Origin of the sequence: Aeromonas sp. FDAARGOS 1405, from assembly GCF_019048265.1 — a bacterium.
GTDB lineage: Bacteria > Pseudomonadota > Gammaproteobacteria > Enterobacterales > Aeromonadaceae > Aeromonas > Aeromonas veronii_A.
Map to the genome: position 1 here is coordinate 57672 of NZ_CP077311.1, position 57671 is coordinate 115342.

Genomic DNA, 57671 nt, shown 5'->3' on the forward strand with positions numbered 1-57671 from the left:
AGGGAACGAGCGAGCCACGATAATGAACAGGTCATTTTTATCCAGTACGTCGATACGTACTCACGCATAGCTTCCGTCACCGGAAGCGGGGAGAGCGCCATGATCACCACCTTGATCAATGAACATCTGATCAACCTCGATTTGAAAGCGACGCGTAAGGAAGAGGTCTTCACCGAGATGGCCCGCCTGCTGGCGTCGCAAGGCAAGGTCAGCAACGAGCAGGCCTTTATCAAGGATCTGTGGGCCCGCGAAGATCTGGGTAACACCGGCTTTGAAGAGGGCGTGGCCCTGCCCCACGCCAAGAGTGCGGCGGTATGCAATCCGGCGGTCGCCATCGGCATCAGCCGCAACGGCATCGAGTACGGCGCCGAAGATGGCAAGCCGTCCCACATTTTCTTTATGATCGCCTCCCCCGATGGCGGCGCCAACCACCATATCGAAGTGCTGGCCGAGCTCTCCGGCAAGCTGATCGAAGAGGGCTTTATCGCCAAACTGCTGGCGGCAAAAACCCCGGCCGATGCGCTAGCGCTGCTGCTGACCAAGAAAGAGGAGCAGAGCGCGGCCCCGACCACCAGCAAGGGCTTTATCATCGGTGTCACCGGCTGCCCGGCCGGTATCGCCCACACCTATCTGGCGGCCGAGTCGCTGGAGCGCGCCGCCAAGGAGCTGGGTTATGAGGTGAAGGTGGAGACCAACGGCTCCATCGGCGTCAAGAACAGCCCGACCGCAGACGAGATTGCCCGCGCCACCGCCATCGTGGTGGCCTGTGACAAGCAGGTGGACATGGCCCGCTTCGCTGGCAAGCCGCTCATCAAGACCGGCGTAAAAGCCCCTATCAAGGATGGCAAGGGTCTGATCGAGCAAGCCCTGAAAGCCCCCGCCTATGTGGCTGGCAAAGAAGATAAAAAAGGTGAAGAGAAGAACGCGGGTGGCAGTTCCGATCTCTATCGCTACCTGATGAACGGCGTATCGCACATGATCCCGTTCGTGGTGACCGGCGGTCTGTTGATTGCGCTGGCACTGGCCATCGGCGGCAACCCGACCCCGAGCGGCATGCAGATCCCGGAAGGGAGCATGTGGAACCAGATCCTCAACGTGGGCGTGGCCGCCTTCACCCTGATGATCCCCATTCTGGCGGGCTATATCGCCTATGCCATCGGTGATCGTCCGGCACTGGCACCGGGCTTTATCGGCGGCTGGATCGCCAACAACGGCAGCTTCTACGGCGCTGACGCCGGTACCGGCTTTATCGGTGCCATCATTGCAGGCCTGTTGGTCGGCTATCTAGTGCGCTGGATTGCCACCCGTCAGTACCACAAGATGGTGCAACCGCTGGTGCCGATCCTGATCGCCCCCATCGTCGGGTCGCTCTTTATCGCTGCGGTCTTCATCTTCATCATCGGCGCCCCGATTGCCGACATGATGACTGGCCTGAACGCCATGCTGCTCTCCATGAGCGGTGGCAGTCTGGTGCTGCTGGGTATCGTGCTGGGTGGTATGGCCGGCTTTGATATGGGTGGCCCGGTCAACAAGGTGGCCTTCCTGTTCTCGGTGGGCATGATTGCCTCCGGTCAGACCCAGTTTATGGGTGCCATGGCCTGCGCCATCCCGGCTGCCCCTCTTGGCATGTCGCTGGCGACCGTGCTCGGTCGCAAGCTCGGTATCTTCGATGCCTCTGAAATCGAAGCGGGCAAAGCCGCCGGTGCCATGGGTCTGGTGGGAATCTCCGAAGGGGCGATTCCGTTCGCCGCCCGTGACCCGCTGGCCGTTATCCCGGCCAACATTCTGGGCAGCATGACCGCCGCCGTGATGGCCTTCCTGTTCGGCATCACCAACAGCGTTGCCCACGGTGGCCCCATCGTGGCCCTGCTGGGCGCCGTCAACAAGCCGCTGCTGGCCCTGCTCTGCATGATCTGCGGCGCCATCGTCACCGGCGTGGTCGCGGTTGCCCTGAAAAAGCTGCGAGTCAAAAAGAGTGACGAGGTGACCCTGGCCAAGGCGGCCTGAGTCCCCCCTCGCCATCGCGGCTCGTAGAGCATAAAAGAGGCCACCCCACGGGGTGGCCTCTTGTTTTTTGGGGATAGCTGGCGAGCCGTATTTCCCAAAATCGCCCCCCGAGAAATGGTGGTCAATCAGCCCTCTCCCTTCACTTTTCCCCTTACCTTTCCCTGGCTCCCTTCTGGCCTATCCATCCCACCAGCCCAGCCCAGCCCAGCCCAGCACTCGCACAAAGCGCCAAACTGGCTGAAATGGCAGCAATCCGGCGTCAGCGGTGTGATGTTTCTCACGCTTTGTCCGCGAAAGCGCAAAAACTAGGAAAATTTCCTAGCCCCACTAGGGATGGCTCTCAAGCCATTTTTTGCCCCTCTTATTAGAGTCACCCCACCTGATGTCGTGACCAGCACCGCGACGGGCAATGTGCCCCGTCATCCCGTGCCGGGCCCGGGTTTATATTGATGGAGCGTCGAGCGCAGCAACGGCTGACAGCCCCGACGTTCCGTTCCCCCTTCCGTGGCGTGACCTCGAACAACCTATCTACAAATGAGGGGCGCGGCGGAAATACCGTCTATCTCGCAGAGGATGAACGAAGATGTTGAAATTGCTCCAACAGGTCCGGGTCCCCACCCTCGACCTGCCGGTCGAAGCCCGGCGCAAGCTCTGGTTCAAGCCGTTTATGCAATCTTATCTGGTTGTATTTATTGGCTATTTGACCATGTATCTGATCCGCAAGAACTTCAACATTGCGCAAAATGACATGATCCAGGAGTACGGTCTCTCCATGACCGAGCTTGGCATGATCGGCCTTGGCTTCTCCATCACCTACGGGGTGGGCAAGACCATCGTCTCCTACTACGCCGATGGCAAGAACACCAAGCAGTTCCTGCCGCTGATGCTGATCCTCTCCGCCCTGTGCATGCTGGGCTTCAGTGCCAGCATGGGTGGCACCGGTTTCAGCCTCTACTTCATGATCTTCTTCTACGCCCTGAGCGGTTTCTTCCAGAGCTGTGGCGGCTCGTGCAGCTACTCCACCATCACCAAGTGGACCCCTCGCAACAAGCGCGGCACCTATCTGGGCATGTGGAACCTCTCCCATAACGTGGGCGGGGCCGGCGCGGCCGGTGTGGCGCTGTTCGGTGCCAACTACCTGTTCGATGGCAACGTGCTCGGCATGTTTATCTTCCCCTCCATCATCGCGCTGATCGTCGGCTTTATCGGCTTGCGCTTTGGTAGCGATTCACCGGAAGCCTATGGCCTTGGCAAGGTGGAAGAGCTGTTTGACGAAGTAGCGAGCGAAGAGGATATCGCCACCGAAGAGCAGAAGCTGACCAAGTGGCAGATCTTCGTGAAGTACGTGCTGCTCAACAAGGTGATCTGGCTGCTCTGCTTTGCCAACATCTTCCTCTACGTGGTGCGTATCGGTATCGACCAGTGGTCCACCGTCTATGCCCACCAGGAGCTGGGCTTCTCCAAAGATGTGGCTATTCAGGGCTTTACCTTCTTCGAAGTGGGCGCACTGGTCGGCACCCTGATGTGGGGTTACCTCTCCGATCTGGCCAATGGCCGTCGTGGTCTGGTGGCTTGCGTGGCGCTGGCGCTGATCATCGCGACCCTGGGTCTCTACCAGCATGCGACTACCCAGTTTATGTTCCTGGGCTCCCTGTTCACCCTGGGCTTCCTGGTGTTCGGTCCGCAACTGCTGATCGGCGTCGCCGCCGTGGGCTTCGTCCCCAAGCAGGGCATCAGTGTGGCCGATGGTGTCAAGGGCACCTTCGCTTACCTGATTGGTGACAGCTTCGCCAAACTGGGTCTGGGCATGATCGCCGATGGCACCCCCATTTTCGGTCTGACCGGCTGGACCGGCACCTTCGCGGCACTGGATATCGCAGCCGCCGCCTGTCTGGTGCTGATGGGTTGTGTCGCGGTCGCCGAGGAGCGCAAGATCCGCCGCATCAAGCGCGAACTGAAAGCCGCCGAGCTGGCTGCCCAGACCGCCTGATAGCCATAACAACAGACGCAGATTGTTCAGGGCTACCCACAGGGGTGGCCCTTGTTGTTTGGGAAAATCCCAATCCCTGCTGGCCCATATCAACCTGCACTGCCGTTCAAGGGACGGGCATATCCCCATCAAGATCCCACTTTTCATATGGACTTTTGGTAAAAGCCCCCCGCTGGCGCTATCTTGTTGCTCCCCCTTGTCAGCATCACAGAGAGCAGATGAAGATCGTCGCCGTCACCGCTTGCCCGACCGGTATCGCCCATACCTATATGGCTGCCGATGCCCTGCAAAAAGCCGCCACTGGGCTGGGACTCAAGATCAAGGTCGAGACACAGGGCGCCATGGGCATGGAAAACATGCTGACCGCCCGCGATATTGCCAGCGCCGACCTGGTGCTGATTGCCTCCGATATCGAGATTGAGCAGAAAGAGCGCTTCCTCGGCTGCACCATCCATCAGGTGAGACTGGAAACCGTGCTGCTGGATGCCAACGCCGTACTCAAGGCCCTGCCGATCCCGGCCTGATGCTGACCCGCGAAATCACCTTCTACTGCCAGCAGGGGTTGAGCATCACCCAGGCCAAGCAGTTGAACCGGCTGGCGGGGATGTTCAAATCCACCATCCGCTGCGCCAACCTCACCCGGCGCCAGACCGTTGTCGCCAGCAACCAGCTCTCCCTGTTGACCCTCGCCACCCAGCCCGGCGATCTCTGCCAGTTGCAAATTGAAGGGTGCGATGCCGAGCTCGCCCACATGGCCTTCACCTGCTGGTGCGGTGAACTGGGTCAACCACTGGTGCGCCCGCGCACCGCCGCGCTGGCGGAGTTGCGACTGGCAAATGCCCTGCCCGACTACCATTTTGCCCTGCGCCAGCTGGCCTACAGCCCAGTGCCGCTAACTAAGGCCGAGGCCCTCGAGCATCTGATCGATCTGCTGCCCGCCGAGCTGATCACCGATCGCGCCACACTGATCGCCGCGGTGGAGCGGCGCGAGCAGGTCTCGGCCACCATCATCCGCCCCGGCCTTGCCATGCCCCATGTATTGAGCGAAGGGATCAGCCAGCCAGCGCTGACCCTGCTTAGCTGCAAAGAGCCCATAGAATGGGGCTCTCAGATAGGGCCGGTGCAGACCGTTATTCTGCTAGCGGTGCCGGTTGGTAGCGGACGGGAGACCCTGCGCCCCCTCACCCGACTGGCGCAGGCGATGATCGACGATGTGGTCAGCCATGCCCTGCTGTTGGCGGGCTCGGCCCCCGCCCGTCAGGCTATCGTGATCGAGAGCCTGCTGAGCTAGGCGAATTGGCTCTGGGCACTGCTTGTTGAAACCCCAGCCATTCATCCTGCCCTCAGCACCCTGTGGTACACTCGCTGCCATCGTCTGTCTGAAGTGTGTATCCGATGAAATCTCCCCGCTCCCGTCTCTCTGTCAGCCGTACGCCGCGCGATAACGCCCCGCGCACGGCGGCCAAACCAGCCGCCCCCCGCCATGCATCCCCCCGCAAACCGGAGCTGGCCCCAGAGGATCGCAAATTGCTCCTGCTGAACAAGCCCTACATGGTGCTCTGCCAGTTCACCGACGAGGCGGGCCGCGAGACCCTCAAGGATTACATCAAAGAGCCCGGCATCTATGCCGCAGGGCGGCTCGATCGCGACAGCGAGGGGCTGCTGCTGCTCACCAATGATGGCAAGCTGCAGGCGCGCCTCACCCAGCCGGGGGAGAAGACCCCCAAGACCTACTGGGTGCAGGTAGAAGGCATCCCGAGCGAGGAGAAACTGGCCGCCCTGCGCGCCGGGGTGGAGCTCAATGACGGCATGACCCTGCCCGCTGGGGCGCGCATTATGAATGAACCTGCGGTATGGCCGCGCAATCCGCCCATTCGCGAGCGCAAGGAGATCCCCACCAGCTGGCTGGAGATCAAGATCATCGAGGGGCGCAACCGGCAGGTACGGCGGATGACCGCCCATATCGGCCACCCCACCCTGCGCCTTATTCGCTACGCCATCGGCGACTGGACCCTCGACGCGCTGGCACCGGGGGAGAGCCGCACCCTGCCCGCCCCCGAGCTGGCCCCGGCGCCACGGCCAGCTGCCACGCAAGGCAAAGCACGAACATCCGCCAAGCCACAGGGAGCAGGCAGCCACAGCGCACCACGAACGGCCCGCCGCCCCCAGCATCAGGGCCAAGAGCAGGCACCCGGCCAAGGGCGGGGCAGCCGTGAGGCCGAGCCGCGCCCTGGCAATCGCAGCGGCGGGCGCGGCACCGCCCGTCGCCCGGCCCGCAGCAAGCCGTCGGAATAACACGCGTAAGCCATTTGGCCAGCGTGCCGTCACCTGAACAGCACAGTTAAATCGAGCGCCCTGCCGGGGCACCGCCAACCAGACAAGGAGTCCCTTATGAGCGATCACCCACCGCTGCCCACCCGCCTCACCGTGGCCGCCCTGGTACACTGGCAGGGCCGCTTCCTGCTGGTGGAAGAGGAGATCAAGGGCCAGCGCCGTTTCAACCAACCCGCCGGCCATGTGGAGCCGGGGGAAAACCTGATTGACGCGGCCTGTCGTGAGCTGAAAGAGGAGACGGGGCTGACCGCCACGCCGACCGCCTGGCTTGGTACCTATCTGTTCAAACCGGCCGACAGCGAGGCCACCTATGTGCGCACCGCCATCATCTTCGACCTTGAAAAAGCGCCGGGTCAGCACCATCCAGAGGATCCTGACGGCGATGTGCTGGCTTGCCACTGGCTCACTCTGGAAGAAATAGCGGAATGCAAACCGGCTCTGAGAAGCCCCTTGGTGTGGCAGTGTATTCAGGATTATCTGGCGGGTACACGGCTGCCACTGTCGGCACTCAAGGCCTTTATCTGAGGCCATTTGACACTCTTTTTCGGTGACAAAGGCCAACAACAGAAAAACGATTTCCTGCTATCAGGCTCCTGATGGGAACTGCGGCATGGAGATGTGACCGGGGGCGCAAAACTCTGGTAGAATACGCCCCGTTTAAACGAACTGGTAACTTCGACTAATGACAGACAACAGCCAAATCAAGGTGATCGTCGGCATGTCCGGCGGCGTGGATTCTTCCGTCTCGGCCTACCTGCTCCAGCAGCAGGGCTATCAGGTCGAAGGCTTGTTCATGAAGAACTGGGAAGAAGACGACACGGACGAGTACTGCTCTGCCGCCCAGGATTTGGCTGATGCCAAGGCCGTCTGCGACAAGCTGGGGATGAAACTCCACACCATCAACTTCGCGGCCGAGTACTGGGACAATGTGTTCGAGCACTTCCTCGAAGAGTACAAGGCTGGCCGCACGCCAAACCCCGATATCCTGTGCAACAAGGAGATCAAGTTCAAGGCGTTCCTCGAATTTGCCGCCGAAGAGCTGGGTGCCACCTACATCGCCACCGGCCACTATGTGCGCCGTGACGACAGCACCGGCCGCCCGCGCCTGCTGCGCGGTCTCGACAACAACAAGGATCAGAGCTACTTCCTCTATACCCTGAGCGAAAAGCAAGTGGGTCAGAGCCTGTTCCCGGTTGGCGATCTGGAGAAGCCGGAGGTGCGCCGCATCGCCGAGCAGCTCGATCTCATCACCGCCAAGAAGAAAGACTCCACCGGCATCTGCTTTATCGGCGAGCGCAAGTTCAAGGACTTCCTGGCCAAGTTCCTGCCCGCCCAGCCCGGTAAAATCGAGACCGTGGATGGCAAGGTGATCGGCGAGCATCAGGGTCTGATGTATCACACCCTGGGCCAACGCAAGGGGCTCGGCATCGGTGGTCGCAAAGATGCCACCGAAGAGGCCTGGTATGTGGTCGACAAAGAGGTCGAGCGCAACGTGCTGGTGGTGGCGCAGGGCGAGCATCCCCGCCTCTACTCCGATGGCCTGATTGCAAGCCAGTTGCACTGGGTGGATCGCACTCCCATTCGCGAACCGCGTCGCTGCACCGTCAAGACCCGCTACCGTCAGCAGGATATCCCCTGCCTGATCCAGCCCATCGACGACGAGACCATCCGGGTCATCTTCGACGAGAAACAGGCTGCGGTGACCCCGGGCCAGTCCGCCGTCTTCTACGACGGGGAAGTGTGTCTGGGCGGTGGCATCATCGAACAACGTTTCAGCCATCCGGTTTGAATCCTTAACAGAAGGCAGCAGACGTGAGCGATAAATTCCAAGACAGAACAATGGCCTTTGCCGGCATCTGCCAGGCCGCGTATCTGGTGCAGAAGGTGGCCCGAGACGGCAGCTGTGACGAGGCCGCCCTGCGCGAGAGCCTCTCCAGCATTCTGGTGACCAACCCGAGCCAGCCGCTCGAGGTGTTCAACAACACCCATCTGGCCATTCGCGACGGCTACCGTGCGCTGGTCGAGCAGCTGGGTGCCGACGGCAGCCAGAAGAATGCCGAGCTGACCCGCTACGTGGTAAGCCTGATTGCACTGGAGCGCAAGCTGGCCAAGCGCAAGGACATTCTCAATATGCTGGGTGAGCGGATCAGCCAGATTGGCCGCCAGCAACAGCACTTCGATCTGCTCGACGAGCAGATTTTGGCCAACATGGCGAGCATCTACAGCGATCTTATCAGCCCCATCGGGCCGCGCATCCAGGTGGCGGGTACCCCGCTGTTCCTGCAGCAGCCGCTGGTGCAGCACAAGGTGCGCGCCCTGCTGCTGGCAGGCATTCGTGCCTGCGTGCTGTGGCGTCAGCTCGGTGGCAGCCGCACCCAGATCATCTTCGCTCGCAAGAAGATGGTGGAGCTGGCCAAACGTTACTAATCATCGGCTCGCGCGCGGGCAAGCGAGGTCGACATCAGGGTGAACAGCCGCACATCCGCCCTGACGACGACTCAGCCCCACGTGCGAGTGGATACGGATCCCCCACACAAATCATCAGGAGTTCACCCCATGGAGCTGTCCGCGCTGACTGCTGTTTCCCCGATTGACGGTCGTTATGGCGACAAGGCCGATGCCCTGCGCCCTATCTTCTCCGAATTCGGCCTGCTGCGTTTTCGCGTTGAAGTCGAGGTTCGCTGGTTGCAGAAACTGGCCAGCCACGCCGGGATCCCGGAAGTCCCTGCCCTGAGCGCGGCCGCCAACGCCCTGCTCGACGGCATCGTCAGCAACTTCAACGAGAGCGACGCCGCCCGCATCAAACAGATCGAGCGCACCACCAACCATGATGTGAAAGCGGTGGAGTACTTCCTCAAAGAGAAAGTCGAAGTGAACCCGGAGCTGGCGGCTGTCAGCGAGTTCATCCACTTCGCCTGTACCTCGGAAGACATCAACAACAACTCCCACGGTCTGATGCTGAAAACCGCCCGCGAAGAGGTCATCAAGCCTTATTGCGAAAAGCTGATCAGCGAGCTCAAGCGTCTGGCTCACGAGTATCGTGACATGCCGCTGCTCTCCCGCACCCACGGTCAGCCTGCCACCCCGAGCACCATGGGCAAGGAGATGGCCAACGTCGCCTACCGTCTGGAGCGCCAGTTCAAGCAGATCATGGCGGTGGAGATCCTCGGCAAGATCAACGGCGCAGTCGGCAACTACAACGCCCACCTCAGCGCCTACCCGGATGTGGACTGGCACCAGTTCTCCGAGGAGTTTGTTACCTCCCTGGGTCTGACCTGGAACCCCTACACCACCCAGATCGAGCCGCACGACTATATCGCCGAGCTGTTCGACGCCATGGCCCGCTTCAACACCATCCTGATCGACTTCGACCGCGATGTGTGGGGTTACATCTCCCTGGGTCACTTCAAGCAGCGCACCATCGCGGGGGAAATCGGCTCCTCCACCATGCCGCACAAGGTCAACCCCATCGACTTCGAGAACTCCGAAGGCAATCTGGGTCTGGCCAACGCCGTGTTCCAGCATCTGGCGAGCAAGCTGCCCATCTCCCGCTGGCAACGTGATCTGACCGACTCTACCGTACTGCGCAACCTGGGTGTGGCGGTGGGTTACTCCCTGATTGCCTATCAGGCGACCCTCAAGGGCATCTCCAAGCTGGAAGCCAACGACGCCGCCATGGCCGCCGATCTGGATGCCAACTGGGAAGTGCTGGCCGAGCCGATCCAGACCGTGATGCGCCGCTACGGTATCGAGAAGCCCTACGAGAAGCTCAAGGAGCTGACCCGTGGTCGCCGCGTCGATGCCGAAGGGATGCGCACCTTTATCGACACCCTGGAGTTGCCGGAAGCGGTCAAGGTTGAGCTGAAGAAGCTGACCCCGGCCAACTATATCGGTGACGCCCAGCGTCTGGTCGATCTGCTGAAGTAAGCCAACCGGCAGTGACGAAGGGGCCCTGTGCACGATACGCCACAGGGCCCCTGTTATTTTCCCTGCCACGGCAGGATCCCGAGTGGCTTTTCCCAAGCCTGCCTTGGGCAAAACCTCTTTGCGAGACACGAGAAACAGCATGTACGAACTCAATCTGGATATCGCTCACTTCCTCGAGCACTACTGGCAGAAGCGCCCGCTCCTTATCAAGGGTGGCTTCACCGACTTTCAGGATCCCATCAGCCCGGATGAGCTGGCGGGTCTGGCCATGGAAGAGGTGGTAGAGTCCCGCCTCGTCACCCGTTTCGACGGCAAGTGGGATGCGGCCCACGGTCCCTTCGAATCCTATGACCATCTGGGCGAAGAGAACTGGACCATTCTGGTACAGGCTTGCAACCACTGGGCTCCCGAAGTAAACGAGCTGGCGGTACCGTTCCAGTTCATTCCGGGCTGGCGCTTTGACGATGTGATGGTGAGCTTCTCCACTCCCCATGCGGGTGTCGGCCCTCACATCGACAATTACGATGTGTTCATCACCCAGGGTCTGGGCAAACGCCACTGGCGAGTCGGCGATGCCAAGCCCCTCAACGAGTTCGCCGCCCACGCCGCCCTGCTGCACTGCGAGCCGTTCGAGGCGATCATCGACGTCATCATGGAGCCGGGCGACATCCTCTACATTCCGCCCGGATTCCCCCACGAAGGCTACGCCATCGAGCCCTCCATGAACTTCTCGGTGGGTTTCCGCGCACCGGATGCCAAGGCGCTTATCTCCTCCTTTGCCGATCACCTGATCGACAACGAGGTGCGTACCGAGCGTTACGGCGATGCCGATCTCAAGCCCCGCGCCCGTCACGGCGAGATCCAGCCCCACGAGCTGCACCGTCTGCGCGAGCTGATGCAGCAGGCCCTCGATGACGAGACTCTGTTCAAGGAGTGGTTCGGCACCATGATCTCCGAGGCCAAGCACGATCTGGACGTCAATCCGGTGGAGCCAGACTACAGCGCCGAGGAAGTGGCCGACCTGCTGACCCAGGGCGAGCCAGCCATCAAGGTACCAGGCCTGCGCACCGTCTGGTTTAGCGGCGAGAGCCAGCAGTGCTTCATCGATGGCGAAGCCTGGACCCTGCAGAGCGAAGACGCGGCAGCCATTTCGCTCTTGTGTGACAAGGACATCATCACTCAGGCCGATATGGTGGAGCTGGCCGATCAGGCTGGTTTCCTGCAACTGCTGACCCGTCTGGTCAACCGTGGTTACTGGTTCTTCAACTGATCCGGCAGTAACCGAAGGATAAAAAGGCGCCTTATGGCGCCTTTTTTGTCACTCAGAGGCGGTTCAATTAACAATCGATGCGCGAAGCTGAACCCACTATTGATGAACCGACAGGTGGTGATTTATTGAACTAAAATGGATGGGTATCATGCGTCCGTCCCTGTTCACAAGAGAAGCGCCAACATGCAAATCACCTCCCGGCCCATGCCGCTGCCCGATTACGGCAAATATCCCTCCTCTCCCGCTGTCACACCCGAGCAGGTCAGTCAGGCCCGTAACGAAGCACTGACCAAGAAGGATGAAGTGCAGGCACAGAGCGAAGAGAGAGCAACGGCTCGCAGAGCCATGGCGGTCTCTTATACGGCTAACCAGCAAGATAAAGCCGTGGTGGAGCGCTACCTGGAGGCCAGCGGTCAGGAGAGCGACAGCAAGTCGGGCCCGAGCACGGCTGATATGTATCAGGCTGCGACTCGCTACCAGCGCCAGCAGAATCTCAGCGACTACATGCAATTCCAGCAGAGCCCGCTCGCCCAGCAGATGGGTGACATGGTGGGCGAAGATAATCGCAAGGGCACCCAGCTCGACATCATTGCCTGAGCCAATTTGCTCGAATAAGTCCGGCAGGGACTGATATAAACTGAAAAAGCCCTCGATGAGGGCTTTTTCGCTATGGCTTGTCGCTGCAACTTCTCGCTATAAATAGGACTCTTCTGCCTGCGCGTCCGGCAGCTCGTCGGGAAGTTCATCAAACAGGGGGTGATAGAGCACCTCCCCCTGCACTCCCGCAAACCCCCCTTCCTGCAGCTCCATCGCCATAAAGCAGTCGGCAGGCACCTCATAGATGCAGTGGAGGCCAAACTCGCTGGCCGGGCGGAAACCGAAACGGCTGTAATAGGCCGGATCCCCGAGTACTACCACCCCTTTCCAGTCCATCTCGAGCGCCGTATCAAGCCCTTCACGGATAAGATCCGAGCCAATCCCCTGACCTTGCCAGTCAGGATGAACCGCGACCGGCGCCAGACCGAGCCAGGGCCCTTCCATGCCGTTAATGGTGATCGGGCTTAGCATCAGGTGCCCCATGAACTCGTACTCTTCCTCTTCGACCATGGTCACTACGGCGGCACCACATTCGCGCAGGCGGTTGACCAGTTCGGCCTCATCGGAACGACCGAAGGCGGCACTCAGCAGCTCATAGACCGGCAGCATGTCACCGGGGCGCTCGGTTCTCAACATCAGATATTACTCCTCGTACAGCAGAGCGGGCATTATTCCACACAACGGCTGGTCATTCTGAGTACCTTTGTCCAAAAATGGGAGGGTGCACTCAGGAAAACGAGCGGCAAACTGCTGCTGCAAGGCTGTTAGCGTAGCCGGGGTGGCCCTGTTCATCGCCTCGCGGTAGGCCAGCCAGAGGGCGGGAGCCTCCCGCGCCAACCGCTCAAAGGTCAGTTCGGGCGTTTGATGCCAACAGCCATCCAGCTCGTCGACCAGCTCCGGCAGCTCCACCAGCAGCCGTAACTGCTGATAGCGTATCTGCGAAGAGTCACCGTTGCCGCCCAGCGCCTGCGCCATCAATTGGTTGAACCAGTGGAGCCGTGATACGCGCTCCTCGCGGCTAAGCAGCTCGGGCCCCTGACGCTGCAGCGCGACCAGTTGCAGCAGCCACGCCAGCCCCCGTTCATCCCTGTCTTTCAGCAAGACGCCGCCAAGATGGGACAACTGCTCCGGTTCGGCCTGCTCCAGCAGATCGACGGGGTAACAGTGCAGCGCCAGCAACCTCTCAAGATGCGGCGGGCAACGCAGAAAACAGGGCTTCTCCCCCTCGCCCCTCTCATCCACAAAGAGCGAGATGGCCAGCTTGCCGTTGGCACTCTGCCGATTGGTCGTGGCAGGATCCCACAGGATCACCACGGCGATCCGCTCATCTGCCAGCCAGCGGGCAATTTCCTCGGGCAAGGGGCTGGGCAAGGAGGGCGCGCGATCCAGCCGCCAGTAGCTCACCTCGCACGGCTGACGACCGCTGATATGGCGCCGCCCGCGATAGTGCATCCCCAGTTTTGCCATCACCCGGCCGGAGGCTAAATTGTCTGGCATATGGCGAGCCGTCAGCGCCGGCAGTTTAAGTTGGTCAAAGGCAAACTCCTTGACCAAGCTGGCGGCCCGAGTCGCCAGACCGCGATTTTGCCAAGGTACGCCCACCCACCAGGCGAGCTCGCCATTCCAGTGCAGGGAGATCACCCCAACCAGCGCCGCCCCTTGCTCCTCTGGCAAGGTGATGGCCCAGCTCCAGCCAAGGCCAAGCGCCGCCTTGCGCCAGCTAAGGGCCAGCCAGTCGCGGGCCCCCTCCGGCGGATAGGGGTGAGGAATATTGAGGGTATAGCGGGCCAGCGCCTCGTCGCTGCAGTAGCGCACTATCTCGCGCTCATCGGCGGCCTGCAGTGGTCGCAGCACGACGCCAGCGGCGTGCGAATCCTCGGCCAACGTCGGTATCATCACGCGGCGCGCCAGCAGGCGATTAAGCACGGCACCCAAATCGGCCTCGGGGGTGAGCGGCAGATCGGCCCCCACAGGGCCAAGGGTGAGCAGTCCCTGCTCCTTGGCGAGGGTCAATAGGGAGGTAGAGGCACTGATCAGAACCTGGCGGCTGGGATCAACATGAAAATCCGCCAGCAGATCCCCATCGAGCCAGGCAGCCAGCAGGGCTCCCGGGCAGAGCACCCCGTCTGGAGGGCTGCTCGCCCAGGGTGCATCGGTTTGATCGAGGGCAGCCGCCGCCTCTTTGCCCTGCAGCAGCTGCCAGCGATGACCCTGCTGCTGCCAGTGCGGCAACAGCGCAGCCCACTGCGGTTGCCACAGACTGGCCTCGATCAGCAGTTCCATCAGCTGGCCTGACAGGCCGCGGGCAGCGTCAGGTGACGGGGATGGGCTTCAATACGGGCGATCCAGCTACGGATAGCGGGCCACCCCTGCAGAGAGAAGATCCCCTCCTCTGCCACATGGGTGTAGGCATAAAGGGCGATATCGGCGATGGTCGGCGCATCACCACACAGGTAGGGGCTCTGTTTCAGCTGTTGCTCCATCACCGCCAGCGCCTTCTCGCCACCGGCTTTCAGCCCGTCGAGACGCGCCTCCTGCGACTCGGGTCGGCCGAGATAGTGAACGATGAAGCGGGCCACCGCGATGTATGGCTCGTGGCTGTATTGCTCGAAGAACATCCATTTGAGCACCTCGGCCTGCTGGCGCGGATCGGTTGGCCACAAGGTGCTACCTTGCGCCAGATAGAAGAGGATGGCATTGGATTCCGCCAGCGTATCGCCCTGACCCATCTCCAGCACCGGGATCTTGCCGTTGGGGTTCATGGCCAAAAATGCAGGGGTACGGGTATCCCCCGCCTGAATATCGACCTCTACCCACTCAAGGGGCAGCTCCAGCCAGCGGGCCAGCAGCCACACCTTGTAACAGTTGCCGGAACGCAGATCACCATACAGACGCATACACACTCCTTGTGAAAACAGATTTGAACAGCGCACTCAGGGAGCCAGACGCTCGATATGCCAGCCATCCCCATCGCGGGTGTAGTAGAAACGATCGTGCAGGCGATGCTCACCCCCCTGCCAGAATTCGACCGTGTCGATCCGCACCCGAAAACCGCCCCAGAAGCTCGGCAGCGGCACTTCGCCATTGGCAAACTTCTGCTTGAGCTCGAGGAATTTGGCCTCCAGCACACCGCGCGCCGAAATGCGGGTCGACTGCTTGGAGACCCAGGCGGCAATCTGGCTATCCTTGGGACGGCTGTGGAAATACTTCATCACCTCGAAGGTGCTCATCTTCTCCACCCGACCGGTCACATGCACCTGTCTGTCCAGCGTATGCCAGGGAAAGAGCAGGCTGATACGGGGATTGCCTTCCAGCTGCTGCGCCTTGCGGCTGCCCATGTTGGTGTAAAAGACCATCCCCTGGGCATCGTAGTGCTTGAGCAGCACGGTACGCTGCCAGGGCTGACCATCGGCATCGACGGTCGCCACCACCATGGCGGTGGGATCGGTCAGTTTGGCCTCACAAGCCTGCGCCAACCACTTCTCGAAAAGCGCCAGCGGCTCGGCCGGCAGATCGGCCCGGTGCAGCCCGCCACGGGTATACTCCCGACGCAGATCAGCAACATCCATCATCTTGATTTTCCTTCTCTCTTTGCCGCCCATGCGGCCATGCGTGCTGGCATTGTGCGACGAGCACGCCATGGGTACAAGCCTTGTGACCAGCAAATGGCTGCTGCAAAAAAAGAGGGAGGCTCACGCCTCCCTCCTTGATATACCCTTCGCACGATCTTGGTACGCGCAGGCTTATTGCCTGCCAGCGACAGCAGGACAATGCGCCAGCATGCGCCGGTTGTAATCGGCCGCATAGGCCGCCAGCTTGGCCTGGGCCTCTTCCTGTCCGGGCTTGATGACATCCCCCAGACCGTCGAGGTAGCGCACACCGCAGCGCGCCTTGGCCGAGGCCTGCTGCTCCGGCGCGATGCCGGGCGCCACCTCGCCGCGCCCGGCCCGCACGATCAACCGGTAATCCTGCTTTGCCAGGCTGGCGCTGACCGCCTGCTCCAGAGTATCGGCGTCGGCCTGACAGCCGCCAAGCAGGGACACCAGCATCAGCCAGCCAACCCTCATCCGCGCCTCCGTTGCCAACCCAGCAGAGCCAGCGCCAGAGTCCAGAGACCGAGGGCACCACCGCCGCCGCTACCGCCCGAACTGCCGCCGCTTTGGACAACCGGCAGCTTGGAGGGACTGATCGCGAAGAAGATGTTGTCGCTGCAGGCCACCTTCAGGCGGGCAGAGCTGGCCAGATCCGCCGGCAGGGTGACAGTGGCGGCGCCGCTGTTGGGCTGGCTGACCGCCAGATTGCTCCAGCTGGTTCCCTCGTTTTGGGTGATGAACAGGTCTACCTTGCTGCAGCTGATCGGCGCCAGCGTGGTGCCGGCCACATCCCAGCTGACAGCCAGGCTTGCCCCCGGCGTCAATGCCACCCCAATCGGGGCGGTCAATCGGAAGGCACTGCCAGTGTTGATCACCTGGACCTTCATGTCGTCGCTGGCGACACCGCCCTTGCCGTCACGCACCGTCAATCGGAAGTTGAGATCCCGGTTAGTGGTGGGCCATGCCTCGCCCTTGGCGAGCGAGCCCGAGAGCAGGGATGGCAAGCTCGGCAAAATCCGCTCCGGCGAGCCGGTCGGCGACACGAAGCGGAACAACGGACGGGAGCCGTCATCGATCATGTCAAGAGCACTGCTGGACGGGTCGCCCAGATCAATCTGCTCCCAAGTGTAGGTCAGGGGATCCTTGTCCAAATCGGCGCCGGCCCCCTTGAGCACGAATGGCGTGTTGGCGGGAATGATATAGCTGGCTCCGGCCACCGCCTGGGGCGTGTTGTTGACGAGATTCAGGGTGGTGCCACAGGCCGGCACGGTCGCCATGTGCGCCCGCATCTGCTCGATAGATTTGCTGTGAAAATAGGGATCGCTGTGGGGCTGGATGTTCTCGTCCCCGCAGATCCCGGCATAGGCCATGATAGAAGTACCGCTGCCCGGCTCCCAGGCTTGTGCCGCCTCCCGATTGCCACCGCCGCAACTGCCAGTGGTGCCGTTGAAGGTGTGGTCGGCACCGAACTGGTGGCCGATCTCGTGAGCCACGTAGTCGATAAAGAAGGCATCCCCCACCGGCTTATCGGAGCCCGTCATCCCGGCCGACTTGTCCGCGGTGCACAGCACGCCGAGCCCGGCCAGGCCACCTCCCCCGGTATTGACCACATGCCCGATATCGAATGCGCCCAGCTCACCATTGGCGAAGGCTTCTCCCTGTACCAGGACGTTCTTGCTGGTGTCATCAGCCTCATAGATGCTGCTCACGCCGCTCACGTAGTCAGGGTTATCGCCGTTGTAGAAAGGGTCTGTTACCGGATCGGTAAAAATCACAGAATCGTTGCCGCTGGCCAGCACGAACTCGGCCCCCACATCTCGCTGGTACACCTCGTTGACCCGGTTGAGCAGGGTAGTAATGGCCGCCAGGGCCAGCACTTGGGAGCCGCCATGATATTGGGTGTACTCACCTGCGGCCGAGATAGCGATGGTGTAACGTTTGCGAACATTACCATCCACTTGCACCTTGCGAGCCAACGTTTTGGCGTCAGCCCCGATCACCTTGTCGGCGTCTTCTTCCAGTCGGCTGTAGGCATCCTGCTGGTAGTAAATTGCATACCCCTCGGCATTGCGCAGCGGATCGACAAACACCATCTTGCCCTGATGGCTGAACATGGCATGAAAACCTTGCGGCCCCAGATCGAAGCGTCCAGTATCAACCGGATGAGCCGGGTTGTACCCCTTGAAGGTGCGGATCTGAGGATACTTGGCTGCAAGGTCTGCGGGCAGTACATTGTAAGCTTCCAGTGCAAAGGTAACCTCCCCCCCATCAGGCAGTGGCAAGGTCAGCTTGCTGGCCCCCGCTTGCAACCCGGCAAAATAGTCGAGCGGCACCTTGGCGACCCGGAACTGATGAGCCCGTACCTCATAACCCTCGTCAGCTGTTGCTCTGGCGGCAACCGTGCTCCATTCGCTGGCCATCAGGCTGGTTGAGCCCAGCATGCTGGCAACCAGCAAGGCCACCCTAGAGTATTTCGTCACATGCATTGTTTTTAGTCCTTGTATTAATGCAATCGCCTGAATTGCGGCCTGTACTTTATTTTTATTCGGCCACATCAATACAAAGCTGAAGCAACCCTTTCCACCATTCCCGAGTGGGAGTGTTGCGCCAACCCCGTCTAACCCCTATCATTGCGCGGATTTGTCAATTTTAGAACAGCCCCTCTTCACAAAGGTGCAGTTCATCTTTATCTGGCCAAGGTTAATCTCATGCTCAAATCCCCACTGTTGCCCCGTTTCGGGGATCTGGTCGTTGCCATTATTGACGATGTGCTCGGTCAGGGTCTTACCCTCGACCGTGCCTATGCCCGTCACTTCTCAGGCATCGAACTCAAACCGCAAGAACAGGCAAGGATTGCCCTGGTCACCGGCGACCTGTTGCGTCGGCTGAGCCTCTACTGTGCTCTGACAGGTATTCAGGTGCGTCAGGCCGAGAAGAATGTCTGGCCGCTGCTGCACAGCTGGCACGCCTTCCACAAAATCGCCCAGCCCAACAACCCGACGCTGGATCGCTTCAACGAAGAGGCCTTCCGCCGCCGTCTGACCGAGGCGAAGAAGAACCCGGTGCTGATGGATGGTTGCCCGAGCTGGCTGGAGAAACTGGGCAACGAACAGCTGGGTGAAGCCTGGCCTGCCGAGCGTGCTGCCCTGGCCTGGATGCCCAAGCGTTACCTGCGGGTCAACACCCTCAAGTGCACCCGTGATGAGCTGCAGGCCATTCTGGCCAAAGAGCAGGTCACCACTATTCCGGTTGAAGGTGTGGAGACGGCCCTGCAGGTCACTTCCGACGCCGCCCTGTTCCGCACCAAGGCCTTTGCTGATGGTTGCTTCGAACAACAGGACGCTGGCTCTCAGTTGGTTGCGGCAGCTCTGGAAGTTGCCCCGGGTATGCGTGTCATTGACGCCTGCGCCGGTGCCGGTGGCAAGACTCTGCATATCGCCGCCATGATGCAGGGCAAAGGCCGCCTGCTGGCGATGGATGTGGAAGAGTGGAAGCTGGAGAACCTCAAGCAACGCGCCCGCCGCGCCGGTGCCCACAATGTGGAGACCCGGGTCATCACCAGCAGCAAGACCGTCAAGCGCCTCAAAGAGAGCGCCGACCGCGTACTGCTGGACGTGCCCTGCTCCGGTCTTGGCGTACTCAAACGCAATCCGGATGCCAAGTGGCGTGATACCGCCGAGCGTCTGCCTGTACTGGTCGCACTGCAAGAAGAGATCCTGCAGCGCTACAGCCAGATGGTGAAGGTGGGCGGTCTGCTGGTTTATGCAACCTGCTCCATTCTGCCCCAGGAGAACCGTCAGCAGGTGGACAAGTTCCTCGCTGCCAACGAGAACTTCCGTCTGCGTGACGATCACACCGTAAGCCCGGCCGAGACCGGCTTCGACGGCTTCTACATGGCTCGTATCGAACGGATCGCCTGATCCAGCGTGATCTGCTCCTTGCGCCCTTATCGCGCACGGCGGGTTCGATGAAAAAAGAGCGGCAGCCCTCGGGCTGCCGCTCTTTTTATTGATAAGGATCGCCGCGTCAGGACTCCAGCGCAGCAATCGCCTCTATCTCGATCTTCACATCCTTGGGCAAGCGGGCCACCTCCACGCAGGAGCGCGCCGGATACATGGCATCGTGCTCGGTGAAGAAGTCGTTGTAGACCCGGTTGACCGCGGCAAAGTCGTTCAGATCGGAGACAAACACCGTGGTCTTGAAGATATTGCGCACCTGGCCGCCTGTCGCCTCGACAATCGCCTTGACGTTTTGCAGGGAGCGCAGGGTTTGCGCTTCGATCCCCTCCGCAATGTCGCCGCTCACGGGGTCCAGCGGGATCTGACCGGAGGTATAGAGGATGTTGCCAATCCGGGTGGCCTGCACATAGGGGCCGATGGCGCCAGGCGCCGCTTTGGTACTGATAACCTGTCGCATCTGTTACTTCCTCGTGCTGACAAACAAAAAGTAGGCCCGGAGCAAGCCGGCTCAACCCGGGCATGAGAGTTAGATCATGTTGGTGAAGGTTCTGGAGATGACGTCCTGCTGCTGCTCGCGGGTCAGGGCGTTGAAGCGCACCGCATAGCCGGAGACCCGGATGGTCAGGCTGGGGTACTTGTCCGGATTCTCGATGGCATCCAGCAGCATCTCGCGGTTCATCACGTTGACGTTGAGGTGCTGGCCCCCTTCTACATCCCGCTCATGATGGAAGTAGCCATCCATCAGCCCCACCAGATTGTTCTCGCGATTGGCCGGCTCCTTGCCGAGCGCCCCCGGCACGATGGAGAAGGTGTAGGAGATCCCGTCCTTGGCATATTTGAACGGCAGCTTGGCCACCGAGGCGAGCGAAGCGACCGCCCCTTTCCTATCCCGACCGTGCATCGGGTTGGCCCCCGGCGCAAACGGCGCACCGGCGCGACGGCCATCCGGGGTGTTGCCGGTCTTCTGGCCATAGACCACGTTGGAGGTGATGGTCAGGATCGACTGGGTCGGCACCGCATTGCGGTAGGTCGGCAGCGCCTGGATCTTCTTCATGAAGCGCTCGACCAGATCGCAGGCGATGGAGTCGGCCCGCTCGTCGTTGTTGCCGTACTGGGGATACTCCCCCTCAATCACAAAATCGACCGCCAGCCCGTCAGCATCGCGCACCGGCTTGACCCGGGCGTACTTGATGGCCGCCAGCGAATCGACCGCTACCGACAGACCGGCAATGCCGCAGGCCATGGTGCGATAGACGTCGCGATCGTGCAGCGCCATCAGGGAAGCCTCGTAGCTGTACTTGTCGTGCATGTAGTGAATAAGGTTGAGCGCGCTGATGTACTGCACCGCCAGCCAGTCCATAAAGCTGTCGAGGCTGGCCATGACAGTGTCGTAATCCAGCACCTCGTCCATGATGGGGGCCACTTTCGGGCCGACCTGGATCTTCAGCTTCTCGTCCACCCCGCCGTTGATGCAGTAGAGCAGGGTCTTGGCGAGGTTGGCGCGGGCACCGAAGAACTGCATCTGCTTGCCGATCACCATGGGGCTCACGCAGCAGGCGATGGCGTAGTCATCGCTCTCGAAGTCGGTGCGCATCAGGTCATCGTTCTCATACTGCAGGGATGAGGTATCGATGGAGACGCGGGCCGCATAGGTCTTGAAGGCCCGCGGCAGCCCTTCCGCCCAGAGGATGGTGAGGTTGGGCTCGGGCGCCGGCCCCATGGTCTTGAGGGTGTGGAGGTAGCGGAAGGAGTTCTTGGTCACCAGGGTGCGACCATCCAGCCCCATGCCGCCGATCACCTCAGTCGCCCAGATGGGATCGCCGGAGAAGAGGGAATCAAACTCGGGGGTACGCAGGAAACGCACCATGCGGATCTTCATGATGAAGTGATCGACCAGCTCCTGGGCATCCTGCTCGCTGATGAGCCCCGACTTCAGATCCCGCTCGATATAGATGTCGAGGAAGGTGGCGGTACGGCCGAGGGACATGGCGCCGCCATTTTGCGACTTCACTGCCGCCAGATAGGCAAAGTAGAGCCACTGCACCGCCTGCTGGGCAGTGCGTGCCGGCCCGGAGATGTCAAAGCCGTAGCTGGCCGCCATCTGCTTGATCTGCACCAGTGCCCGCTTGTGCTCGGCCAGCTCCTCGCGCTGGCGGATCACCTGCTCCAGCTGCTCTCCCCGCTCGAGAGCCGGTTGCAGATCGGCAAACTGCAGCTCCCGCTCACGGATTAGATAATCTATGCCGTAAAGCGCGACCCGACGATAATCTCCGATAATGCGACCGCGGCCGTAACCATCCGGCAAACCGGTCAATACCCCTGACTTTCGGCAGCGCAGCATCTCGGGAGAGTAGACGTCGAACACCCCCTGATTGTGGGTTTTGCGCAATTCGCTGAAGGTATATTCAAATTCGGGATCCATCTCCCTGCCATATGCTTCAAAAGAGCTGCGGATCATATTTACGCCACCAAACGGGTGCAGCGCTCTTTTAAGGGGCTTGTCGGTTTGCAGGCCAACTATTTTTTCCAGCCCCTGCTCGATATAACCCGGCCCGTGGGCGGTGATGGTCGTGGCAATATTGGTATCAAAATCGACCGGTGCGTGGGTGGCATTCTCGATACGGATCCCCTCCATCACCTTGTTCCATAAAGTGGTGGTCGCTTCGGTCGCATCTGCTAAAAACTGTTCGTCACCTTCATAGGGGGTGTAGTTCTGCTGGATAAAATCACGGACGTTGATCTCGTGCTTCCAGTTTTCACCGGCAAACCCTTGCCATGCCTGACGGAATTTATCCTGATCCAATTGCATATCAACTTTCATCAAATAAACCTCATTCACTACTCATGACACTACAGTGGAAGATGTCAGACGCACTCGGTCTGACAAACCTGCTGCCCCAGACGAATGGCATCCAGCGCGATCATTTTCTCTTCATTGGTGGGAATAACTGCCGCCAGCACCATGGACTCTGCCGCCGAAATAATCCGACAACCCTCGCTATTGGGACGCTGGTTAAACGGCTCGCTGATCGCTACGCCAAATACCTGAAGTCGTTCGCATACCAGCTTTCTGATAAAGGCCGAGTTTTCGCCAATACCGCCGGTGAAAATAACGGCATCCAGTCGGCGCAATGAGGTGGCATGACCACCGATATGGCGGGCAATACGATGGGCAAAGGCGTGAATGGCCAATTTCGCCCCAGGATGTCCTTCGTGATAGGCAGCTTCCAATACCCGCATATCGGAGGAGAGCCCCGAAATACCTAGCAGGCCGGACTGCTTGTTCAATACCCGCTCGATATCCTCGATAGATTGTCCTGTCTTGCTGGCGATATAGGCCAGCGCGCCAAAATCGATATCGCCGCTGCGGCTGCCCATGATCAACCCCTCCAGCGGCGTCATCCCCATCGAGGTATCGACGCTCTTGCCATCCTGCACCGCACAAATAGAGGCGCCATTGCCCAGATGGGCGATGACCAGACCGGCATGCTGCTCATCCAGCCCCATAAATACGCAAGCCTGCTCGGCCACATAGCGATGGGAGGTGCCGTGGAAGCCATAGCGGCGCACGCCGTAATCCTGCAAATATTGGTAAGGCAGCCCATAGATATAGGCTTCCGGCTTCAGGGTCTGGTGAAAACCGGTATCAAATACCGCAATTTGGGGCTGGTTGGGAAAGAGCTGGCGGGCGGCCATCACGCCGCTCAAATTGGCGTGGTTGTGCAGCGGGGCCAGTGGCGAGACCTGCCTGATTTTGGCCAATACATGTTCATCAATGATCACGGCTTCACTAAATTCACTCCCACCATGAGCAATTCGATGACCCACCAGTGCAATGGCATCACGCAGATCCCGTTTTTTCAATTCCGCCGCGATGGCAGCCAATGCACAGGTGTGGTTATTTTCAGGTAATAACATTGCGGGCGCTTTACCCACTTGCAATTGGGGATGGGCCGTCTCAATACCATCGGCCATCCCGGAGATCACCACCTCGCAGGTTTTACTATCCAGTACCGAGAATTTGACCGACGAAGAGCCGCAATTGATAACCAGAACCAACGAATCAAACTTCATTACATCGCCTCGATATTTATGCTGTCGAGTCACTGCAGTCAGAGCATCTTTGCCACTGTGTTTAGTGGCCAAATAACGGATAGCCTTGCCCTCGGCCCAAATAATTGGGCCAACCAAGAACCGGTTATTGCGCGCTTCTGACTACGCCATGCAGACCCCGCCAAGGGGTCAGGGTCTGAATGGCTGATGACTTGCAGAAAAGGTTTTCAGAACAGCTTGGAAACAATATTCAGGATGGTCAGCACACCGATGATGGTGACAAACAGGTTGCTGGCCTGACCTTTATATTTTGCCAGTGCCGGTGTCTTGTTGACGGCATACATCGGCAGCAGACAGAGCAGGGAAGCGATGATCGGCGCCCCCATTGCCTCAATCAGGTCGAGGATGTTGGGATTGACATAAGCAACCAGCCAGGTAGAGCCCATGATGAACAACATACTGATCATGTTCAGCTTTTTACTGGAAACCTTGCTTTTGTCGCCCTGATAGCCAAAGCGGAGGATGAGGCCGTTCAACCCTTCCAACGTTCCCAGATAGTGGCCGAAGAAGGATTTGAAGATGGCAACCAGCGCAATGATAGAAGCCGCATACTCCAAAGTGGTGGCAAACGCAGACTTGCTGCCCGTCATTGAGGAGAAGTGGTTGGCCAGATAGGAGAGCACCGGAATGTTCTGGGCCTTGGCGTCCGCCATATTTTGCGGCGACAAGGTAAAGAGACAGCTGAAGGCAAAGAACATCACCACGGCAACCATCAGCATGCTGGCACCGGAGATGATTTTGGAGCAGCGTTTCTCGGTAAAATCGCGACCGAACTCATGCTCATACTCTTCCCGTTTGGAAACGATGAAAGAGGAGACAATCGGCGAGAAGTTGAAGGAGAAGACCATGATGGAGATCCCCAGCCAGACGGTGACCAGAATACCGTCGTGACCAAACATGGATATCTCGCTCAGGTTGACCTGATCAAAGACGGCACTGTTCCAGTAAGGAATGAGGGAGAGAGAAATAACGATCAGACTGGCAATAAAGGGAAAGACCAGATAGCTCATTACGCGAACCATCAGATCCTTGCCGAAATAGATCACGAAGGCCATCAACAGCAGCAGCCCAAGGGCGACAACACCCCGATTGAGCGGCGCCATTTGCAGTTGATGTTCCCAGAATGCCATGAAGGTATTGGTGATTGTCACACCATATATCCACAGCAGTGGGCAGATGGCAAAGAAATAGAGGAAGGTAATTACCACCCCGCCCATTTTGCCAAAATGCTCTTCAACGGTCTCGGTAATATTTGCCGATGGGTTACTGCCGGAAAGACATAATCTGGCCAACGCTCTGTGGCAATAAAATGCAATAGGGTAAGCCAGCACCAACATGATTAATATTGGTATCAGGCCACCATATCCGGCCCGAATGGGGAAAAATAGAACACCTGCACCGATCGCTGTACCAAACAGACCGAGTCCCCAGGTTGTATCCGATTTACGCCATGCTTTGACACTCTCTTTACTGCTGCTAACGACACTATCCAAGATCATGACTGTATTCCTTACAGGCTAAATTGACGGATATTGTTCTGTTCGATAATTTCGACGATCCGGGTCAGGTCAATATTGCCACCCGAAATAATGCTGACGGTCTTTTTGCCTTCGACATAATGCTTGAGTTTGCCGCTGAGCAGTGCTGCCGAGGCCAGAGCTCCCGCCCCTTCGGTAATCACCTTGTTGCGCTGAATCAGGTCAACCATGCTGTGACGAATATCATCTTCAGTCACCAGAACAATGTCATCGACCAGCTCTTTGACAATTTCATAGGTCAGGGTGCCGGGTCTTGCCACGTCACAGCCATCAGCCAGCGTGCTACTGGTTCTATGATTGGTAATGGTGCCTGCGTAGTATGAAGCCGCCATGCCGTGAACATTCTCCGACTGCACGCCAATCACACGGATAGTCGGGTTGATGGATTTGATGGCCATGGCAACACCCGCAATCAGACCACCGCCGCCAATCGGCACTATGATGTTATCGACATCATACAAATCTTCGATAATTTCCAGGCCAATGGTTCCTTGGCCGGCAATCACTTTTGCATCGTCAAAAGGGGGTATAAATACGCGACCTTCCATTTCCACGATTTCGCTGACTTTGGCAATGGTGTCATTGAAACTATTGCCATGCAGAATAACTTCCGCCGAATAATCGCTGGTTGCAGCAATTTTTGATTTGGGTGCGCAGCAAGGCATGACCACCTTGGCATCAATTCCCAGCATGGCACTGGACAAAGATACCCCCTGCGCATGATTACCGGCAGAGCAGGCGACAACACCTTTTTGACGCTCCTCCAGACTTAATGAACTGAGTTTGTTGAAAGCACCGCGAATTTTAAAAGAGCCAGTACGTTGCATGTTTTCAAGCTTGAGGTAAACCTCGCCATGACAACGTTCGCTGATGTAGTTAGAGGGTAATTGCGCGGTCTTGTATATATGGTTGGTCAGTCTTTTTTTGGCTTCGGTAATATCATGAAGACCAATGGGCAGATTGCTATACATCTTCATCGCAAATCTCTTTTTATTTATTAATTTGTAGGGTTTTATTTCACTGGGCGAAGCGATACTAGGTTCTATCACTTGCAATTAATGTGAGCATAAACACAAAAAAATCTACAAAGAGACTGCGTAACGGTGAAATTATCAAAAAATGTGATGACAGCGACACTTGAATCCAAAATTATTAAAAAAAGTAATCGTAGATTGGAAAATCAATATGGTTAACAACTCCAAAACAAAGCGGCAAAGATTAGATTTTTCAGGGCAATCGCGTTGCTTTTTGCAACCGGTGATCAGTTTCTTGCCTGCCAGAACCGGGATAATAAAAAAAGGAGCCGATGTGGCTCCCTATCGACAACACAGGACCGATTACTCGGCTGCTGCATCATCTTTCTTGTACTTGGCAGCAGTCTCTTTGATCAGACTCTGCAACTCGCCAGCCTGGAACATCTCGATCATGATGTCACAGCCGCCGATCAGCTCACCTTCAACCCACAACTGCGGGAATGTCGGCCAGTTGGCAAACTTCGGCAATTCAGCACGGATATCCGGATTTTGCAGGATATCAACATATGCAAACGGCTCGCCGCAGGACATCAGTGCCTGGGAGGCCTGGGCAGAGAAGCCACAGCTGGGTAGCTTGGGGGATCCCTTCATATAGAGGATGATGGGGTTGTCAGCCAGCTGCTGCTTAATCTTTTCAATAGTTTCCATAGGTGCCTCACTAGAGCGATTTCGGCGGCCATTCTACTGCAATCTTGCCAGAGCACAAACTGACAAAGGGGTGACTCGGCTCGAATTGTGCAAAGAATCTACTCAGGCTTGATCGCGATCATGGCGCCAATCAAGAGTTGTTAGGCCATCTTTGATACTGCTACAATCCCTTGGCTTTGGGCTACTCGGCCCCATCATTTTAAAAACAACTCTTTTCAGATATAGAAAAGAGTACGCAATGTCTTGCAACCGTCGCCTTCGCACGGTCCAGCCAATGGAGAGTAGAAAATGGCATTCGAACTTCCCGCTCTGCCCTATGCAATCAACGCTCTGGAACCGCACATCTCCCAGGAAACTCTGGAATATCACCACGGCAAGCACCACAACACCTATGTGGTCAACCTGAACAATCTGGTGCCGGGTACCGAGTTTGAAGGCAAGTCTCTGGAAGAGATCATCAAGACCTCCAGCGGCGGCATCTTCAACAACGCAGCCCAGATCTGGAACCACACCTTCTACTGGCACTGCCTCTCCCCGAATGGCGGTGGTGAGCCGACTGGCGCCCTGGCTGATGCCATCAACAAGGCATTCGGCTCCTTCGCCGAGTTCAAGGATGCCTTCACCAAATCAGCCATCGGTAACTTCGGCTCCAGCTGGACCTGGCTGGTGAAGAAAGCTGACGGCTCTCTGGCTATCGTTAACACCTCCAACGCAGGTTGCCCGCTGACTGAAGCCGGTACCACCCCGCTGCTGACCGTTGACCTGTGGGAACACGCCTACTACATCGACTTCCGCAACCTGCGTCCGAAGTACATGGAAACCTTCTGGGCTCTGGTTAACTGGGAATTTGTGGCCAAGAATCTGGCTGCCTAATAAGCCTCGCTTGCCAAAACGCCCCGCACTGCGGGGCGTTTTTTTATCTCTATATAGCAGCTGAAATGAAAGAGGCGCCCGCAGGCGCCTTTTTACATATCGGGATGGCCCACTTACTGGTCCAACTCGTCCATATATTCATCCAGATTGGCATCGTCGGCCTGCTCTTGCTGAGACGCTTTCAGCTCAGCCTGCTTGCCCGTCACCTTGCCTTGGCTGTACTGCAGATAGAAGTCCTTGGTTAGCGCATAGGGGTCGAGGGAGTTGTCGATGATCCGCTCCTGATCGATCAGCTTGGCGCGATTACCCAAACCATCCAGTACCCAATGGGTAACCCTTAACGGGATAGTCAGCAAGGCATAGGGGAAATAGATGGTATCAATGGTGTCACCGACCAGCTCCCGGGTGGTGGTCGGACCGTAAACAGGCACCATGATGTAAGCACCATTACCAATATCAGCCTTGCCAAGTACGGTATCCATCTCCAGCTTGTTGCGCTCGAGACCGGCATGTTTGGCCACATCGAAGATACCCAGCAGACCGACCGTGGTGTTGATGGTAAAACGCCCCAGGTTGGTACCCGCTCCTTTCAAGTCGCCGGTGATCAGGTGGTTCACCATGCTGCTCGGTTCATCAAAGTTGGCAACAAAGTTGGCAATGCCATCCTTCACCCCCACCGGAATATAGCGAGCGTAAGCATGTACCACAGGACGTGCTACATAGGGCTCCAGCACATCATAATTGACCGCCCACATGGCCCGGTTTGCTCCCTGGAAGGGATCACGCGGGTCGGCCGCCGTACTGGTGGCGCCCGGACGATTCATACCGGGATTGAGATCCAGACTCTCTGGGCCAGGCTTGGGCGGGCCACCGGCACAACCAGCCAGCAAGAGGGCTGCCAGTATGGCCCCTGAACGAAGATACATATGATTGTCCTGACGTTTTATTTTGATTTATCAGAAGTATAGATAACCCGGCCCCTATCAAGGAGCCGGGTTATTCAAAGGACATATTAGAGGGCGTGATCGATACGGATGTCAATCGGAGCAGTAGGGATCTCGGCCGTCTTGACCGGAACGGATACCCCTTCGAAGGCTCCTTCCTTGTTCATCACATTGCCACCGCGGGAGAGACGTGCCTTGAACTGCAGTTCTGGATACGCTTCCAGCTTGCTGCCCTCCATCATGGCGTCACCATCCCCCAGTGAAAGGGTGACAGGCAGGGTTGGCCCAGCGATACGTTTCACCGCGATGGGCATGGGTGGTCCGTTGGGCACTACAGCAAATACGAAGAGATGAGCATCTTCCGGCATCTGGATGCCCGCAGCCAGCGTGATGTGGATGGGGAACTCTCCCTCATTAACGTCAGACTGCTTTACCTGCTCTGTTCCCGTTTTGGCTGCGCCTGAATTCGTCACCTCTATGCCACGCTGCTTGAGCTGCGTGCGGGCATACTCAATGGAGCGCTCAACCATCACATAACGGGGAGAGCCTTTTTCCATCAAGGGCAACATCGCCTGCCAGCGATCGAGGGCGGTCTGGAAGTCCTCTTTCTGCAGCGCCATAAAGGCATAGACGGAGCGCGCCTCGATATTATCAGGCTCCTGCGCGATGGCTGCACGCAGCAGTGCATCGGCCTGCACCTCCTCCCCCGTCATCATCAGCGCTTGGGCATAGGGCACCGCCACCAGCGATTTCTGGGGAGCAAGCTTGTAGGCACGCGACAGCGCATCGTTGGCCATCTCGGGATCATTGCCATCCAGTGCCAAGCGCCCCAACAGCAACCAGCCTCGATAGTCGTTCGGTTCATCCTTGAGGCGGGTACGCAGTGCCAGCGTGAAGTCGAGCAGATCCTGCTCGGTTACCTTGGCATCGCGCTCAACCAGTATTCGGTTGCTGAGCTCGCCAAGACGGCTGCTGGCGTCTTGCCAGCGGCTCACCTCCTGCCATGAACCCAGCTTGTAGTAGATTCCCAGGCTCACCACCACCAGCACCAGAACACCCGGGATCCAGCTCAGACTCTTGCCACTGCGGGCGGTCTGCTCCACATCGGGAATATCATCCAGCAGGCTGCGCTGCAACTCGATGAGCGAATCGGGCTCCTCGGCAAGCACACCCTGTTCTCGCTCCTCGCCGATCTCCAGCAAGCGCTGACGATAGAGCTGTTTGTTGAGCGCCGAACGACTGATGCTCTGGTTCCCCTCACTGCGCCACAACGGTAACACCAGAGCCAGACTCACCAGCACCAGCAGGGCCGCAATCACAATCCAAAAGGCGGTCATTGTTTATCTTCCTCTTTGAGCAGCTCGGCCAGGCGACGCTGCTCTTCATCGCTCAGGGTGCTATCCACAGGCTCTGACGTTGCCGCAGAGCGTCGGCTACGTATCACCACCACGCCGAGACCGATAACGATCACTAACAGCGGGCCCAGCCAGAGGATCAGGGTCGAAGCCATCAGGGGCGGGTTATAGAGGATAAAGTTGCCATAGCGGGCAACCATGTAGTCCACGATCTCCTCTTTATTCTTGCCCTCGCGCACCATCTGGTAGGTCTTGTCGCGCAAGTCCTTGGCCAGCCCCGCATTGGAGTCGGCGATATCCTGGTTCTGGCACTTGGGGCAGCGCAGCTCTTTGGTCAGTTCGCGAAAGACCTGCTCCTGATTGTCGTTTTCGAAGGTGTAGACATCGATAGCAGCCATGGCCGGCGCTTGTACCACCCATCCCAGCAACAGTAGCAGGGAAGCAATAAACACTCTCATCGAAACACCCCTCACTTCATGGCATCAAAGATGGGTTTGAGGGTCGATACCCAGTTCTGGGGGTTGATATCCCCCACGTGGCGATAACGGATTATCCCCTTGCTGTCGATAAAGAAGGTTTCCGGCGCGCCGTACACCCCCAGATCAAGCCCCAGCATGCCGTCCGGATCATAGAGATTGACCTGATAGGGGTTGCCCAGCTCAGCCAGCCACTTGATCGCCTTGGCGCGTTCATCCTTGTAGTTCATGCCGATAATGGGGATCCCCTGCCCTGCCAGCTGTTTGAGGTAAGTGTGCTCGCCATAACAGGTAGGACACCAGGTAGCCCAGACGTTGAGCAACATGGGCCGGCCGGTCAGAATGGTGCGATCATGCTGTTTACCCAGATCGTAAATGTCCTGAAGGGTAAATACCGGCACCTCCTTGCCCACCATCACGGATTCGAGTTTGGTGGGATCGGAGTAGAGCCCTTTGAACAGGAACACAGCCCCCAGCAAAAAAACGATAAAGGGAATTAGAAACAACCAGACCTTTTTGTTCATGCCTTGGCTTCCTCCTCACGACGGCCGAAACGGTAACGCTTGTCCAGCATCGCCAGCACGCCACCGATAGCCATAAAGACGCCACCGAACCAGATCCAGCGCACGAACGGCTTGTAGTAGATCCGCACAGCCCAGGCATTATTGTCTAGCTGCTCGCCAAGGGCCGCATAAAGATCTCGCGTGAAACCGGCATCAATGGCCGCTTCGGTCATCGGCATCCGGGTCACTGTGTACATCCGCTTCTCGGGTTTGAGCAGGGCTACCTGTTTGCCATTCTTGTGTACTTCCAGCACGCCTTTGAAGCCATCATAGTTGGGGCCATTCTTCTCCTTGATACCGGTGAAGACGAACTCGTAATCAGCAAAGTGCACCCGATCACCCGCCTGCATCCGCAGATCCTTCTCGATGCTGTAGTTCTGGGTACAGGCGATGCCTATGATGCTGACTGCCAGCCCCACATGGCCAAGGATCATCGCCCAGTGACTGTTGCCAAGCTTGCGCACACCGACCGCAAAATGGTGCTTGTGGGTGGCCCGCACCCAGGTCTCCTGCAGGCTGGTAACGATGATCCAGACCCCCAGACCAATCCCCACCGCCGCCCACGGCTTGAAGGTTTCGGCCAAGAGCAGCGGCAACAGCAGGGCTGCAGCCAGGCTCAGCACCAGCGCAAGGATCACTTTGCCCTTGAGCTCGCCAAGCTCCTGGCGGCGCCAGCGAAACAGCGGACCAACCCCCAGTAGCAGAGCAAACGGAATGATCAGCCAACTGTAGATATGGTTGAAGAAGGGGGTACCGATAGAGATGCTCCCCAGCCCCAGCTCCTTGTGCACCAGCGGTAACAAGGTGCCTAACAGCACGGTGAGCAGGCCCGCCACCAGCATGATGTTGTTGGCCAGCAGCAGGGTTTCGCGACTCCACAGCTCATGCTTGCCGTGACTTTTCACCTGCGAACCTTTAAAGGCAAACAGCAGCAAGGATGAGCCGATCACCGCCAGCAAAAAGCCGAGAATAAACAGGCCGCGGGTCGGGTCGGAGGCAAACGCATGAACCGACACCAGCACGCCGGAGCGCACCAGGAAGGTACCGAGCAGGCTCAACGAGAAGGCCGAGAGGGCCAGCAGCACGGTCCACGCCTTGAAGGTTGCGCGCTTCTCGCTCACCGCAAGCGAGTGCAGCAGGGCCGTACCCGCCAGCCAGGGCATGAAGGAGGCGTTTTCTACCGGATCCCAGAACCACCAGCCGCCCCAACCGAGCTCGTAGTAGGCCCACCAGGAGCCCAGCACGATGCCGAGGGTCAGGAATACCCAGGCCGCCATGGTCCAGGGGCGCGACCAGCGGGCCCAGGTTGCATCGAGACGACCGGTCATCAATGAGGCTATGGCGAAAGCAAACGCCACCGAGAATCCCACATAGCCCATGTAAAGCATCGGTGGATGGAAGATCAGACCCGGATCCTGCAGCAGCGGATTGAGGTCGCGGCCATCGACCGGAAAATAGGGCAAGGTGCGGGTGAAGGGATCAGAGGTGAACAGCACGAACGCGGTGAAGCCGACCGAGATCAGCCCCAACACGCCAAGCACCCGCGCCACCGCATCGAGCGGCAGACGGCGGCTGAACATGGCCACCGCCGCAGTCCAGCCGCCCAGGGTCAGCACCCACAGCAACAAAGAGCCCTCATGGGCGCCCCATACTGCGGAAATGCGATAGGCAAGCGGCAGCAGGCTGTTGGAGTTAGTGGCCACATACTGCACGGTGAAGTCGTTGTCGATAAAGGCCCAGGTCAGGCAGAGAAACGACAGCAGCAGTAACAAAAACTGGGCATAGGCGAGCGGACGCGCTGCCGACATCATGCCAAGACGCCCCCAACTTGCACCAAGCAGCGGATAGCTACCCAGCAACAGAGAGGTCGCAAAGGCCAGGATCAGCGCAAACTGTCCTAATTCCGGGATCATGGCTTATTCCCCTTCAACTGCGCATCAGTGTATTCCGGTTTGAAGTGCATGCCACTGGTGGCATCGGCCACTTCTGGCGGCATGTAGTTTTCATCGTGTTTGGCCAGTACCTCGAAGGCTTCGACCGTGGTGGCATCTTTGAGAGTTCCTTGCGCCACAATCCCCTGCCCCTCGCGGAACAGATCCGGGAGGATGCCATCAAATTGCACCATCACCTGATGACCACCATTGTCGATCAGGTTAAAGCTGACCTTGAGGCTGTTCGGATCACGCTTGACTGTGCCGGGGACCACCAGACCACCAATGCGCAGGCGCTGCCCCTCTTCCGGTTTGATCTTGTCCGGCCCCTTCCCTTCCACCAGCTCGCTCGGGGTATAGAAGAGGTCGATATTCTGACTGAGGGCGTAAAGCACCAGCCCGCTCACGGTAGCGAGGCCCAGCGTGATGGCCAGAATAATGGTGAGGCGTTTTTTGCGTCTCGGGTTCATAGGGTGTTCTCCATCTGCCGAGCTGCCTTGCGACGGCTCTCGCGTGCCTGCTTGCTGCGTAACTCATTAAACAGACTACGGGTTTTCATACGGGTGGAAATGATGATACCGACCAGACAGAGCAAGGTCAGTCCGAAGGAGAGCCAGACGTAAAAGGCGTAACCGCCCATCGCCAGAAAGTCACTGAATGAGGCAAAGTACATGCTTACTTCTCCTGCTCGGCAATCTCTTGAACCCAGGGACGATGCCACTCCCGCATCAAGAGCTCGTTTCGAAAACGCATCAGGGTAAGGGCCCCGAGAAAGGCAGCAAACGCCAGGATCATGATGAGTAATGGCCAAAGCATCTCGGGAGAGATAGAGGGTTTGTCAAACTTGGTAATAGTGGCCCCCTGGTGCAGGGTATTCCACCACTCAACCGAGTAGTGAATGATGGGGAGATTGATCACCCCGACCAGCGCCAGAATGCCGGCGGCACGGCCAGCAACAACCTTGTCACTGAAGGCGTTGTAGAGGGCAATCACGCCAAGATAGAGAAACAGCAGGATCAGCTCGGAGGTGAGCCGTGCATCCCACACCCACCAGGTTCCCCACATGGGTTTGCCCCAGGCTGCACCGGTAAACAGTGCAATAAAAGTGAACACGGCACCGACAGGAGCAATAGCCGCCACTGTCATGTCCGCCATCCGCAGTTGCCATACCAGCCCGATAAAGGCTGCCACAGCCATGGTAGAGTAAGCTCCCATCGAAAGAATGGCGGAAGGAACATGGATATAGATGATCCGGAAGGAGTCACCCTGCTGATAATCGGCGGGGGCAAAAGCCAGCCCCCAAACAGTGCCGATGATGAACGACAGCAGACTTATCACGGCAAACCAGGGTAACAAGGTTCCTGCCAACCGATATGCCCGTTCGGGTTTAGCGTAAGGGTGCAACCATTTCCACATAACTCACAAACCTTTTTGTTATTAATTGTTTGGCGAGGCCTAAACATACTGACCTCGGGATAACATCAAATACCTCGAAAGCAATAAGCGGCAATCCGCTTGATCCATCGCAACTTTATTTCAGGAAAAGAAAGCCCCCACACGAAACCACACTGCGTTCTACCAATAGACCATCAGTTAAGACTGACCCTCAAGGCAGCCGAAACGGCCAGTGGCGTTAGCGTCAAGGCACCAACCATCATGGCGGCCAGAATGGCAAGCTGACCGCCATAGGGCAAGCCCATCCCCGCCGCATCAATAGCAGAGGTAGCAAAAATCAGCACCGGAATATAGAGCGGCAGGATCAGCAGACTGAGCAGCACTCCACCTTTGCGCAGTCCGACCGTAAGGGCTACACCGACCGCACCGAGCAGGCTCAGCACCGGAGTGCCGAGTGCCAGAGTGGCGACTACCGCCAGATAACTGTCCATATCCAGCGACAGCAAAATCGCCAGCAAGGGCGAAATCAGCAGCAGCGGCAATCCAGTCAGTAACCAGTGAGCAATCACTTTGGCCAGCGCCAGCAACCCGAGTGAATGGGGCATCAACATCAGCTGCTCCAGCGAACCGTCGGCAAAGTCGTCGCGAAACAGCCGCTCCAGCGACAGCATGGCCGCCAGCAAAGCCGCAACCCAGATGATGCCGGGAGCAATGCGAGCCAATAACTTGGGCTCAGGGCCGATACCGAGTGGGAACAGGGTGATGACAATAAGGAAAAACCAGAGCGGGTTAAGAATGTCTGCACGCTGGCGCAAGGCCATCAATAACTCGCGGTGGATCAAATGCATGACGGCACGCAACATCGAAACTACTCCTGCAGCAAGGGCGTAAGCGAGAGGGTCTTCAGTCGCCCCTGCATCAGCGTCATATCCTGATGAGTGGTGAGGATTACCATCCCCCCCCGCTCGGCATGAGCCAGAAACAGCCTCTCCAGCACCTTGACCCCCTGCTTGTCAATGGCGGTAAAGGGCTCATCCAGGATCCAGAGAGCCGCTTTGTCACTGAGCCAAAGCCTGGCCAGAGCCACCCGGCGCTGTTGACCTGCCGAGAGCTGCCCGGTCGGGTTCTCTTCAAAACCGGCCAACCCAACCTGGGCAAGCACCTGCCACAAATCGACCGTCTGCCGGGACACATGATGCAGCTTCTGGTAAAAGGCGAGATTTTCGAGCGGAGTCAAAGCAGCTTTGACCCCGGGCTGATGACCGAGATAGAGCAGATTGGCATGGTACTCATCACGGCAATGGCGAATATTTTCACCATTCCAGCACACTTCACCGGCAAACGGCTGAGACAGCCCAGTCAGCAGGCGCAGCAGGCTGGTCTTGCCTACCCCGTTGGGACCTTCAATTTGCACCAGATCACCGGGAACTACCGCAAAGGAGAGATGTTCAAACAGAGTGCGATCTTCACGCACGCAGCTCAGATTGTTAACTTGAAGCAGCATGGAGATTTTTTCAGAGAAAATGAAGCGGCCTGCATCTTAACACAGTATTGGAATACGTCTTTTCCAAGATGCCCATCATCCACTGTTTTTGTGGAGAAGATCGCGCATAAGAGAAAATAGGCGGGAAAAATGATGACAATCAACGACTTCAAAATACATCAAATCGAAAAGATTAATAAAAAATCATCTTAAAACATAATAATTCAATCATCTCACTGTACATCGCGCTACATCAGAGAGCTGTATGCAAGGAGCAGAAAAAAATTCAGGAAGGCGACTGCCTCCCTGAATAATCAAGAGCGACCTTTTCGCAACGATATCAAGAGCTCTGCTTCTGCCTTTGGCAACTCACACTCACTCATGACTTCATCAAGATCGGCGCCCAGTTCGACCATCTTAGCCGCTCGACTGTAGAGCCTGCGTTCGGGATCTTGCATGGTCAGTTCTTGCTGGCGTTCATTGACCTGCTGCATCGCGCCTTCTACCGACTGTAACCGCTGTCCCATGCCAATGGAGCCGCTATGAAGCTCCATCATCTGTTTGCGCAAGCTTTCCAACTGACCTTGCAGCGTTGCCACACTGGCCTCGGACTCCTGCTTGCTACGCTTGCTCTTGAACCAGTTATAAGAGGCAAACACCAAGGCAATCAGGGACACCCCCAAGGCAACCATCTCGATTATCAAAACATCACCTTATTTGTCAGAGGGAACCGATATCTTCCCACTCTTCATCGGAGAGCAGCTTGTTCAAGTCAACCAGGATCAGCAGTTGACCGTCACGGTTGCTGACTCCCTGAATGAACTTGGCACTCTCTTCGGTTCCCACGGCCGGAGCCGCATCGATTTCGGAAGATTTCAAATAAACCACTTCCGCCACACTATCGACCATAATGCCAATCACCTGCTTCTCGGCCTCGATGATAACAATACGGGAATTTTCGCTCACATCACCGGAAGGCAGACCGAAACGGGAACGGGTATCGATGACAGTCACCACATTGCCACGCAGGTTGATGATCCCCAGTACGTACTCAGGCGCACCCGGCACCGGTGCAATTTCGGTGTAGCGCAACACCTCCTGAACCTGCATCACATTGATGCCGTAGGTTTCGTTTTCCAGTTGGAAGGTTACCCATTGCAGCACTTCATCTTCGGCCAGATTCTGTGCGATATTGCGCTTTTCTGTCATGTTTTTATTCCTTTTATGAAAACGTCTACTGCTAAAACTAGCAATAAAACAGCTCGATTGCAGAAGTTATCAGCGACCTTCTATGTTAACCCCACGCTCCAGCAACAGGAGCAGTTCGCGAACGTGTAACAGGGCACACATTTTTTCTTTGACCATGCCCGCCAACCAGGGGCGCTTACCCTCCTGATGGCGCCATTTCACCTGGTCACGGTGTAACAATTCAGTTCCTTTGAGATGATGACAAGCCAGCCCCCAAGGGGATTCACCCAGCATAATCAGATACTTGTAATCATCCATCTCCAAATGCTGACCCGGCATGACCCATTGGGCTGTATCGACCACATTCATCTTCTGCTCGCGGGAGGTCATGATCCCCTTGTACCAGCCAGGCTGGCCAAACAGGGAGGTGATCTCGCCAAGCTGATGGATACCACCCAGCTCGGTCAGCGGCACCGCAAACGTCACACCCGCAACTTCAAAAAAGAGGGCCTGAAACTCTTTACCGGTATCGATATTTTCCCAGGCAACCGGTTCACTGGCCTCTACCGGAGCAACCTCCAGCGCTGTTTCGGTCAGGATAGTAGTATGGGGCTCCGCAACCTCGGGGAGCAGCACCTCCGCAGGCCACTCTGGCTCCACCGGCAGCAGTGATTCCTCTGCCACAATCTCCAGCGGTGCGGTGAGAGTCACTTCCTGGGTGAAGGCATCATTCTCAAACTGGACTTGTCCCACCTGAGCCAATAGCTCACCTAGCTGGGCAAGCCGTGGATCGCTTTCGAGGTAAGGTGCGGCGACCACCTCGGGGACGCTTTGGGGCTGACGTTGCAACTGTAAAACAGGGGCAGATTGAACCTCTTCCACCTCATCCATGACCATCGGCTCATCGAGCAGCAGGGAGTGGAAATAGTCATCCATCGCCCGTACTTGAATGGTATCTCTCATGCCGTCACCTCATGAACCCGTTGCCGCTCAAGGGCATCCAGATGGTTGAGCAGCGTTTCATATGCATAGGTTCCACGACTCCCGGGAGAATAGATAGACGGGGGGATATGCAGCAAGCTGGCATCCCGAAACTTGGTATCAATAGGGATCACCGCATTCCATACTGAATCTCCATATTGATCCTTAATCGACTTCAAGGTCATCAGAGAGGCACGGGTGCGCTTGTCGAACATGGTCGGGATCACGGTATAACGGAACTTGTCACGCTTGGAACGCTGCATGATCTCAAATGTTTTCATCATCCGCTCCAACCCCTTGAGGGCCAGAAATTCGGTCTGGACAGGCACCAGAATGCGATCGCAGGCAGCCAGCGCGTTGACCATCATCACCCCCAGCACTGGCGGGCAATCGATCAGCACGTAATCATATTGATCCTGAATGCGCAGCAGTGCCCGTTTCAGTACCAGTCCCATCCCCTCACGATTGCCCATCACCCGATCAAGGGTCGCCAAGGTAATAGATGCTGGCAGTAAGTTGATATTTTCGAATTTGGTCTTGAGCGTCAGTTTATTGACAAGCTCGGCTGTCGGTTTGACTGCTTGAAACAACTCATAGAGGGTTCCATCCAGGCGATCTGAATCAAAATCAAGATATGCAGTCAGCGAAGCATGGGGGTCGGTATCAATCAACAGCACCCGCTGGCCACGCTGGGCCAGGATCCCCGCAAGCGAGACCACTGTGGTGGTTTTACCCACACCACCTTTCTGGTTGGCAACCGTCCAAACAATCACTGTATCAGTCCTGCCTTGTTGTTATGCGTATGCCACCACCGGGCAAGGTGATCACCTTTATCTCTCCTGCATCCACCGCCTGTTGTACAGCAGGAACCGGTTCAGCAACTACCGTAGGCGTTGCAACCACAGGTGCCGGCGGCACCCAGGCAAATTTGGAGATAGCGACCACAACCTTGCGATTCTGCAGTCTGCCCTGCTCGCTGCCGTTGTCAGCAAAAGGGGAAAACTCGCCATATGCCTCGAACGCCAGACGCTGGGGGGCGATCCCATCGGCAATCAAGCCATTGAGGACCGCCTCGGCCCGAGCAGCAGAAAGCGCCCAGTTAGAACGATAAATTTCATTATTTATCTGTTGGTTATCGGTATAACCCCGAACCCTTACATAGTTATCGACCGGTTTGAGAATACTTGAAAGAGTATTAATGACCGGTGCGGCGTTTGGCCCCAAAAAGGCACTGCCGCTGCTAAACAACAAGCCGGAACTGAGTTCAACCGTCAGCCAGTTCTCGTCTTGCGTCAGTTTGACGATACCGGCATCCACCAGCGAGCCCATGCTCTGTTGCAACTGCATATCGAGTTTTGCAAGTGTCGCGCCATCTTGCAGCACTGGCACACCAGAAATGGGTGCAAGTGAAGGAGAGGAGGATGCTGGGCTTTCCAGCAACGATGGAGAGGCAGATACCGCGTTATCCAGCAGGGAATTACCCTGCCCTTCAAGCAAGCTATTGCCGCCAGACTGCATGACACTGAACGCCTGGCTCATACCATCAATCACCGCGCGATACTTGTCCTTGTTCACCAGCGCAACAGAGTAGAGCACTACGAACAAGGCAAAGATCAGCGTCATATAATCGGCATAGGAGACCAGCCAACGGTCAAGATGCTCGCGACCCTGCAAGTGCAACCGATAGCGCTTGCGCATGGCTACTCTCCTTTCAAATAGGCCCTGAGCCGGCGTTCAACCTGCAAGCCGTTTTCACCATGGGCGATAGCCAGCAGCCCTTCCAGGGTCATCTCCTGAAAGAGTGCATAGTGATAGTGAAATGCGCGTAACCGATTGGCGATAGGCAGGTAGATGAGGTTGGCAAACCCCACTCCATAGATGGTTGCCACAAATGCCACAGCTATCCCCGCCCCCAGTGCTGACGGGTCTTCGAGATGAAACATGGCCTGGATCAGGCCCAGCACGGCACCGATGATCCCGATGGTCGGACTGTACCCCCCCATGGCTTCAAATACTCTGGCGGCATGTTCATTGCGCTCCTGCTCGATATCGATGTCCGCTTCCAGCAGCATCCGGATATCCTCTGTGGATACCCCATCGACAATCATGCCGAGCCCTTGACGGGTAAAGTTGTCTTCCTCCTGCTCGGCCTGATTTTCAAGGGCCAGCAGCCCTTGCTGGCGCGCAAAGACGGCCCATGACTGCAACCGTTCGGCCTGTGTGGCGAGATCCTGGCGGGGAGGGGTAAAAATCCATAACAGCTGGCGCAACGCCAGCAGGATGTACTGGGCTGGAGTCTGCAACGTGACGGCACCAACGGTACCACCCAGCACGATCAGAAAAGCGGGGCCGTCCACCAACGTCAACAGGGAGCCGCCATGCCACAGTTGGGCAATGGCAATCGCCCCCAATGCCAGGAGCAGACCGAGCAAGCCCATGATTAGCGCCCCAACTCAACCAGAATACGCTGGGCCACCTTGTCCAGAGGGAGTGATTCGCTGGCAATCCCCGCTTTGGCTACCGCTTGGGGCATACCATATACCACGCAGGAAGCCTCATCCTGAGCCCAGATGGTTGATCCCTGCTCTTTCAGCAGTCTGGCGCCATCACGGCCATCAGCCCCCATACCGGTCAGCACAATCGCCAATACCTTGTCGGCATAGGTTTTGGCCGCAGAGGCAAAAGTGATGTCCACACAAGGCTTGTAATTTACCTTGTCGTTGCCATCCACGATGCGAATGCGGGCCCCTGCACCACGACCTTCCAGCAGCATCTGTTTGCCACCTGGAGCAAGATAGGCATGCCCTGGTTTAAGCACATCGCCATCTTCCGCTTCCTTGACGCCAATCTGACATAACCCGTTGAGACGGGCAGCAAACGCGGCGGTAAAAGTGGCTGGCATATGCTGGATAAGCAGGATGGGATGGGGAAAATCCCCCGGCAACTTGGTCAGTACATTTTGCAAAGCAACTGGTCCGCCGGTAGAAGTGCCGATTGCCACCAACTGATAACTCTTGCCACTGCGCTTGAAGGAAGCACTTGGCACAGTGCGTTGCAGGTCAGGCTGACGATCAGGAGTTCTGGGCGCAGTGCTTCCCAGCGGAGCACGAATAACCGGTTCAGGTGCTTTGGGACGGGCAGCGGATGTCATCAGGAAGCGCTTGCGGGAGATCTCCTTCACCCGCTGTTGCAACAGTCTGACTGCTTCGTCCTTGTCTCTGGCAATGTCTTCAAATTTCTTGGGCAAGAAGTCGAGAGCACCGGCGTCCAGCGCGTCCAGTGTCGCCTTGGCGCCTTCATGAGTCAGGGATGAAAACATCAGAATGGGGGTTGGGCACTTGGCCATGATCTCCCGCACCGCACTGATGCCATCCATCACGGGCATCTCGATGTCCATGGTGATCACATCAGGACGCAGCGACATCACCTTGTCCACTGCTTCACGTCCATTCTGGGCCGTATCAATCACCGTCAGCATGGGATCCTGATTAATGATCTCGCTCACCCGACGGCGAAAGAAGCTCGAATCGTCGACAACTAATACCTTGACTGCCATTGTTGTTTTTCTAACTCCTTGGGCCTGAGCTATTAATGTCTACGCGCATATGCTTTGAGCAGACTCGGCACATCCAAAATAAGAGCAATTCCGCCATCACTGGTAATCGTCGCCCCAGCCATGCCTGGGGTACCTTGAAGCAGGTTATCAAGAGGCTTGATGACCACCTCTTCCTGACCAATCAGGCTGTCTACCACAAATCCGATTTGCTGAGTGCCAATCTGCACTATTACCACATGTCCGGTATCCTGACGTGAACGTTTGTTGGCGCCACGAATCAACCATTTGTGCAGATAGAAGAGCGGTATCGCCTTCTCGCGCACAATGATGGTGAGCTGACCATCAACCATGTTGGCTTTTTTCAGGTCCAGATGGAAAATCTCGTTCACACAACCAAGGGGAAGTGCGAAGGTCTGCTCACCCACTTCAACCATCAGAGTCGGCAGAATGGCTAGCGTCAACGGAACCTTGATTTCGAGACGGGTACCTTTCCCCCAAGTGGAATCTATATGCACCGACCCATTGAGGCTGACAATGCTGGTTTTAACCACATCCATCCCGACACCACGGCCAGAGATATCGGAGATCTCGGCCTTGGTTGAAAAGCCCGGGGCAAAAATCAGGTTATAGGCATCGTTGTCGCTCATGCGAGCAGCAGTATCTGCATCCAGAACACCGCGACTGATTGCGATGGACTTGAGTTTCTCAGGATCCATCCCTGCTCCATCATCCTCAATGCAAAGCAGAATATGGTCACCTTGCTGGGAGGCACTAAGGGTGATCGTCCCTTGCCGCGGTTTGCCCGCTTTCTCCCGCACATCAGGCATTTCGACCCCATGATCGCAGGAGTTGCGAACAAGGTGAACCAGAGGATCGGCGAGCGCCTCTACCAGGTTTTTATCAAGATCGGTCTCTTCCCCCACCATCACCAGCTCAATCTCTTTCTTGAGGGTTCTGGCCAGATCACGCACCACGCGTGGGAAACGACCAAATACCTTCTTGATTGGCTGCATGCGGGTTTTCATAACCGCACCTTGCAGGTCAGCCGTTACCACATCCAGATTGGCAACCGCCTTTGACATCTCTTCATCATTGCTGGCAATACCCAGGCTCACCAACCGGTTACGGACCAGTACCAACTCACCTACCATGTTCATGATGACATCGAGAGTCTTGGTATCCACCCGCACCGTCGTATCGCTTTGCACGGCACTATTTTCTACTGGCGCAGGCGCCGCCTTGGCGGCAGACGCTGGTGCCTTGGCTGCTTCGGCAGATTTTGCGGGAGCAGCCGGTGCTGGTTTGGCTACAGGAGTGGCCGGTTTGGACGGAGTCACCGCGGCAGGTGCGGCAGGTGCGGCAGGTGCGGCAGGTGCGGCAGGTGCGGCAGGTGCGGCAGGTGCCAGCGTACTCTGAGGCCCTTGACCACGACCATGCAATTCATCAAGCAGGCGCTCAAACTCATCATCATCGATAAGCTCGTCCACCTCTTTTTGCACCGACTTCAGAGGATTCGCCTCTGGCGCCCCCATGTGCTGTCCCTGACCATGGAGTTGATCCAGCAAGGCCTCAAACTCATCATCGGTGATATCGCCAGATTGGCCAGCAACAGATGATCCTGCCGCACTCTTGGTTGGTGTGCCCCCCACGCCATGCAACTCATCCAGCAGACGCTCGAATTCATCAGCTGAAATCTCGTCGATGGAGCCGCCCCCGTTAACAGCTGCAGGATCGCTTGCTTGGTTTATCGGTTCAACGACCTCGGGGTCAGAGACAACCTCAACAACAGAAGTAACAGCCTCCGGCTCCATGCCATTAGCACCGCTGGTCGCGGTTCGAAGTTGCTCTTCTCCTTCAGGCTTGCACAACTCGTGGAGGTCATGGAGCAAATCATCAGACGCAGGACTTGGCGCTTCACGGTTTTGTACTTGGGCGAACATCACGTTTATGGCGTCCAGCGCTTGCAGGATTACATCCATAAGCTCGGCAGTCACTGTTCGCTTGCCGTTACGCAAGATATCAAATACGTTTTCGGCACCGTGACATACGTCAACCAACTCACCCAAAGACAGGAAACCGGCGCCGCCTTTTACAGTGTGGAAACCGCGAAAGATGGCATTTAACAGATTCTTGTCGTCAGGCCGCTTTTCCAAGTCGACCAGTTGCTCAGACAACTGTTCCAATATTTCGGATGCTTCGACCAGAAAGTCTTGCAGTATGTCTTCATCAACTTCGAAGGCCATGCGTCACTCCATTAGAATCCCAAGCTAGACAGCAGATCGTCCACATCATCCTGACCATTGACTACATCGGCACGCGCCTCTGGATTCATGATTGGGCCTTCGGCTTCAATCCCGTTCGCAGGGAGAGTTCGAGTTGCATGCTCAGCTGCAGCCTCACCAAACATAGTCAGCATTTCTATTAATTTTGTTTCGACTTCCTGAACCAGCTTGATGACCTTGCGGATCATCTGTCCTGTCAAATCCTGGAAGTCTTGTGCCATCAGTATTTCTGTCAGCAGTTGTCGTAACTTATCGGCATCTGATTCAGAAGCCTTAATGAAATCATCGAGTTGATGGCATAAGGACTTAAACTGTCCCACGCTCATATCCCTGGACATCAGTGCATTCCAGTTCGGCATCACCAACTGGATATTATCATTCAGGCGATCAGCTATCGGCAGACTAGCCTCAACAGCATCCATGGTGCGATTAGCAGCCTTATCGGTCATATCGATGACATAATTGAGGCGCTCCCGCGCATCGGGAATGTCATGGGTGGCCAAATCGGGAATTCGGGGGTCGAGACGAAATTCTTGAAGTGAGTTATGCAGTTGTCGGGTCAGCTGACCAACTTTATCAAACAGATCGGCTGCGTTGGGGGCACATACATTGGCAAGCAGTTCATCGGCCAGCTCGAATTCACCTTGCTCCAGATGAGCAACAAGCATCCTTGCCTGGTCGAGCGAAATCATTGCTCTCGTTTTGGCCATCATCCCTGCTGCTCCTTAGCCAAGGCGTTCAAAAATTTTGTCGAGTTTTTCTTTGAGCGTTGCTGCAGTGAAAGGCTTGACGATATAACCGTTAACGCCGGCTTGCGCGGCTTCAATGATCTGCTCACGTTTGGCTTCCGCCGTCACCATCAGCACCGGCAGATGCTTGAGCTTCTCATCGACACGAATGGCTTTCAGCAGGTCGATACCTTGCATGCCTGGCATGTTCCAGTCAGTAACCACAAACTGGAAATCACCATTTTTCAGCATCGGCAGTGCTGTGTTGCCATCATCCGCTTCATGGGTATTGTTGAACCCAAGGTCGCGCAGCAAGTTCTTGATAATCCGGCGCATCGTTGAAAAATCGTCAACAATGAGGATTTTCATGTTCTTGTCCAAAATTCCCTCCTCAATAGCCACCTGAGTGGCTCACTTACATGATGCTAAAAATGGGTTGTGTCATGCGGATTATGCCTTAGAGTTTCATCTCAGTGTAGCCAGTACAAACACTTATAGATGCCAATCTCTCAAACGAGCGCGCAGTCTGTGCATTGCTTGGCTATGTATCTGACTCACGCGAGACTCACTCACATTCAAAACCTCACCAATTTCACGTAAATTCAGCTCTTCATCGTAGTAAAGAGAGAGAACCAGAGCTTCTCTCTCTGGTAAGCGACCGATTTGCTCCGACAGTTGAATTTGAAATCGTTCTGCGGCCAGTTCATCAAACCCGGAGCCTGACGGTGCTTCATCAGGGTTACCGATCACATCCTCACTGACCCCCAAATCCTCGATACCGATGATCTTGCCGCAGGAGACATCCTGCAACATGACATGATAATCAGCGAGAGAGACTCCCATTTGCGCTGCGACTTCCGTATCACGAGCATCCCGTCCATTGGCTTGCTCAACATTTTCGATCGCTTCTGCAATCGCTCGGCTGTTTCGATGCACGGAACGAGGCACCCAGTCACCACGCCGGATCTCATCCAGCATGGCACCACGGATACGAATCCCGGCATAGGTCTCGAAACTGGCCCCCTTGCTACCATCAAAGTTCCGCGACGCTTCGAGAAGCCCAATCATACCTGCCTGGATCAGGTCATCCAGCAAGACACTGCTTGGCAGGCGAGCCAGCAAATGCTGGGCAATCCGCTTGACCAGTGGAGCATGGCGCTCTACCAGCAGATAGGAATCCTGATGACGCAAGTACGCTTGGGCTTTATTCACGGGAACCTTCCTGTGTGGTGGCCTGAGTCTGTAACAGATTCTCCAGGAAAAACTCCAGATGACCGCCAGGCTGGTTGGGTACCGGCCAGCTAGCCGCTTTGTTGGCCAATGCGCGGAAAGCCAAAGCCGCCGGCGACTTGGGAAACGCCTCGACAATCAGTTTCTGCTTGCGTACTGCTGCGCGTAAATTGGTGTCATAAGGCACGCAGGCAACCAGTTCCAGTGACGTATCGAGGAAACGATCCGTTACCCGGGTCAGCTTGGCAAAAAGCTCCTGCCCTTCGCGCAGGCTGCGTACCATGTTTGCCACTACCTTGAAGCGAAATACACCGTGCTCTTTGGAAAGGATCTTGATAAGGGCATAGGCATCGGTAATAGAGGTAGGCTCGTCACACACCACCACCATGATGTCCTGCGCGGCGCGGGTGAAACTCAGCACCATGTCCGAGATCCCCGCCGCCGTATCCACCATCAGAATATCAACCTGGGTCTTCATCTCGCTGAAGGCGCGGATCAGTCCGGCATGTTGTACCGGCGAAAGCTCGACCATAGACTGGGTCCCCGAGGTTGCAGGCACAATCATCATGCCGTACGGTCCCTCAACGATAATGTCGTCGATCGTGCACTCGCCTGCCAGCACGTGAGAGAGATTGCGATGAACCCGCAACCCCAGCATGACGTCAACATTTGCCAGACCAAGGTCAGCATCCAGCACCATCACCCGTTTGCCTTGGGCCGCCATGGCTCCCGCCACGTTCAGGGTCACGTTGGTCTTGCCTACGCCACCTTTACCACCGGAAACGGCGATCACTTTTACTCGATTGTTTTGACGCATTTTGCGCAGACCACTCGCCTGATCCATATACATGTTACTCATAAAACTCCGAATCTTCGGCCTCGCCAAAGCCTGTGCCCCAGAAATAGGGCTCCTCTGTTTCTCGCTCCAGCGAGCCCATGGCAGCTCCGACGAGCTGCGCCGCATTGGCAACCTGAATATCTTCCGGAACCCGCTGCCCATCAGTGATGTAACTGATAGGCAAGGCATTCTGGATACACACGTTAATTACTTCGCCCAGATTCAGACTCTCATCCAACTTTGTAAGTATGCAGCCGCTCAAGGGAATGCGCCGGAAATGGTCAACCGCTTCCTGCATTACCCGACGCTGGGAAGTTGCCGACATCACCAGATAGCTGCGGATCCTCACCTTGGCATTTTTGACCAGGGTATCGAGCTGCTCGGTCAGCCGGATATCCCGTTGCCCCACGCCTGCCGTATCGATCAATACCAGCCGGCGGTGACGGAACTGATAGAGGGCATTGGCCAGCTCTTCGGCATCACGCACCTGACGTACCGGACAGCCCATGATCCGGCCATAAGTCTGTAATTGCTCATGAGCCCCGATCCGGTAGTTGTCAGTGGTGATAAGGGCCACCTGCTCGGCGCCATACTTCATGGCAAAACGGGCTGCCAATTTGGCAATGGTGGTCGTCTTGCCCACCCCTGTTGGCCCCAGCAGAGCAACCGCGCCCCCCTGACGTAAAATTTCGTCTTCACTGATCTTGAGCTGAGCCGTCAACACTTCAGCCAACTGGGCCATCGCCTGATGGATAGGCATGTCTTCAGGGATCAGCCCAGCCAGTTGATCGGAAAAGGCATCGTCAAAGCCCATCTTCTTGAGCTCTTTGATGAGCAGGGCACGCATCGGCTCGCGTCGTTCAACCTCCTGCCACATCAGACCGGAGATCTGGTGCTCCAGCAGTTTACGGATGCTGGCCATCTCCTTGCGCATCCCCTCCATCTCCTGATCCCGCTGGGCAGGTTGATGGGCCCGTTGGCCGGATACGACACGCGCCTTGGGTTTGGCAGGTTCCGGGACTGTGCCCCACTGTCCCTGCTCGGCCAGCGTTCTGGGCACTGCATTGGCAGCAGCCAGACCAGCCGATTGGGTGTTGCCCATGGGAGCCCCATTGCCAGGCTTCAGTTTCTGCTGACGCGCGAGGAGGGCGGCCAGGGTATCAGCATAATGTTCGTTCTGTTCCTGAACCTTTGCGGGCTCGGGACGGGTCATCTGCCGAGCAGCAGACGAAATATTGACGCTCTCATCGTTCAGCTGACGGCGAACCGGCGCATCTTTGGGGCCCGGAACCTGGGATTGATAATCAACAGCGGCGACTATCTCTACCCCCCCGGTAACCTTCTTGTTGGACATTATGACGGCATCGGGCCCGAGCGTCTCCTTGACCTCGGCCAGAGCCGTTCGCATGTCCTTGGCAAAAAACCGCTTAATCTTCACCCGTCGTCTCCGCTAACTAGTTCTGCCCTACCGCACTGACGATGCGAATCTGCTTGTCGTCCGGCACTTCCTGATAGGACAGCACACGTAATCCAGGAATGGCATTCTTGACAAATTTCGCCAGGGTATTGCGCAGGATCCCCGATGTCAGAAGCACAGCCGGTTGGCCTTCCAATTCTTGTCGTTGAGTGGCTTCCACCAGTGAACGCTGCATTCGCTCCGCCAGACCCGGCTCAATACCGGCGCCATCACCACCACCCGCTTGCAAAGACTGATGCAATATACGTTCCAATTCAGGTGCCAATGTAATCACCGGTAGCTCGGGATCAGGGCCGGCAATCTCCTGAACAATCAGGCGACGCAGGGCAATCCGGCAAGCCGCGGTGAGCACTTCCGGATCCGGGCTGCGCGGCGCGTATTCCACCAGGGTCTGCAGGATAGTGCGCATATCGCGAATTGGCACCCCTTCATTGAGCAAATTCTGCAATACCTTCACAAGGTTACCCATGCTGATCACTTCAGGCACAAGCCCTTCGACCAGTTTGCTCTGATGTTTGCCAATCATGTCGAGCAACTGCTGTACCTCGTCATGGCCGAGCAACAGTGACGCATGGTTGGTCAAGATCTGGCTCAAATGGGTGGCAACTACGGTCGCAGTATCCACCACTGTATACCCCAGGGTCTGCGCCTGTGACACCTGCTCCTTGGCTACCCACACTGCTTCAAGTCCAAACGCAGGATCCCGAGTGGCAATCCCCTGGATCTGGCCGAATACCTGCCCCGGGTTGATGGCCATCTCTTTATCATGGTAGACGTTGGCCTCGCCGGTACTGACTCCCATCAAGGTGATGCGATATTGGTTGGGTGCCAAATCCAGGTTGTCGCGAATGTGGACAGCAGGCACCAGAAAGCCCAGCTCTTGCGAGAGTTTCTTGCGCACCCCTTTGATCCGGTTGAGCAGTTCGCCCCCCTGATTGCGATCCACCAGCGGGATTAGCTGGTAACCCACTTCCAACCCGATGATGTCTACCGGCATCACATCGTCCCAGCTCAACTCTTTCTGCTCATGCGATGGCTGATCTGCACTGGTCGGCATCAACTCGCCACTGGCTGCTTTGGCTACCGCCAGTTTCTCGCGGCGCAGCAGCCACCAGGCTCCGGCGGCAGCGAGCGCCCCCAGACTCAGGAAGGCGAAGTGCGGCATCCCCGGCACCAACCCCATCATCAGCAGGATACCGGCAGAGATGATCAAGGCCTTGGGGTTATCGAACAGTTGGCCTAATACCGCTGTGCCCATATCCTGATCGGTATTCTGACGGGTCACTATGATGGCAGCGGCGATGGAGAGCAGCAGGGAGGGGATCTGCGCCACCAGACCGTCACCGATCGCCAGCAGGGTATAGATCTCGGCAGACTCGCTGAAGGTAAGATGATGCTGCATCATCCCGATGATGAAACCGCCGATGATGTTGATGAAGAGGATCATGATGCCTGCTATCGCATCACCTTTGACGAACTTGGAGGCACCATCCATGGAGCCATAGAAATCGGCTTCCTGGGTTACATCAAGGCGACGCTTCTTCGCCTCTTCCTGATTGATGAGACCGGCATTCAAATCGGCATCGATAGCCATCTGTTTACCCGGCATCGCATCCAGGGTAAAACGGGCACTCACTTCCGCGATCCGCCCGGCACCCTTGGTGATAACTACAAAGTTGATGATCATCAGGATGGTAAAGACGATGATACCGACCGCATAGTTGCCGCCGATCACCACGTTACCGAATGCCTCGATCACATGGCCTGCCGCTGCACTGCCATTGTGACCTTCCAGCAGCACCACCCGGGTCGAGGCCACGTTCAACGCCAGCCGCAGCAAGGTGGCGAGCAGCAATACGGTCGGGAAGGCAGCAAATTCGAGGGGGCGCCGAGTATAAACAGATACCAGCAGCACCACGATAGAGAGTGCAATGTTGAAAGAGAAGAGCACATCTAGCATCAGCGGGGGGATGGGTAACACCACCATGCCGAGCGCAGCCAATACCAGCAGAGGGGTACCAAGGCCTTTGCTCAACACTCCCCGAGACTGCTTTAACTGGCCCAATACTGCCTTGAAATCCATCGCTCTTCTCAATGTCAACCTGCTGGTGCCAGATTAAAGCAAACATTAAGCCAACAATACAACACATTGAAATACAATGAATTTATTTTTACAACGTCAGAACTTTGTCATTTGCGATATTCGGTCGGAATGGGGAGATCCTTGGCCAGCGGCTGAGGACGGCGCCCCTGGCCACGGCGGAATTTCTTGAGCTGGAAGACATAGGCCAGAACCTGAGCAACCGCCGCAAACAGCCCTTCCGGAATCTCGCGGCCCAACTCGGTAGAGTGGTAGATAGCCCGGGTCAAGGCCGGTGACGGCATGATGGGTATCTCGTATTCTCTGGCTATCTCCCTGATCTTCATTGCAATTTCATCAGTGCCCTTGGCCACGACCTTGGGTGCGGCACCGGGTTTGCCCGCATCATACTTGAGCGCCACCGAGTAGTGGGTCGGGTTGGTGATCACCACATCGGCCTTGGGTACATCCCCCATCATCCGGCGCATCGCCATCTGCATCTGCAACTGGCGGATCTTGCCCTTTACCTCGGGTTTACCCTCGCTATCCTTGAACTCGTCCTTCACCTCCTGCTTGGTCATCTTGAGCTGACGCATATGGTTCCATTGCTGGAACGGTACATCGATGGCCACAATGGGCAACAAGGCACAGCAAAGGATGATCAGCATCCACAAAAAAAGGTCAAGGGCATCTATGATACCGCCGGGAAAGCCCTCCATGGAGAGGTTAAGCAGATGATTAAACTGGCTTGAGAGCATCCACCAGGCAAACAGAGTAATGAACACCACCTTGGCGATGGACTTGACCAGCTCGATCAGTGACTGCACTCCAAACATTCGCTTGAACCCGCTGATGGGGCTCATCTTGCTGAATTTCGGCATCATTGCCTCAGTGGAGAAGTTCATTCCCCCCATCAGGATATTGCCGATAAAAGCCGCGATGGCGACCAGAGCGAAGAGCAGTCCGAGCGGAAACACCAGTTCCCCCAGCAGCGCCGGCACCATGGCTACCATGGCATTGGGATCGAAAGCCTGCTCTCTGTTTAGCGTGAAGCCCATAGTCACCACCTTGAGCATGGCGCTCGCCAGGTAACCCTTGATCAACAGCAGGCCAAAGACGGCTGACAACAGTACGCTGGCAGTTCCCAGCTCTTTTGAACGTGCAATCTGCCCTTTTTCACGGGCTTGTTGCAGTCGTTTGCCCGTGGGTTGTTCGGTACGTTCCTGGTCGGTATCAGCCATTGACACCTCCGAAACATTGGGTGTCGATCAGCTCGCAACTGACCTCCTGCACCCGCTCCCACAAGGTGTCGAAATGGCCGAGGAAGCCGCCGATAGTGAGCCAGAGGATAAGCAAACCCGACATCATGCTGACGGCAAAACCGATACTGAAAATATTGAGCTGGGGGGCAGCCCGGGTCATCACGCCAAAAGCGAAGTTGATAAGCAGCAAAGCCACGATGGCAGAGAGAGCCATCACCAGCGAGGCCTGATACATGACCCCCAGGAATGCGCTCAGTGTTTGCATCGAAGAGACAGACAAACCGCTATCGGAGATGGGGAGCGTCTCAAAACTGAGGATCACCAGGCGCAGCATCACCAGATGACCATCGAGCGCCAGAAATACCAGGGTCGCCAGCATCAGATAAAACTGCCCCACCACGGGGGCCGACTGGCCATTCATCGGATCCACCAGGGTGGCAAAACCCAGGCTGGTTTGCATGGCGATCACCTGCCCCGCCATCACGAAGCTCTCCATCAGAAACTGGGTCATCAACCCCAGCGCAATACCGATGAGCAGTTGCTGGCCCAAGACCAGAAAACTGCCGGCAGAGAAGAGCTCCACAGGAGGCATGGGAGGAAGCAGAGGAGCAACCAGAAACGTCACGGCTACCGCCAGCCCCAACCTGATCCGTGCTGCGACCAGCCGGCTGCCAAATACCGCCATAACCATGAAAAGGCTGCTTATTCTGGCCAGTGGCCAGAGAATGGCAGACAACCACTCCATGATCAGAGCGGTGGTATAGGTCACCCCACCACCTCGGGAATTTGATTAACCATCAGGATGAAGAAGTCCATCAGACTCTGCATTCCCCAGTGAGCACCGGCACCCAGCGCAAGCAGTGTCACGATGAGACGTGGCAGAAAGCTCAGGGTCTGTTCGTTGATTGAGGTAGCGGCCTGAAAGATGGCGACAACCAGACCTATAGCCAAACTGGGCAAGATAACGGCACTTACCATGATATTGACCAGCCAGAGCGCCTCACGAAAGACGTCGACAAAGGTTTCGGGACTCATGTTCTGGCTCCTTGCTCGCGACCGGTTAACCGGCACCCAGTCCGAAACTGTTAGCCAACGATCCCAGGATCAGGTTCCAGCCATCCACCATCACAAATAGCATCAGCTTGAAAGGCAGCGAGACGATCATCGGCGAGAGCATCATCATCCCCATCGCCATCAGGATGCTGGCGACCACCAGATCGATGACCAGAAACGGCAAGAACAGCATAAAGCCAATCTGGAAGGCTGTTTTCAGTTCGCTGGTAACAAAGGCCGGGATCAGCACACGCAGCGGCACATCGGCAGGCTTCTCTACCTGTACGTTGGCGATCTCCATGAAGGTATTGAGATCCTTTATCCGGGTCTGAGCCAGCATGAACTGGTGGATGGGCAATTCAGCCCGTTCCAGCGCCTCCTTGGCCTGAATGGTTTCGGACAGATAGGGCTGCAGCGCCTCATCATTGATACGATCCAGCACCGGCGACATGATGAAAAACGACATGAATAAGGCAATACCGATCAACACCTGGTTGGAGGGGCTCTGTTGCAGACCGATCGCCTGACGCAAGATACCCAACACTATGATGATGCGGGTAAACGAGGTCATCATTATGACCATGGCCGGCAAGAAGGAGAGCGCGGTCATCAACGCCAGCACTTGCAGGGTCAGGCTGTACTCCTGAGAGCCATCTCCCATGGTCTTGACTGTCACTGCCGACATACCATCCTGCGCCAACGCAGGCCAGGCGTAAAACAGCGGGATCAACAGGCAAGCCAGCCATCCGGTTTGCCACAACAAGCCGTTAGTTTTTTTCATGTTTGCCCATCAATTTACCCAGCTGCTGGGAAAATGCCTGCGGCTGCTGCTCGTCCAGCGGCTCCTCCAGCCGATAGAGAAAGTTGACCTGCTGTGGCGTCACCCCTAGCAGCAACTGCTGCTCACCCACCTTGACCACCAGCAACTTCTCCTTGTATCCCACTGGCAGCGTGGCGATCACTCTCATCTGTCCGCCCCCCATGGCGTTGGCAATCTTGCTCTTCTTGAGCAAAAAACCCAGCACCAAAATAAGCCCGATCACCATCAGGCTGGAGATCAGCCAAGAGCTCAGGCTGGGAGCATTTGCTGCCCCCCCCACCTCGGCAAATACCGGCAGTGGCAGCAACAACAGCAGCAGACGCATCATTTGAGTTTCTTAATCCGTTCAATCTGGCTGATGACATCAGTCAGGCGAATACCGAACTTGTCGTTTACCACCACCACCTCGCCGTGGGCGATCAGGGTACCGTTGACCAGCACGTCCAGCGGCTCGCCTGCCACCCGATCCAGCTCCACCACCGAGCCCTGGTTGAGCTGCAGCAGATTACGAATGCTGATCTGACTGCGACCGACCTCCATCGAGATGGTGACCGGAATATCCAGAATGGTGTCAAGCTTGCGCCGCTCCTCGGCACTGATAGGGGCATCGTCCTTGAGCTCTTCCAGCGGAGCCGGTTTGGCTTCCGCCGTCACCTGCTCCTCCAGTGCTGCCGCCCAGGCATCAGCCATCAGATCCTCTTCCTCTGTTCCGCTCATCTTGTTTCCTTATACCGCTTCGTGACAGTCCATAACCGCAAACCGTCGATTAACGCTGTTGTTCTTCGATACTGCGCTCAAGCTCTTCCAGCTCGGCCTCACCATCGATACGTACACCGCCCCGGGTCACCAGATGCATCTCGGTCTTGACCCCTTCCGGGCGCTTGAGCTTGTCGGTGATCTTGAGTGCCACATTCTCCTTCGTCCGCCCCATCTTGGCGTGGAAGGTGGGCAAATCTTCCACATAAACCAGCAGATGTTCAGGCATGTCGACCGGAATAATATCTCCCGGCTGCAGCTCCATCAGCTCACGCAGTGTAAGCTCGGTCTCCAGCAGTTTGGCCCTCAACTCGACTTTTACATCCATGATCTCGTCGCGCAGCGCCTTGCTCCAGCGCACGTCTGTATCACCCTTGTCACTCTGCACACCGGCATCAAGCAGTTCACGGATCGGCTCCAGCATGGAGTAAGGCATAGCCACGTGGAAATCACCGCCACCACCATCAAGTTCGATGTGAAAGGAGCTCACCACGATCACTTCAGTCGGGCTGACGATGTTGGCCATCGCCGGGTTCACTTCAGAGTCGAGATACTCAAACCCTACGTCCATCACCGGCGCCCAGGCATCCTTGTAATCCTCAAACACCAGTTTGAGCAACATCTGGATGATCCGGCGCTCGGTCGGCGTGAATTCACGTCCCTCAATCTTGGCGTGGTAGCGACCGTCACCACCAAAGAAGTTCTCCACCAGGATGAAAACCAGCCGCGCCTCCATGGTGATGAGTGCGGTTCCTTTCAATGGTCGGAAACGCACCATGTTGAGGCTGGTCGGCACGAACAGAGTGTGAACATACTCGCCAAACTTCAGCATCTGTACGCCGTTGATGGAGACCTCGGCGGTACGGCGCATCATGTTGAACAGGCTGATCCGCATGTGGCGGGCAAAACGTTCGTTCACCAGCTCCAGGGTTGGCATCCGGCCACGGACGATGCGGTCCTGGGAGGAGAAGTCAAACTGGGCAACACCGGGATCTCCGGCGCCGCCTATCTCTTCCTCTTCGACATCATCGACACCGTGCAAGAGGGCATCAATTTCGTCCTGACTTAACAGATCGCTCACGCTTCACCTACTGCATTACAAAGCCGGTAAACAGCACTTGTTCGATAACGGGGGAAGAGACCAGGTCCTTGAGCACCCGACGGCACTCTTCCAGTGAATCTTTGCGCAGCTTCTCCTTGCCTTCAAAGGTCATCAGCTGTTCGGCACTGGCCGCACTGAACACCCGCAGCAAGGTACCTTCAATCAGGGGAATATTCTGTTTGGCCAACGTCTCGTCGGCGGTGCCGCGCACCATCAACTGGATCTTGATCTGCACCAACCGATCCCGCTGGGCACCCGCGACGTTGAAGACAAAGGGGCGTGGCATCCCGACATAAAGGGATGGCTGGGGTGCTTCCACCTTGGGTTGGGCATCGGCTCCCTCCGCCGCTTCTGCAGGGGGCGCATCCGAGCCGGAGAGCATAAACCAGGCACCAGCTCCACCACCGCCCAGCAAAATAACCGCCAGGGCAATGATAATGATCAGCTTCTTTTTCTTGCCCGCAGCCGGGTCTTTTAGCGTCAATTCGTTATCGTCAGCCATCCCTTGTCCACCCTAGTCTCAAACTTGTTCGATATCATAAACTTACTCGGGATTGCATCAAGCATAGAAATCTATTCCAGAGCCGCTTGTCGATTCCACCAGCAAACTGAGGTTGGCTGTGGTGAGTTCTCCCTCAACCAGCCTGTTACCGGCATGTGACTGACCGCCACCCTGGCCCTGCTGCCCCTGCCCGCCAAAAGTGGGCTGACCCTGCTGTTGCTGTTGCTGTTGCTGCGACTGCTGTTGAACCTGCGTCTGGCCAAGCTGGATCCCCTGCCCTGCCAGCATTTCACGCAGACGAGGCATCGCCTGCTCCAGCATCTCGCGAGTCTGTCCATGCTGAACAACGAAATGGACGTTAGCCTGACTGTCCGCTCCAATCTGGATTTGGATCTTCATCTTGCCAAGACCGAGGGGGTCAAGCTGAATTTCCGCCTGTTGCAGTTTTTCGGCCAGCATCACGTTGACCTTCTGGTGCAATTCGGCAGGCGCTTCCTGACTGGCCAGTTTCAGATGGGGTAAATTCTGCGGTTCACGGCGCAACGTAGCCTCAGTGGCGGGCGCCCGGCTTTCGGCCACCTGTGGCTGGGGCTGACTGTTCTGGCCATGCTGCACAGTCTGGCTCTGGCTGCTCTCACTGTTCGATGTTGTAGCAACAAGACTCTTCTCCGCCTCACCGACCTTCGGTTTCAGCTCCTGCTGAATCGCTTTGCGCACCTCGTCGGTGCCGGTCACTTCCATCTGCTTGATGCCGGCTGAAATGCTCGACAGCGGTGCTTGTGGCCCCTGAGATTCGGCCTGGGCCAACACCTGCTGCGGCGCCACCATCACGGGAGCGGCAGTGCTATCGGTCTGAGTCGTCGCATTTACCGTCACACTCCCCTGAGCCGCGGCACTTTGCGTCATCATCACCGGTGCCGAACCTTGATTGGCTACTGTGGTAGTGGCTGTCTGCTGACTCACCTCGGCGGCACGCTTCTCAGCCCCCTTGCCAGCCATGCCAAGGCTCTCAGCGATTGTGGTTACGGTGCCCGCATCAGGTTGCTTGAGCCCCTCGCTGAATGTCTTGAGTACAGTCCCCTGTGTCACGACTTGCGCCGTTGGTCCCTTGCCGGTCACCACACCATTGGCTGAGGAGCCGGATTTGCTGTCGTCCCCCTCTTTCGCTACGAGTGACTCAACAGACTTGGTAGTACTGGCCGACTCATCGACCGGCAGCACCTTGGCCAGCTGAGTCATTCGCTCTGCCCCCGTAAGGGGCTTGGTTGGCTTGCCATCCGCCCCGAGCGGTTCTCCCTTGGCAGAGACTTTCTCCCCAGACTGCTGATCCGATGGGGGGGCAACAGCTTCCTCCTCAGAGGAGAAGGCCGCATGGGAGAGAACGACGGAGGATGATGCGTCGCCCTGCGCCACCACTCGCGCCGCAGAGGGCGATACTGTGGTGTCCGGGGTCAATGTGGCGGTCGTGGCCAACGGCGATTGCGCCCCGGTCTGACCAGCAAGCTGGCGGACAATCCTGGAAGCGGCAGGGGCCAGCGCGCTTTCATCAAGCCCAATGCTCTCCTGCTCACCCTCTTGCGGCAACGGATTGCCGTCTAGCGCAGTGGCGCTCTGTTGGGCTGCCACCACCAGCTGGGGTGTCACTAGCGAGGTATCAAGCTTGAGGGAGTCTTGCAGACGCAGCAGAAAGTCGGTAGCGGGAACCTCCTCCACCTTGTTGTCGGCGTCAGGATCCTGCTCCTTGCTGGGCTCCTCGTGGGGAGAGGCACTCTCGGTCGCCAAAGAT

At 57.1% G+C, this 57671-nt stretch carries 58 protein-coding genes (1 of these 58 only partly in view); 13 read left to right on the forward strand and 45 right to left on the reverse strand.

Annotation, left to right across the window (positions count from 1 at the left end):
- The first annotated feature begins 99 nt into the window (after positions 1-99).
- The 11 genes from I6L35_RS00220 (at position 100) to I6L35_RS00270 (ending at position 12125) form a co-directional block, all read left to right on the forward strand.
- Positions 100-2007 carry a fructose-specific PTS transporter subunit EIIC gene (locus tag I6L35_RS00220; protein ID WP_216979238.1) on the forward strand — a complete coding sequence of 636 codons (1908 nt, stop codon included), beginning with the start codon at positions 100-102 and terminating at the stop codon, positions 2005-2007.
- Positions 2008-2590: 583 nt separating this feature from the next.
- Positions 2591-3997 (forward strand): hexose-6-phosphate:phosphate antiporter, encoded by a 1407-nt coding sequence (gene uhpT / locus I6L35_RS00225; RefSeq protein WP_005334609.1) that lies wholly within the window; start codon positions 2591-2593, stop codon positions 3995-3997.
- Between the two features lie 218 nt (positions 3998-4215).
- The gene (locus I6L35_RS00230; protein ID WP_005334611.1) at positions 4216-4521 is read left to right on the forward strand and encodes a PTS fructose transporter subunit IIB; all 306 of its coding nucleotides are present in this window, start codon (positions 4216-4218) and stop codon (positions 4519-4521) included.
- Positions 4521-5288, forward strand: a complete 768-nt coding sequence (locus I6L35_RS00235) for a PTS sugar transporter subunit IIA (protein WP_216979239.1) — start codon at positions 4521-4523, stop codon at positions 5286-5288. Before I6L35_RS00230 ends, I6L35_RS00235 begins: the two co-directional genes overlap by 1 nt.
- A 104-nt stretch (positions 5289-5392) precedes the next feature.
- Positions 5393-6292 carry a 23S rRNA pseudouridine(2457) synthase RluE gene (gene rluE / locus I6L35_RS00240; RefSeq protein ID WP_216979240.1) on the forward strand — a complete coding sequence of 300 codons (900 nt, stop codon included), beginning with the start codon at positions 5393-5395 and terminating at the stop codon, positions 6290-6292.
- Between the two features lie 96 nt (positions 6293-6388).
- A complete protein-coding gene (locus I6L35_RS00245) occupies positions 6389-6856 on the forward strand; it encodes an NUDIX hydrolase (protein WP_216979241.1) in 468 nt (155 codons plus the stop codon).
- Between the two features lie 157 nt (positions 6857-7013).
- On the forward strand, positions 7014-8120 hold the full coding sequence (gene mnmA, locus I6L35_RS00250; RefSeq protein WP_058052872.1) for a tRNA 2-thiouridine(34) synthase MnmA: 1107 nt from the start codon (positions 7014-7016) through the stop codon (positions 8118-8120).
- 23 nt (positions 8121-8143) lie between these two features.
- Positions 8144-8758 carry a high frequency lysogenization protein HflD gene (hflD, locus tag I6L35_RS00255; RefSeq protein WP_005334622.1) on the forward strand — a complete coding sequence of 205 codons (615 nt, stop codon included), beginning with the start codon at positions 8144-8146 and terminating at the stop codon, positions 8756-8758.
- A gap of 129 nt (positions 8759-8887) precedes the next feature.
- Complete coding sequence (gene purB, locus I6L35_RS00260) at positions 8888-10258, forward strand: adenylosuccinate lyase (protein ID WP_005334624.1); 1371 nt, start codon at positions 8888-8890, stop codon at positions 10256-10258.
- A 139-nt stretch (positions 10259-10397) separates the two neighbouring features.
- Positions 10398-11528 (forward strand): cupin domain-containing protein, encoded by a 1131-nt coding sequence (locus tag I6L35_RS00265; RefSeq protein WP_005334626.1) that lies wholly within the window; start codon positions 10398-10400, stop codon positions 11526-11528.
- Positions 11529-11711: 183 nt separating this feature from the next.
- Positions 11712-12125 (forward strand): hypothetical protein, encoded by a 414-nt coding sequence (locus I6L35_RS00270; protein WP_216979242.1) that lies wholly within the window; start codon positions 11712-11714, stop codon positions 12123-12125.
- Between the two features lie 96 nt (positions 12126-12221).
- Here I6L35_RS00270 and I6L35_RS00275 read toward each other — a convergent pair whose 3' ends face one another.
- The 6 genes from I6L35_RS00275 to I6L35_RS00300 all read right to left on the reverse strand — a co-directional run bounded on the left by I6L35_RS00275 (position 12222) and on the right by I6L35_RS00300 (position 18204).
- Positions 12222-12761 carry a GNAT family N-acetyltransferase gene (locus tag I6L35_RS00275; protein ID WP_216979243.1) on the reverse strand — a complete coding sequence of 180 codons (540 nt, stop codon included), beginning with the start codon at positions 12759-12761 and terminating at the stop codon, positions 12222-12224.
- Positions 12762-12767: 6 nt separating this feature from the next.
- On the reverse strand, positions 12768-14408 hold the full coding sequence (locus tag I6L35_RS00280; RefSeq protein ID WP_216979244.1) for a GNAT family N-acetyltransferase: 1641 nt from the start codon (positions 14406-14408) through the stop codon (positions 12768-12770).
- Complete coding sequence (locus I6L35_RS00285) at positions 14408-15022, reverse strand: glutathione S-transferase family protein (RefSeq protein WP_216979245.1); 615 nt, start codon at positions 15020-15022, stop codon at positions 14408-14410. Before I6L35_RS00285 ends, I6L35_RS00280 begins: the two co-directional genes overlap by 1 nt.
- A gap of 36 nt (positions 15023-15058) precedes the next feature.
- Positions 15059-15697 (reverse strand): pyridoxamine 5'-phosphate oxidase, encoded by a 639-nt coding sequence (pdxH, locus tag I6L35_RS00290; protein ID WP_216979246.1) that lies wholly within the window; start codon positions 15695-15697, stop codon positions 15059-15061.
- A gap of 171 nt (positions 15698-15868) precedes the next feature.
- Positions 15869-16192, reverse strand: coding sequence for a hypothetical protein (locus tag I6L35_RS00295; RefSeq protein WP_005344032.1), 324 nt, complete (start codon positions 16190-16192; stop codon positions 15869-15871).
- The gene (locus I6L35_RS00300; RefSeq protein ID WP_216979247.1) at positions 16189-18204 is read right to left on the reverse strand and encodes a reprolysin-like metallopeptidase; all 2016 of its coding nucleotides are present in this window, start codon (positions 18202-18204) and stop codon (positions 16189-16191) included. The genes I6L35_RS00295 and I6L35_RS00300 overlap by 4 nt, the downstream gene beginning before the upstream one ends.
- 222 nt (positions 18205-18426) lie before the next feature.
- On the opposite strand from I6L35_RS00300, the gene I6L35_RS00305 reads away from it, so the two are divergent.
- Entirely contained in the window at positions 18427-19638 is a 1212-nt protein-coding gene (locus tag I6L35_RS00305) for an RsmB/NOP family class I SAM-dependent RNA methyltransferase (RefSeq protein WP_216979248.1), read from the forward strand.
- A gap of 106 nt (positions 19639-19744) precedes the next feature.
- Here the strand turns inward: I6L35_RS00305 and I6L35_RS00310 are convergent, their stop codons facing one another.
- The 6 genes from I6L35_RS00310 to I6L35_RS00335 form a co-directional block, all read right to left on the reverse strand.
- Positions 19745-20134, reverse strand: coding sequence for a RidA family protein (locus I6L35_RS00310; protein WP_216979249.1), 390 nt, complete (start codon positions 20132-20134; stop codon positions 19745-19747).
- A gap of 69 nt (positions 20135-20203) precedes the next feature.
- Complete coding sequence (gene pflB, locus I6L35_RS00315) at positions 20204-22498, reverse strand: formate C-acetyltransferase (RefSeq protein ID WP_216979250.1); 2295 nt, start codon at positions 22496-22498, stop codon at positions 20204-20206.
- 44 nt (positions 22499-22542) lie between these two features.
- Positions 22543-23751, reverse strand: a complete 1209-nt coding sequence (gene tdcD / locus I6L35_RS00320) for a propionate kinase (RefSeq protein ID WP_216979251.1) — start codon at positions 23749-23751, stop codon at positions 22543-22545.
- Positions 23752-23957: 206 nt separating this feature from the next.
- Positions 23958-25289, reverse strand: a complete 1332-nt coding sequence (gene tdcC, locus I6L35_RS00325; protein ID WP_216979252.1) for a threonine/serine transporter TdcC — start codon at positions 25287-25289, stop codon at positions 23958-23960.
- 11 nt (positions 25290-25300) lie between these two features.
- Entirely contained in the window at positions 25301-26305 is a 1005-nt protein-coding gene (gene tdcB / locus I6L35_RS00330; RefSeq protein WP_005344020.1) for a bifunctional threonine ammonia-lyase/L-serine ammonia-lyase TdcB, read from the reverse strand.
- A gap of 360 nt (positions 26306-26665) precedes the next feature.
- Entirely contained in the window at positions 26666-27010 is a 345-nt protein-coding gene (locus I6L35_RS00335; protein WP_005344017.1) for a Grx4 family monothiol glutaredoxin, read from the reverse strand.
- Between the two features lie 288 nt (positions 27011-27298).
- On the opposite strand from I6L35_RS00335, the gene sodB reads away from it, so the two are divergent.
- Positions 27299-27883, forward strand: a complete 585-nt coding sequence (sodB, locus tag I6L35_RS00340) for a superoxide dismutase [Fe] (protein WP_005344015.1) — start codon at positions 27299-27301, stop codon at positions 27881-27883.
- Positions 27884-27996: 113 nt separating this feature from the next.
- Here sodB and I6L35_RS00345 read toward each other — a convergent pair whose 3' ends face one another.
- The 33 genes from I6L35_RS00345 to I6L35_RS00505 form a co-directional block, all read right to left on the reverse strand.
- Entirely contained in the window at positions 27997-28809 is an 813-nt protein-coding gene (locus I6L35_RS00345) for a VacJ family lipoprotein (protein ID WP_005344013.1), read from the reverse strand.
- 86 nt (positions 28810-28895) lie between these two features.
- Positions 28896-30164 carry a c-type cytochrome biogenesis protein CcmI gene (gene ccmI, locus I6L35_RS00350; RefSeq protein WP_216979253.1) on the reverse strand — a complete coding sequence of 423 codons (1269 nt, stop codon included), beginning with the start codon at positions 30162-30164 and terminating at the stop codon, positions 28896-28898.
- The gene (locus tag I6L35_RS00355) at positions 30161-30640 is read right to left on the reverse strand and encodes a cytochrome c-type biogenesis protein (protein WP_216979254.1); all 480 of its coding nucleotides are present in this window, start codon (positions 30638-30640) and stop codon (positions 30161-30163) included. Before I6L35_RS00355 ends, ccmI begins: the two co-directional genes overlap by 4 nt.
- Before the next feature lie 11 nt (positions 30641-30651).
- The gene (locus I6L35_RS00360) at positions 30652-31182 is read right to left on the reverse strand and encodes a DsbE family thiol:disulfide interchange protein (RefSeq protein ID WP_005344005.1); all 531 of its coding nucleotides are present in this window, start codon (positions 31180-31182) and stop codon (positions 30652-30654) included.
- Positions 31179-33134, reverse strand: a complete 1956-nt coding sequence (locus I6L35_RS00365; RefSeq protein ID WP_005344004.1) for a heme lyase CcmF/NrfE family subunit — start codon at positions 33132-33134, stop codon at positions 31179-31181. The genes I6L35_RS00360 and I6L35_RS00365 overlap by 4 nt, the downstream gene beginning before the upstream one ends.
- Positions 33131-33622 carry a cytochrome c maturation protein CcmE gene (gene ccmE / locus I6L35_RS00370; RefSeq protein WP_005344003.1) on the reverse strand — a complete coding sequence of 164 codons (492 nt, stop codon included), beginning with the start codon at positions 33620-33622 and terminating at the stop codon, positions 33131-33133. Before ccmE ends, I6L35_RS00365 begins: the two co-directional genes overlap by 4 nt.
- Positions 33619-33825 (reverse strand): heme exporter protein CcmD, encoded by a 207-nt coding sequence (gene ccmD, locus I6L35_RS00375; protein WP_005344002.1) that lies wholly within the window; start codon positions 33823-33825, stop codon positions 33619-33621. The genes ccmE and ccmD overlap by 4 nt, the downstream gene beginning before the upstream one ends.
- A gap of 2 nt (positions 33826-33827) precedes the next feature.
- On the reverse strand, positions 33828-34568 hold the full coding sequence (locus tag I6L35_RS00380) for a heme ABC transporter permease (RefSeq protein WP_005344000.1): 741 nt from the start codon (positions 34566-34568) through the stop codon (positions 33828-33830).
- Between the two features lie 173 nt (positions 34569-34741).
- Positions 34742-35410, reverse strand: coding sequence for a heme exporter protein CcmB (gene ccmB / locus I6L35_RS00385; protein WP_005343998.1), 669 nt, complete (start codon positions 35408-35410; stop codon positions 34742-34744).
- Positions 35411-35415: 5 nt separating this feature from the next.
- On the reverse strand, positions 35416-36051 hold the full coding sequence (ccmA, locus tag I6L35_RS00390) for a cytochrome c biogenesis heme-transporting ATPase CcmA (RefSeq protein WP_005343996.1): 636 nt from the start codon (positions 36049-36051) through the stop codon (positions 35416-35418).
- A gap of 293 nt (positions 36052-36344) precedes the next feature.
- Positions 36345-36722 (reverse strand): DUF2802 domain-containing protein, encoded by a 378-nt coding sequence (locus I6L35_RS00395; RefSeq protein ID WP_216980226.1) that lies wholly within the window; start codon positions 36720-36722, stop codon positions 36345-36347.
- A 28-nt stretch (positions 36723-36750) separates the two neighbouring features.
- Positions 36751-37239, reverse strand: a complete 489-nt coding sequence (locus I6L35_RS00400) for a chemotaxis protein CheW (protein ID WP_005343991.1) — start codon at positions 37237-37239, stop codon at positions 36751-36753.
- Positions 37240-37308: 69 nt separating this feature from the next.
- Positions 37309-38181, reverse strand: a complete 873-nt coding sequence (locus I6L35_RS00405; protein WP_216979255.1) for a chemotaxis protein CheW — start codon at positions 38179-38181, stop codon at positions 37309-37311.
- Positions 38178-38972: a ParA family protein gene (locus tag I6L35_RS00410; RefSeq protein ID WP_005334696.1), complete on the reverse strand. Its 795-nt coding sequence runs from the start codon at positions 38970-38972 to the stop codon at positions 38178-38180. Before I6L35_RS00410 ends, I6L35_RS00405 begins: the two co-directional genes overlap by 4 nt.
- A gap of 4 nt (positions 38973-38976) precedes the next feature.
- Positions 38977-39897: a flagellar motor protein MotB gene (locus I6L35_RS00415; protein WP_216979256.1), complete on the reverse strand. Its 921-nt coding sequence runs from the start codon at positions 39895-39897 to the stop codon at positions 38977-38979.
- A 2-nt stretch (positions 39898-39899) separates the two neighbouring features.
- Entirely contained in the window at positions 39900-40637 is a 738-nt protein-coding gene (locus tag I6L35_RS00420) for a flagellar motor protein (protein ID WP_216979257.1), read from the reverse strand.
- Between the two features lie 2 nt (positions 40638-40639).
- Positions 40640-41755 carry a chemotaxis response regulator protein-glutamate methylesterase gene (locus I6L35_RS00425; RefSeq protein ID WP_216979258.1) on the reverse strand — a complete coding sequence of 372 codons (1116 nt, stop codon included), beginning with the start codon at positions 41753-41755 and terminating at the stop codon, positions 40640-40642.
- A 32-nt stretch (positions 41756-41787) separates the two neighbouring features.
- Positions 41788-43998 (reverse strand): chemotaxis protein CheA, encoded by a 2211-nt coding sequence (locus I6L35_RS00430; protein ID WP_216979259.1) that lies wholly within the window; start codon positions 43996-43998, stop codon positions 41788-41790.
- 11 nt (positions 43999-44009) lie between these two features.
- Positions 44010-44750 (reverse strand): protein phosphatase CheZ, encoded by a 741-nt coding sequence (locus I6L35_RS00435; RefSeq protein ID WP_005343984.1) that lies wholly within the window; start codon positions 44748-44750, stop codon positions 44010-44012.
- Positions 44751-44762: 12 nt separating this feature from the next.
- Positions 44763-45146: a chemotaxis response regulator CheY gene (gene cheY / locus I6L35_RS00440; RefSeq protein ID WP_041234108.1), complete on the reverse strand. Its 384-nt coding sequence runs from the start codon at positions 45144-45146 to the stop codon at positions 44763-44765.
- Between the two features lie 111 nt (positions 45147-45257).
- Positions 45258-45977 carry an RNA polymerase sigma factor FliA gene (locus tag I6L35_RS00445; protein ID WP_005343982.1) on the reverse strand — a complete coding sequence of 240 codons (720 nt, stop codon included), beginning with the start codon at positions 45975-45977 and terminating at the stop codon, positions 45258-45260.
- Positions 45970-46845 carry a MinD/ParA family protein gene (locus I6L35_RS00450; protein ID WP_187380375.1) on the reverse strand — a complete coding sequence of 292 codons (876 nt, stop codon included), beginning with the start codon at positions 46843-46845 and terminating at the stop codon, positions 45970-45972. Before I6L35_RS00450 ends, I6L35_RS00445 begins: the two co-directional genes overlap by 8 nt.
- Position 46846: 1 nt before the next feature.
- The gene (gene flhF / locus I6L35_RS00455; RefSeq protein ID WP_005343974.1) at positions 46847-48271 is read right to left on the reverse strand and encodes a flagellar biosynthesis protein FlhF; all 1425 of its coding nucleotides are present in this window, start codon (positions 48269-48271) and stop codon (positions 46847-46849) included.
- A gap of 16 nt (positions 48272-48287) precedes the next feature.
- Positions 48288-50393 (reverse strand): flagellar biosynthesis protein FlhA, encoded by a 2106-nt coding sequence (flhA, locus tag I6L35_RS00460; protein WP_005343972.1) that lies wholly within the window; start codon positions 50391-50393, stop codon positions 48288-48290.
- 107 nt (positions 50394-50500) lie between these two features.
- Complete coding sequence (gene flhB / locus I6L35_RS00465) at positions 50501-51631, reverse strand: flagellar biosynthesis protein FlhB (RefSeq protein WP_005343971.1); 1131 nt, start codon at positions 51629-51631, stop codon at positions 50501-50503.
- Positions 51624-52421: a flagellar biosynthetic protein FliR gene (fliR, locus tag I6L35_RS00470; RefSeq protein WP_005343970.1), complete on the reverse strand. Its 798-nt coding sequence runs from the start codon at positions 52419-52421 to the stop codon at positions 51624-51626. Before fliR ends, flhB begins: the two co-directional genes overlap by 8 nt.
- The gene (fliQ, locus tag I6L35_RS00475; protein ID WP_005343969.1) at positions 52418-52687 is read right to left on the reverse strand and encodes a flagellar biosynthesis protein FliQ; all 270 of its coding nucleotides are present in this window, start codon (positions 52685-52687) and stop codon (positions 52418-52420) included. The genes fliR and fliQ overlap by 4 nt, the downstream gene beginning before the upstream one ends.
- A 25-nt stretch (positions 52688-52712) precedes the next feature.
- Complete coding sequence (fliP, locus tag I6L35_RS00480; RefSeq protein WP_216979260.1) at positions 52713-53486, reverse strand: flagellar type III secretion system pore protein FliP; 774 nt, start codon at positions 53484-53486, stop codon at positions 52713-52715.
- Positions 53473-53853, reverse strand: a complete 381-nt coding sequence (gene fliO, locus I6L35_RS00485; protein WP_216979261.1) for a flagellar biosynthetic protein FliO — start codon at positions 53851-53853, stop codon at positions 53473-53475. The genes fliP and fliO overlap by 14 nt, the downstream gene beginning before the upstream one ends.
- A complete protein-coding gene (gene fliN, locus I6L35_RS00490; RefSeq protein ID WP_005343964.1) occupies positions 53850-54242 on the reverse strand; it encodes a flagellar motor switch protein FliN in 393 nt (130 codons plus the stop codon). The genes fliO and fliN overlap by 4 nt, the downstream gene beginning before the upstream one ends.
- A 49-nt stretch (positions 54243-54291) precedes the next feature.
- Entirely contained in the window at positions 54292-55362 is a 1071-nt protein-coding gene (fliM, locus tag I6L35_RS00495) for a flagellar motor switch protein FliM (RefSeq protein ID WP_005343961.1), read from the reverse strand.
- 7 nt (positions 55363-55369) lie between these two features.
- Positions 55370-55885 (reverse strand): flagellar basal body-associated protein FliL, encoded by a 516-nt coding sequence (gene fliL / locus I6L35_RS00500; RefSeq protein WP_216979262.1) that lies wholly within the window; start codon positions 55883-55885, stop codon positions 55370-55372.
- 57 nt (positions 55886-55942) lie between these two features.
- Positions 55943-57671 carry the 3' portion of a flagellar hook-length control protein FliK gene (locus tag I6L35_RS00505; protein WP_216979263.1) on the reverse strand. Its footprint extends 209 nt past the window's final position, so 1729 of the gene's 1938 nt are visible here — the last part of the coding sequence; its start codon lies beyond the right edge, outside the window; its stop codon occupies positions 55943-55945.

Excerpts from the sequence above, each read along its gene's own strand:
- I6L35_RS00275 (WP_216979243.1), bottom strand. The coding sequence starts at position 12,761 with ATGTTGAGAACCGAGCGCCCCGGTGACATGCTGCCGGTCTATGAGCTG.
- I6L35_RS00220 (WP_216979238.1), top strand. The coding sequence starts at position 100 with ATGATCACCACCTTGATCAATGAACATCTGATCAACCTCGATTTGAAA.
- I6L35_RS00355 (WP_216979254.1), bottom strand. The coding sequence starts at position 30,640 with ATGAGAGTGTTTATTGCTTCCCTGCTACTGTTGCTGGGATGGGTGGTA.
- I6L35_RS00365 (WP_005344004.1), bottom strand. The coding sequence starts at position 33,134 with ATGATCCCGGAATTAGGACAGTTTGCGCTGATCCTGGCCTTTGCGACC.
- mnmA (WP_058052872.1), top strand. The coding sequence starts at position 7,014 with ATGACAGACAACAGCCAAATCAAGGTGATCGTCGGCATGTCCGGCGGC.
- uhpT (WP_005334609.1), top strand. The coding sequence starts at position 2,591 with ATGTTGAAATTGCTCCAACAGGTCCGGGTCCCCACCCTCGACCTGCCG.
- I6L35_RS00425 (WP_216979258.1), bottom strand. The coding sequence starts at position 41,755 with ATGGCAGTCAAGGTATTAGTTGTCGACGATTCGAGCTTCTTTCGCCGT.
- I6L35_RS00420 (WP_216979257.1), bottom strand. The coding sequence starts at position 40,637 with ATGGGCTTGCTCGGTCTGCTCCTGGCATTGGGGGCGATTGCCATTGCC.
- I6L35_RS00230 (WP_005334611.1), top strand. The coding sequence starts at position 4,216 with ATGAAGATCGTCGCCGTCACCGCTTGCCCGACCGGTATCGCCCATACC.
- pflB (WP_216979250.1), bottom strand. The coding sequence starts at position 22,498 with ATGAAAGTTGATATGCAATTGGATCAGGATAAATTCCGTCAGGCATGG.
- I6L35_RS00310 (WP_216979249.1), bottom strand. The coding sequence starts at position 20,134 with ATGCGACAGGTTATCAGTACCAAAGCGGCGCCTGGCGCCATCGGCCCC.
- fliL (WP_216979262.1), bottom strand. The coding sequence starts at position 55,885 with ATGGCTGACGATAACGAATTGACGCTAAAAGACCCGGCTGCGGGCAAG.
- sodB (WP_005344015.1), top strand. The coding sequence starts at position 27,299 with ATGGCATTCGAACTTCCCGCTCTGCCCTATGCAATCAACGCTCTGGAA.
- I6L35_RS00265 (WP_005334626.1), top strand. The coding sequence starts at position 10,398 with ATGTACGAACTCAATCTGGATATCGCTCACTTCCTCGAGCACTACTGG.
- ccmB (WP_005343998.1), bottom strand. The coding sequence starts at position 35,410 with ATGTTGCGTGCCGTCATGCATTTGATCCACCGCGAGTTATTGATGGCC.
- I6L35_RS00300 (WP_216979247.1), bottom strand. The coding sequence starts at position 18,204 with ATGCATGTGACGAAATACTCTAGGGTGGCCTTGCTGGTTGCCAGCATG.
- flhB (WP_005343971.1), bottom strand. The coding sequence starts at position 51,631 with ATGGCTGATACCGACCAGGAACGTACCGAACAACCCACGGGCAAACGA.
- I6L35_RS00430 (WP_216979259.1), bottom strand. The coding sequence starts at position 43,998 with ATGGCCTTCGAAGTTGATGAAGACATACTGCAAGACTTTCTGGTCGAA.
- I6L35_RS00335 (WP_005344017.1), bottom strand. The coding sequence starts at position 27,010 with ATGGAAACTATTGAAAAGATTAAGCAGCAGCTGGCTGACAACCCCATC.
- I6L35_RS00450 (WP_187380375.1), bottom strand. The coding sequence starts at position 46,845 with ATGTATATGGATCAGGCGAGTGGTCTGCGCAAAATGCGTCAAAACAAT.
- I6L35_RS00380 (WP_005344000.1), bottom strand. The coding sequence starts at position 34,568 with ATGTGGAAATGGTTGCACCCTTACGCTAAACCCGAACGGGCATATCGG.
- I6L35_RS00400 (WP_005343991.1), bottom strand. The coding sequence starts at position 37,239 with ATGACAGAAAAGCGCAATATCGCACAGAATCTGGCCGAAGATGAAGTG.
- I6L35_RS00270 (WP_216979242.1), top strand. The coding sequence starts at position 11,712 with ATGCAAATCACCTCCCGGCCCATGCCGCTGCCCGATTACGGCAAATAT.
- I6L35_RS00395 (WP_216980226.1), bottom strand. The coding sequence starts at position 36,722 with ATGGTTGCCTTGGGGGTGTCCCTGATTGCCTTGGTGTTTGCCTCTTAT.
- I6L35_RS00285 (WP_216979245.1), bottom strand. The coding sequence starts at position 15,022 with ATGCGTCTGTATGGTGATCTGCGTTCCGGCAACTGTTACAAGGTGTGG.
- pdxH (WP_216979246.1), bottom strand. The coding sequence starts at position 15,697 with ATGATGGATGTTGCTGATCTGCGTCGGGAGTATACCCGTGGCGGGCTG.
- tdcC (WP_216979252.1), bottom strand. The coding sequence starts at position 25,289 with ATGATCTTGGATAGTGTCGTTAGCAGCAGTAAAGAGAGTGTCAAAGCA.
- ccmI (WP_216979253.1), bottom strand. The coding sequence starts at position 30,164 with ATGACCGCCTTTTGGATTGTGATTGCGGCCCTGCTGGTGCTGGTGAGT.
- I6L35_RS00280 (WP_216979244.1), bottom strand. The coding sequence starts at position 14,408 with ATGGAACTGCTGATCGAGGCCAGTCTGTGGCAACCGCAGTGGGCTGCG.
- fliN (WP_005343964.1), bottom strand. The coding sequence starts at position 54,242 with ATGAGCGGAACAGAGGAAGAGGATCTGATGGCTGATGCCTGGGCGGCA.
- I6L35_RS00305 (WP_216979248.1), top strand. The coding sequence starts at position 18,427 with ATGCTCAAATCCCCACTGTTGCCCCGTTTCGGGGATCTGGTCGTTGCC.
- I6L35_RS00235 (WP_216979239.1), top strand. The coding sequence starts at position 4,521 with ATGCTGACCCGCGAAATCACCTTCTACTGCCAGCAGGGGTTGAGCATC.
- rluE (WP_216979240.1), top strand. The coding sequence starts at position 5,393 with ATGAAATCTCCCCGCTCCCGTCTCTCTGTCAGCCGTACGCCGCGCGAT.
- tdcD (WP_216979251.1), bottom strand. The coding sequence starts at position 23,751 with ATGAAGTTTGATTCGTTGGTTCTGGTTATCAATTGCGGCTCTTCGTCG.
- I6L35_RS00415 (WP_216979256.1), bottom strand. The coding sequence starts at position 39,897 with ATGCGCAAGCGCTATCGGTTGCACTTGCAGGGTCGCGAGCATCTTGAC.
- I6L35_RS00360 (WP_005344005.1), bottom strand. The coding sequence starts at position 31,182 with ATGAACAAAAAGGTCTGGTTGTTTCTAATTCCCTTTATCGTTTTTTTG.
- fliP (WP_216979260.1), bottom strand. The coding sequence starts at position 53,486 with ATGAAAAAAACTAACGGCTTGTTGTGGCAAACCGGATGGCTGGCTTGC.
- fliQ (WP_005343969.1), bottom strand. The coding sequence starts at position 52,687 with ATGAGTCCCGAAACCTTTGTCGACGTCTTTCGTGAGGCGCTCTGGCTG.
- flhA (WP_005343972.1), bottom strand. The coding sequence starts at position 50,393 with ATGGATTTCAAGGCAGTATTGGGCCAGTTAAAGCAGTCTCGGGGAGTG.
- I6L35_RS00295 (WP_005344032.1), bottom strand. The coding sequence starts at position 16,192 with ATGAGGGTTGGCTGGCTGATGCTGGTGTCCCTGCTTGGCGGCTGTCAG.
- purB (WP_005334624.1), top strand. The coding sequence starts at position 8,888 with ATGGAGCTGTCCGCGCTGACTGCTGTTTCCCCGATTGACGGTCGTTAT.
- ccmD (WP_005344002.1), bottom strand. The coding sequence starts at position 33,825 with ATGTACTTTGCCTCATTCAGTGACTTTCTGGCGATGGGCGGTTACGCC.
- I6L35_RS00245 (WP_216979241.1), top strand. The coding sequence starts at position 6,389 with ATGAGCGATCACCCACCGCTGCCCACCCGCCTCACCGTGGCCGCCCTG.
- I6L35_RS00435 (WP_005343984.1), bottom strand. The coding sequence starts at position 44,750 with ATGATGGCCAAAACGAGAGCAATGATTTCGCTCGACCAGGCAAGGATG.
- I6L35_RS00405 (WP_216979255.1), bottom strand. The coding sequence starts at position 38,181 with ATGAGAGATACCATTCAAGTACGGGCGATGGATGACTATTTCCACTCC.
- ccmE (WP_005344003.1), bottom strand. The coding sequence starts at position 33,622 with ATGAACCCGAGACGCAAAAAACGCCTCACCATTATTCTGGCCATCACG.
- fliO (WP_216979261.1), bottom strand. The coding sequence starts at position 53,853 with ATGATGCGTCTGCTGCTGTTGTTGCTGCCACTGCCGGTATTTGCCGAG.
- ccmA (WP_005343996.1), bottom strand. The coding sequence starts at position 36,051 with ATGCTGCTTCAAGTTAACAATCTGAGCTGCGTGCGTGAAGATCGCACT.
- I6L35_RS00345 (WP_005344013.1), bottom strand. The coding sequence starts at position 28,809 with ATGTATCTTCGTTCAGGGGCCATACTGGCAGCCCTCTTGCTGGCTGGT.
- tdcB (WP_005344020.1), bottom strand. The coding sequence starts at position 26,305 with ATGAAGATGTATAGCAATCTGCCCATTGGTCTTCATGATATTACCGAA.